Source organism: Pseudomonas sp. 20P_3.2_Bac5 (genome assembly GCF_025466035.1).
In the GTDB taxonomy this organism is placed as follows: Bacteria; Pseudomonadota; Gammaproteobacteria; order Pseudomonadales; family Pseudomonadaceae; genus Aquipseudomonas.
On sequence record NZ_JANLOA010000042.1, the window covers coordinates 1 to 57,671 of the forward strand.

Annotated in this window: 45 protein-coding genes (1 of these 45 running past the window's edge); 19 read left to right on the plus strand and 26 right to left on the minus strand. The window is 66.1% G+C overall.

Going from position 1 to position 57,671, the window contains the following annotated elements:
- The first annotated feature begins 203 nt into the window (after window positions 1-203).
- From NTD88_RS06325 to NTD88_RS06345, 5 genes are all read left to right on the plus strand, one after another.
- On the plus strand, window positions 204-1,178 hold the full coding sequence (locus tag NTD88_RS06325) for a WD40/YVTN/BNR-like repeat-containing protein (RefSeq protein ID WP_095153535.1): 975 nt from the start codon (window positions 204-206) through the stop codon (window positions 1,176-1,178).
- A 136-nt stretch (window positions 1,179-1,314) separates the two neighbouring features.
- A complete protein-coding gene (locus tag NTD88_RS06330; protein ID WP_095153534.1) occupies window positions 1,315-2,523 on the plus strand; it encodes a helix-turn-helix transcriptional regulator in 1,209 nt (402 codons plus the stop codon).
- 227 nt (window positions 2,524-2,750) lie between these two features.
- The gene (locus NTD88_RS06335; RefSeq protein ID WP_410017265.1) at window positions 2,751-4,340 is read left to right on the plus strand and encodes a glucan 1,4-alpha-maltotetraohydrolase domain-containing protein; all 1,590 of its coding nucleotides are present in this window, start codon (window positions 2,751-2,753) and stop codon (window positions 4,338-4,340) included.
- A gap of 150 nt (window positions 4,341-4,490) precedes the next feature.
- The gene (locus tag NTD88_RS06340) at window positions 4,491-5,879 is read left to right on the plus strand and encodes a DUF1329 domain-containing protein (RefSeq protein ID WP_262156143.1); all 1,389 of its coding nucleotides are present in this window, start codon (window positions 4,491-4,493) and stop codon (window positions 5,877-5,879) included.
- Window positions 5,880-6,061: 182 nt separating this feature from the next.
- Window positions 6,062-7,102: a Rieske 2Fe-2S domain-containing protein gene (locus tag NTD88_RS06345; protein WP_262156144.1), complete on the plus strand. Its 1,041-nt coding sequence runs from the start codon at window positions 6,062-6,064 to the stop codon at window positions 7,100-7,102.
- Window positions 7,103-7,861: 759 nt separating this feature from the next.
- On the opposite strand, the gene NTD88_RS06350 is transcribed toward NTD88_RS06345, so the two are convergent.
- Genes NTD88_RS06350 through NTD88_RS06365 form a run of 4 tightly spaced genes read right to left on the minus strand, consistent with a single transcriptional unit; the run spans window position 7,862 to window position 13,422 of the window.
- Entirely contained in the window at window positions 7,862-9,307 is a 1,446-nt protein-coding gene (locus NTD88_RS06350) for a curlin (protein WP_262156145.1), read from the minus strand.
- A 17-nt stretch (window positions 9,308-9,324) separates the two neighbouring features.
- On the minus strand, window positions 9,325-9,792 hold the full coding sequence (locus NTD88_RS06355; RefSeq protein ID WP_262156146.1) for a curlin: 468 nt from the start codon (window positions 9,790-9,792) through the stop codon (window positions 9,325-9,327).
- Between the two features lie 16 nt (window positions 9,793-9,808).
- A complete protein-coding gene (locus NTD88_RS06360) occupies window positions 9,809-12,040 on the minus strand; it encodes an Ig-like domain-containing protein (protein ID WP_262156147.1) in 2,232 nt (743 codons plus the stop codon).
- A 35-nt stretch (window positions 12,041-12,075) separates the two neighbouring features.
- Complete coding sequence (locus NTD88_RS06365; RefSeq protein WP_262156148.1) at window positions 12,076-13,422, minus strand: hypothetical protein; 1,347 nt, start codon at window positions 13,420-13,422, stop codon at window positions 12,076-12,078.
- Window positions 13,423-13,657: 235 nt separating this feature from the next.
- Here NTD88_RS06365 and NTD88_RS06370 point away from each other — a divergent pair, with 235 nt between their 5' ends.
- The 3 genes from NTD88_RS06370 (at window position 13,658) to NTD88_RS06380 (ending at window position 18,250) form a co-directional block, all read left to right on the plus strand.
- Window positions 13,658-15,112: an ATP-binding protein gene (locus NTD88_RS06370; protein ID WP_262156149.1), complete on the plus strand. Its 1,455-nt coding sequence runs from the start codon at window positions 13,658-13,660 to the stop codon at window positions 15,110-15,112.
- Window positions 15,113-15,363: 251 nt separating this feature from the next.
- Window positions 15,364-16,857 (plus strand): ATP-binding protein, encoded by a 1,494-nt coding sequence (locus tag NTD88_RS06375; RefSeq protein WP_262156150.1) that lies wholly within the window; start codon window positions 15,364-15,366, stop codon window positions 16,855-16,857.
- Window positions 16,823-18,250, plus strand: a complete 1,428-nt coding sequence (locus NTD88_RS06380) for a sigma-54-dependent transcriptional regulator (RefSeq protein WP_262156151.1) — start codon at window positions 16,823-16,825, stop codon at window positions 18,248-18,250. The genes NTD88_RS06375 and NTD88_RS06380 overlap by 35 nt, the downstream gene beginning before the upstream one ends.
- 58 nt (window positions 18,251-18,308) lie before the next feature.
- Here the strand turns inward: NTD88_RS06380 and NTD88_RS06385 are convergent, their stop codons facing one another.
- The 4 genes from NTD88_RS06385 to NTD88_RS06400 all read right to left on the minus strand — a co-directional run bounded on the left by NTD88_RS06385 (window position 18,309) and on the right by NTD88_RS06400 (window position 22,238).
- Entirely contained in the window at window positions 18,309-18,632 is a 324-nt protein-coding gene (locus NTD88_RS06385) for a hypothetical protein (RefSeq protein WP_095153523.1), read from the minus strand.
- A gap of 92 nt (window positions 18,633-18,724) precedes the next feature.
- The gene (locus NTD88_RS06390; RefSeq protein ID WP_262127766.1) at window positions 18,725-19,915 is read right to left on the minus strand and encodes a hypothetical protein; all 1,191 of its coding nucleotides are present in this window, start codon (window positions 19,913-19,915) and stop codon (window positions 18,725-18,727) included.
- A gap of 96 nt (window positions 19,916-20,011) precedes the next feature.
- On the minus strand, window positions 20,012-20,473 hold the full coding sequence (locus NTD88_RS06395) for a VOC family protein (RefSeq protein WP_262156152.1): 462 nt from the start codon (window positions 20,471-20,473) through the stop codon (window positions 20,012-20,014).
- A gap of 145 nt (window positions 20,474-20,618) precedes the next feature.
- Window positions 20,619-22,238, minus strand: coding sequence for an NADP-dependent glyceraldehyde-3-phosphate dehydrogenase (locus NTD88_RS06400; protein WP_262156153.1), 1,620 nt, complete (start codon window positions 22,236-22,238; stop codon window positions 20,619-20,621).
- A 153-nt stretch (window positions 22,239-22,391) separates the two neighbouring features.
- Here NTD88_RS06400 and NTD88_RS06405 point away from each other — a divergent pair, with 153 nt between their 5' ends.
- Window positions 22,392-24,635 (plus strand): putative bifunctional diguanylate cyclase/phosphodiesterase, encoded by a 2,244-nt coding sequence (locus NTD88_RS06405; protein ID WP_262156154.1) that lies wholly within the window; start codon window positions 22,392-22,394, stop codon window positions 24,633-24,635.
- 33 nt (window positions 24,636-24,668) lie between these two features.
- Here NTD88_RS06405 and NTD88_RS06410 read toward each other — a convergent pair whose 3' ends face one another.
- Complete coding sequence (locus NTD88_RS06410) at window positions 24,669-28,781, minus strand: dermonecrotic toxin domain-containing protein (RefSeq protein ID WP_262156155.1); 4,113 nt, start codon at window positions 28,779-28,781, stop codon at window positions 24,669-24,671.
- A 110-nt stretch (window positions 28,782-28,891) separates the two neighbouring features.
- Between NTD88_RS06410 and NTD88_RS06415 the strand changes: the two genes are divergently transcribed.
- Window positions 28,892-29,086, plus strand: coding sequence for a hypothetical protein (locus NTD88_RS06415; protein WP_095153517.1), 195 nt, complete (start codon window positions 28,892-28,894; stop codon window positions 29,084-29,086).
- On the opposite strand, the gene NTD88_RS06420 is transcribed toward NTD88_RS06415, so the two are convergent.
- The 16 genes from NTD88_RS06420 to NTD88_RS06495 are packed head-to-tail and all read right to left on the minus strand — an operon-like array spanning window position 29,083 to window position 46,974.
- On the minus strand, window positions 29,083-29,850 hold the full coding sequence (locus tag NTD88_RS06420; protein ID WP_262156156.1) for a ChbG/HpnK family deacetylase: 768 nt from the start codon (window positions 29,848-29,850) through the stop codon (window positions 29,083-29,085). The two genes, NTD88_RS06415 and NTD88_RS06420, sit on opposite strands and share 4 nt — an antisense overlap.
- A complete protein-coding gene (locus NTD88_RS06425) occupies window positions 29,832-31,007 on the minus strand; it encodes a GNAT family N-acetyltransferase (RefSeq protein WP_262156158.1) in 1,176 nt (391 codons plus the stop codon). The genes NTD88_RS06420 and NTD88_RS06425 overlap by 19 nt, the downstream gene beginning before the upstream one ends.
- A 1-nt stretch (window position 31,008) precedes the next feature.
- Window positions 31,009-31,698, minus strand: coding sequence for an N-acetyltransferase (locus tag NTD88_RS06430; protein ID WP_262127772.1), 690 nt, complete (start codon window positions 31,696-31,698; stop codon window positions 31,009-31,011).
- A 44-nt stretch (window positions 31,699-31,742) separates the two neighbouring features.
- A complete protein-coding gene (locus tag NTD88_RS06435) occupies window positions 31,743-33,668 on the minus strand; it encodes a hypothetical protein (RefSeq protein WP_262156159.1) in 1,926 nt (641 codons plus the stop codon).
- Entirely contained in the window at window positions 33,665-34,972 is a 1,308-nt protein-coding gene (locus tag NTD88_RS06440; protein ID WP_262156160.1) for a lipopolysaccharide biosynthesis protein, read from the minus strand. Before NTD88_RS06440 ends, NTD88_RS06435 begins: the two co-directional genes overlap by 4 nt.
- Window positions 34,972-35,967, minus strand: coding sequence for a polysaccharide deacetylase family protein (locus tag NTD88_RS06445; RefSeq protein ID WP_262156161.1), 996 nt, complete (start codon window positions 35,965-35,967; stop codon window positions 34,972-34,974). Before NTD88_RS06445 ends, NTD88_RS06440 begins: the two co-directional genes overlap by 1 nt.
- Window positions 35,968-35,976: 9 nt before the next feature.
- Window positions 35,977-37,113 (minus strand): glycosyltransferase, encoded by a 1,137-nt coding sequence (locus NTD88_RS06450; protein WP_262156162.1) that lies wholly within the window; start codon window positions 37,111-37,113, stop codon window positions 35,977-35,979.
- Window positions 37,106-38,071 carry a glycosyltransferase family 2 protein gene (locus NTD88_RS06455; protein ID WP_095153511.1) on the minus strand — a complete coding sequence of 322 codons (966 nt, stop codon included), beginning with the start codon at window positions 38,069-38,071 and terminating at the stop codon, window positions 37,106-37,108. Before NTD88_RS06455 ends, NTD88_RS06450 begins: the two co-directional genes overlap by 8 nt.
- Window positions 38,068-39,438 carry an O-antigen ligase family protein gene (locus NTD88_RS06460; RefSeq protein WP_262156163.1) on the minus strand — a complete coding sequence of 457 codons (1,371 nt, stop codon included), beginning with the start codon at window positions 39,436-39,438 and terminating at the stop codon, window positions 38,068-38,070. The genes NTD88_RS06455 and NTD88_RS06460 overlap by 4 nt, the downstream gene beginning before the upstream one ends.
- The gene (locus NTD88_RS06465; protein WP_262156164.1) at window positions 39,435-40,556 is read right to left on the minus strand and encodes a glycosyltransferase family 4 protein; all 1,122 of its coding nucleotides are present in this window, start codon (window positions 40,554-40,556) and stop codon (window positions 39,435-39,437) included. The genes NTD88_RS06460 and NTD88_RS06465 overlap by 4 nt, the downstream gene beginning before the upstream one ends.
- Window positions 40,517-42,082 (minus strand): GumC family protein, encoded by a 1,566-nt coding sequence (locus NTD88_RS06470; protein ID WP_262156165.1) that lies wholly within the window; start codon window positions 42,080-42,082, stop codon window positions 40,517-40,519. The genes NTD88_RS06465 and NTD88_RS06470 overlap by 40 nt, the downstream gene beginning before the upstream one ends.
- A 30-nt stretch (window positions 42,083-42,112) precedes the next feature.
- A complete protein-coding gene (locus NTD88_RS06475; RefSeq protein ID WP_262156167.1) occupies window positions 42,113-43,138 on the minus strand; it encodes a polysaccharide biosynthesis/export family protein in 1,026 nt (341 codons plus the stop codon).
- Between the two features lie 24 nt (window positions 43,139-43,162).
- Window positions 43,163-43,810, minus strand: coding sequence for a CpsD/CapB family tyrosine-protein kinase (locus tag NTD88_RS06480; protein ID WP_095153506.1), 648 nt, complete (start codon window positions 43,808-43,810; stop codon window positions 43,163-43,165).
- A gap of 1 nt (window position 43,811) precedes the next feature.
- On the minus strand, window positions 43,812-44,558 hold the full coding sequence (locus NTD88_RS06485; RefSeq protein ID WP_262127780.1) for a sugar transferase: 747 nt from the start codon (window positions 44,556-44,558) through the stop codon (window positions 43,812-43,814).
- A complete protein-coding gene (locus NTD88_RS06490; protein ID WP_262156169.1) occupies window positions 44,555-45,625 on the minus strand; it encodes an NAD-dependent epimerase in 1,071 nt (356 codons plus the stop codon). The genes NTD88_RS06485 and NTD88_RS06490 overlap by 4 nt, the downstream gene beginning before the upstream one ends.
- On the minus strand, window positions 45,622-46,974 hold the full coding sequence (locus NTD88_RS06495; RefSeq protein WP_095153503.1) for a UDP-glucose dehydrogenase family protein: 1,353 nt from the start codon (window positions 46,972-46,974) through the stop codon (window positions 45,622-45,624). The genes NTD88_RS06490 and NTD88_RS06495 overlap by 4 nt, the downstream gene beginning before the upstream one ends.
- 395 nt (window positions 46,975-47,369) lie before the next feature.
- Between NTD88_RS06495 and NTD88_RS06500 the strand changes: the two genes are divergently transcribed.
- Complete coding sequence (locus tag NTD88_RS06500) at window positions 47,370-49,064, plus strand: sulfatase-like hydrolase/transferase (protein WP_262156170.1); 1,695 nt, start codon at window positions 47,370-47,372, stop codon at window positions 49,062-49,064.
- Between the two features lie 146 nt (window positions 49,065-49,210).
- Here NTD88_RS06500 and NTD88_RS06505 read toward each other — a convergent pair whose 3' ends face one another.
- The gene (locus NTD88_RS06505; RefSeq protein WP_095153501.1) at window positions 49,211-49,996 is read right to left on the minus strand and encodes an enoyl-CoA hydratase; all 786 of its coding nucleotides are present in this window, start codon (window positions 49,994-49,996) and stop codon (window positions 49,211-49,213) included.
- 143 nt (window positions 49,997-50,139) lie between these two features.
- Here NTD88_RS06505 and NTD88_RS06510 point away from each other — a divergent pair, with 143 nt between their 5' ends.
- The 8 genes in view from NTD88_RS06510 to NTD88_RS06545 are tightly spaced (at most 56 nt apart) and all read left to right on the plus strand, a layout consistent with a single transcriptional unit that may run on beyond the window.
- On the plus strand, window positions 50,140-50,925 hold the full coding sequence (locus tag NTD88_RS06510) for an SDR family oxidoreductase (protein WP_262156172.1): 786 nt from the start codon (window positions 50,140-50,142) through the stop codon (window positions 50,923-50,925).
- 54 nt (window positions 50,926-50,979) lie between these two features.
- Window positions 50,980-51,954: a bifunctional MaoC family dehydratase N-terminal/OB-fold nucleic acid binding domain-containing protein gene (locus NTD88_RS06515; RefSeq protein ID WP_095153499.1), complete on the plus strand. Its 975-nt coding sequence runs from the start codon at window positions 50,980-50,982 to the stop codon at window positions 51,952-51,954.
- 6 nt (window positions 51,955-51,960) lie between these two features.
- Window positions 51,961-53,088, plus strand: coding sequence for an acyl-CoA dehydrogenase family protein (locus NTD88_RS06520; RefSeq protein WP_262156173.1), 1,128 nt, complete (start codon window positions 51,961-51,963; stop codon window positions 53,086-53,088).
- A complete protein-coding gene (locus tag NTD88_RS06525; RefSeq protein WP_095153497.1) occupies window positions 53,060-53,479 on the plus strand; it encodes a MaoC family dehydratase in 420 nt (139 codons plus the stop codon). The genes NTD88_RS06520 and NTD88_RS06525 overlap by 29 nt, the downstream gene beginning before the upstream one ends.
- A gap of 17 nt (window positions 53,480-53,496) precedes the next feature.
- Complete coding sequence (locus NTD88_RS06530; protein WP_262156174.1) at window positions 53,497-54,675, plus strand: lipid-transfer protein; 1,179 nt, start codon at window positions 53,497-53,499, stop codon at window positions 54,673-54,675.
- 10 nt (window positions 54,676-54,685) lie between these two features.
- The gene (locus tag NTD88_RS06535) at window positions 54,686-55,855 is read left to right on the plus strand and encodes an acyl-CoA dehydrogenase family protein (RefSeq protein ID WP_262156175.1); all 1,170 of its coding nucleotides are present in this window, start codon (window positions 54,686-54,688) and stop codon (window positions 55,853-55,855) included.
- A 56-nt stretch (window positions 55,856-55,911) separates the two neighbouring features.
- Window positions 55,912-57,117: an acyl-CoA dehydrogenase family protein gene (locus NTD88_RS06540; protein WP_262127785.1), complete on the plus strand. Its 1,206-nt coding sequence runs from the start codon at window positions 55,912-55,914 to the stop codon at window positions 57,115-57,117.
- Window positions 57,114-57,671, plus strand: partial view of an acyl-CoA dehydrogenase family protein gene (locus NTD88_RS06545; RefSeq protein WP_262156177.1) — the 5' end (the start) only. The gene runs 597 nt beyond the window's last position; 558 of the gene's 1,155 nt are visible here — the first part of the coding sequence; the start codon lies at window positions 57,114-57,116; its stop codon lies beyond the right edge, outside the window. The genes NTD88_RS06540 and NTD88_RS06545 overlap by 4 nt, the downstream gene beginning before the upstream one ends.

Below are 57,671 nucleotides of genomic sequence, written 5' to 3' on the forward strand. Positions count from 1 at the left end.
GGGGGGGTTTTTTCTAATTTCATTTATATTTCCGGGCCGAGAGCGCTGGCGAGCCTGGTATGACGGCCCTTGGAACAACCAGCTACCCCATTTGGACGATGCCTCCGCGACCACCCGGTCAGATGATCCGCTGACAAGAAAAAACCAGAGGATCACCCGATGAAGCCTGCACCGTGCCCGCACCTGTCGTCATGGAGTCCGTCATGCGCAATCTGATCGGATACGCCATGAGCGCCATCGTCATCGCCGCCGTCGCGTTGGCCTTCTCTCCTCGCCAGCCGGCGCCGCTGGCGGTCTCGCAGATCAACGCCGACCGCGTCCAGGTCAACGCCTTGGTGGCCGACGGCCCGCAACTGCTGGGCGTTGGCGAACGCGGCACGATACTCACCAGCGACGACGGCGGACGGTCCTGGCAGACCCGCCAGGTCGGCGGCGAGCGCGAAGCGACGCTGACCGCGGTCACCGCCCTGGCTCCCGGCCTGCTGATTGCGGTCGGTCACGACGGCTGGATCCTGCGTTCCACCGACGGCGGCCAGCAATGGCAGGAAATGCACTACGACGCCGAACTGGGCGAGCCGCTGCTGGGTGTCTGGAGCAGCGACGGCCAACACGTGGTGGCCTACGGCAGCTACGGCAAATACCTGGAGTCCAGCGACGCCGGCCAGCACTGGAGCGCGCGCGAAATGCCCGGCGACGGCGCCCATTTCAACGGCCTGGACGGCGGTGCCGATGGCCGGCAGATGCTCGTCGGCGAACAGGGCCTGGTGCTGCGTTCCAGCGATGCCGGCCAGCATTGGCAGAGCCTGACGCCGTTCTACAGCGGCTCGCTGTTTGGCGTGGTGCGCTTGTCCGCCGAGCGCTGGCTGGCGTATGGCATGCGCGGCAACGTGTTTCTCAGCACCGACTTCGGCGAGAGCTGGAAGCCGGTCGATGTCGGCAGCACCCAACCGATCTACGGCCACGCGCTGTTACCCGACAATCAGGGCCTGGTGCTGGTGGGTGCCGGCAGTCGCTTGATCCGCCTGGATGCCAAAGGCACTCTGCTCGACAGCTCGCAGCGCATGGGCCTGGGCACCCTGACCTCGGCGCTGGTGCTCAATGCCCGCCACCTGTTGGTGGCCGGCGAGCGTGGCGTGTTCCAGGGCAGTGGCGACAGCGCGCTGGCCGCCGTGAAGTAAGACGATTGTTGATGAACCGCCTGGCGTTTCCCGTGCGCCAGCGCCGGCGTGCTGCCGGGCGACCTCGCCCGGATGCTCCACCACAATAAAAACAATGTTGCGGGCTCCGGGGGGCCGGGCCCGTGGGGGATTGACCATGCAAACCGTGATGCCCAACGCCCGTGTCCTGGAAACAATGGGACTGGAGCTGGCCGAGTACGAGCGGCTGATCGGCAACATGTACGACGCGGCGATGGACACCCGTTGCATGACCGAGTCGCTGCAACAGGTCCGCGCCTTGTTCCAGGCCAATTTCGTCACCCTCATCCTGCGGGTGGCGGACGAACCGTTCCTGTCGCCGATGATGGTCGCCGGCGACATCGAATTGGGCGAGGGCGGCGTCAACCATTACGCCTACTACGCCAAATCGACCCTGTTCGACCGATTGCCCTCCGACCAGGTGTTCACCATCGACGACCTGATGACCGAGGCCGAATGGCTGGGTTCGTCGTTCTACCTGCTGTACTGCGAACCCTACGGTTGCCACCAGATGCTCGGCGTCGATATCAGCATGCCGGACGGCGGCATCCTGCGCCTGCGCATCAACCGCACCCGCGAGCAGGCGCGCTTCGGCGACACCGAGCGGGCCATGTGCGCGATGCTCATCCCGCACCTGCGCCGGGCCCTGCACATGCATTCGCTGCTGGACCGCAGCGAGTCGCTGGGCAGCCTGTATTGCCAGACCATCAGCCGCCTGGCGGTGGCAACCATCGTCCTCGACGAAAGCGGCAGCGTGCTGCAACTCAACCCGGTGGCGCGGGAAATCCTCGACAGCAACGACGGCCTCAAGCTGGTGGGCGGCCGGCTGGAAGCGACTTACCCGAGCGACAATCGGGAACTCAGCCGGCTGGTGCGCAATGCCTTCACCCGCGCCAAACAAGGGGAGGGTGACCGCCAGGGCGCGGAGGCCATGTCGGTGTCGCGACCGTCCGGGCAGGTCAACCTGGGCGTGGTGGTGGAGTTGATTCCGTCGCAGGAACTGCTGGAGGGCAAGGGCAAGCCGACGGTGATGGTCTATGTGCGCGATGCGGTGGGCAAATCCCTGGTCAGCACGGTGGTGACCTCGCAGCTCTATCACCTGACCCCGGCGGAAACCGCGCTGGCGCTGGAACTGGCCAACGGTCTGTCGCTGGAAGAAGCGTCGGAGCTGCTCAATATCCGTCGCAATACTGCCCGGGCGCATTTGCGGTCGATCTTCTCCAAGACCGGTGTGCGACGGCAGACCGAACTGGTGCGGATCATGCTCAACAGCGTGGTTGCCCTTGGGCAGCCGGGGACGCTGCCGTTGCCGGCTAGCGCGGTGTGAGGGGTGTTGTTGCGGATTTCAGGTGATCGCCTGAAAAAAGCAGATCAGCGGTAACCAATACCGCTGAGAACTATCATTTTTGCCAGTAGTTGAGCGTCTGGATATCTCCCATATTGCTTTCGTCTACCTGCGGGCAGCGTCCATTGGCGCGCTGTCTGGTTTTGTCTGGTTAAGGCCATGGCACCTGGGAGGCCACCATGAAGGCTGCGATTTGCTCGTTGTTGCTTATGTCTTTGCTGGGTACTCACAACGCTGCATTGGCTAGAGAGGACCTTCAAGGCAATACCGTCGGCTCAGTACGTAACGACGGTGGTGATGAAATCATCCTGCAGGGGTTTCACTGGAACTCCAGCCGTGTTTCGGGCGAAAGCTGGTACACGATCCTGGCGGCCAAGGCTGCAACCATCGCGCAGGATGGCTTCACCGCAATCTGGATGCCACCGCCCTGGCGAGATGGCTCCAAGTGGGCTGATGCCGCGTCGGGTACCTCGGGCGGTGGCGAAGGGTACTTCTGGCAAGACTTCAACAAAAACAGTCAATACGGCAGTGATGACCAGCTCAAGCAAGCCGCCGCGGCGTTGAACAAGGTCCACGTCAAGCCGATCTATGACGTGGTTCCCAATCACATGAACGGCAATTTTCCGGGCCAGGAAGTTCAGCTACCCAAAGGGCAGAATTTCTGGCGCGACGATTGCCAGCCCGTCAGCAAATGTGATGACGGCGAGGGGTTCATGACGGGAGACGCCGACCTCAATACCGCCAATCCGCGTGTGTTCGAGATGTTCAAGGATGAATTCGCCAACCTGCGGGATCACTACGGTGCGCAGGGGCTTCGCTTTGACTTTGTCAAAGGCTACGCGGCCGAGCGTGTCGACAGCTGGATGCAAGGGTTCGGCACCCAAGGCTTCTGCGTGGGCGAGCTGTGGAAGGCACCGAACGAATACGCCAGCGATGACTGGCGTAGCAAGGCCAGTTGGCAGGATGCCTTGAAGGACTGGTCGGATCGCGCCCATTGCACGGTGTTCGACTTTGCCTTGAAGGAGCGCATGCAAAATGGCGCAATCGCCGACTGGCGCCATGGGCTCAACGGCAATCCTGACCCACGCTGGAGGGAGGTAGCCGTCACGTTCGTCGACAACCACGACACGGGCTATTCGCCAGGGCCCAATGGCGGGCAGCACCATTGGGCTCTGCCTGAAGAGCGCCGCAATCAAGCGTATGCGTACATCCTGACCAGCCCCGGCACACCGACCGTGTACTGGCCAGACATGTACGACTGGCCACGGGGCGAGCTGATTCGCAAGTTGATCAGGATTCGTCGCGACGCCGGTGTCAAAGCCGACTCGGCTATTTCGTTTCTGGGCAACTACTCCGGGTTGGTCGCACGGACCACCGGAGGCAAAGGCACGCTGCTGATTGCACTGGGGTCAAACCTCAGCGCTGCCGGTGCTGGATTCACCTCAGTGCTCGATGCCGACAACGGTCAGATCCGGGTATGGCGGTCTGCGCAGTCCCAGGCTTCCGTGGAGGTCACCTTTACCTGCAATCAAAGCATCACTCAGCCAGGGGAAAGCGTCTACGTAGTGGGCAGTAGTGCGGAACTGGGTGAATGGAAGCCTGCGCATGCCATTCGCCTGACGGACACAAGTGCATACCCGAGCTGGAAGGGGGTAGTCCGTGTACCGGATCAACAGACGCTGGAATGGAAGTGCATCGTGCGCCGGGAGGCCGACGCCAACAGCGAGCCGCGTTGGCAACCGGGTAACAACAATGTGCTGAAGGTTGGGGAAGGCGCCAGCAGCACCGGCAGCTTTTGAGCGACGGATGCCAAATGGGCTGCCCCACCACAGGGGCGGCTCCCCACCACCGAACCTCCCAAAATGCGTTAGTCCGCACGGACGATGCTGCCGCCTCCGGCGCCTGCCGATACTGGGCTCCCCGCTATCGGTATTCCAAGGAGAACAACAATGACCGGCAGTAACCTGGCCCCCCGTGGCCTGGCTTCGTGGACTTTCGCGGCCCTGCTTGGCTGCACCGCCATCGCTCCCGCCAGCGCCGCCCCTGAAGACGTGCCACGCCTGGGCGCCGAGCTGACCTGCCTGGGCGCCGACAAGAGCGGTAATGCCGACGGCAGCATTCCAGCGTATTCCGGCAAATGGCTGGGCGTGCCGCCTCAGGTCGACTTCAAGGGCACCGGCAACCACCCGATCGACCCGTACCCGGACGAGAAGCCGCTGTTCGTCATCACCGCCGCCAACCTGGCGCAGTACGCCGAGCAGTTGTCCGACGGCCAGAAAGCGCTGTTCAAGCTGTATCCCGCCACCTTCAAAATGCCGATCTACCCCAGCCACCGGGATTTCCGCCCCAGCGACACGGTGTGCCAGGCCACCAAGGAAAACGCCGCCATCGCCAAGCTGGTGGACGATGGCGAAGGCGTGGTCGGCAAGACCGGCGGCACGCCGTTCCCGGTACCGCGCAGCGGCCTGGAATTGCTGAAGAACGCCTCGACCTTCACCCTGCGCGCCTGGACCGAGGAATACATCTCCGACAACGCCTACGTGCTCAAGGACGGCAACATCAACTGGGGCCGCGTGCATTCGCGCAACCTGGCGCCGTCGCTGGAGCCGGGCAAGATCGGCGACACCACCGGCAACTCGTCGTTCTACCTCAACGAAACCCTGCTGCCGCAGCGCGACAAGGGCGAGATCAACACCGGCACCGAGTTCTGGAACGACAAGACCGAGCCACGCCAGGCCTGGCGCTATGACCCCGGCACCCGTCGCGTGCGCCAGTCGCCGGGCTACGGTTTCGACATGTCGTTCCCGGGCAGCGGTGGCTCGATCACCGTGGACGAAGTGCGCCTGTTCAACGGCTCCGGCCAGCGTTACGACTGGAAGATCGTCGGCAAGCGCGAGATGTACATCCCTTACAACGCCTACCGCCTCCATTCGCCGCAACTCAAATACGCCGACCTGCTGACCCCGGGGCATATCAACCCCGATGCCATGCGCTACGAGCGCCACCGCGTGTGGGAACTGGAAGGCACCCTCAAGCCCGGTTATCGCCACCTGTACGGCAAACGCAAGCTGTACATCGACGAAGACACCTGGTTCCCGATGCTCGCCGACAACTACGACAACCGTGGCGAGCTGTGGCGCACCTCGATGGTCAACTACTTCTACGCCTACGAGTCCTTCGGCCAGCAGGCCGGGGTAGGGCTGTACCACGACCTCAACGCCGGCAGCTACCTGGCGTTCAACCTGATCAACGAACAGCGCAACGGCTACCAGTTGAACAAGCCGGGCTTCAGTCCGAAGGATTTCGGACCGGAGGCGGCGCGGCGTTTCGGTCAGTGATCGCCTGATTTCCAAGGGCCTCATCGCCGGTTTGCCGGCGATGAGAACGCTGCAAAACCGCCTAGTCCAATTGGAGGATGAAGCCCTTGGCGCATCTGCCCAATCATGGCGGTCATGAATTCACCCATTCAGAAAGGGGGTATTAGCCGACCCCCAGGTTTTCACCCGAGGACAACAACAAAATGACCAAACTCGCTGAAATCTCCCTCGACAATGCCCAGCGCACTCACCGCTACGCCCGCGGCTGGCATTGCCTGGGCAACGCTGCTGACTACCGCGATGGCAAGCTGCACACGCTGAACATCTTCGGCACCCGCCTGGTAGGCTTCGCCGCCAGCGACGGCACCATCAGCGTCCTTGATGCCTATTGCCCGCACATGGGCGCCGACCTGTCCCAGGGCACCATCGAGAACGACCGCGTGGTCTGCCCGTTCCACCACTGGAAATACGACACCGCCGGCAAGTGCGTCGAGATCCCGTACTGCAAGCGCATCCCGCCGAAAGCCAAGACCCGTGCCTGGCTGACCTGCGTGGAAAACAACTTGCTGTTCATCTGGAACAACCCGGAAGGCAAGGCCCCGAGCGAAGGCGTGGTCATCCCGCACCTGGCCGTGATGGACAGCCCGGACTGGATCCACGACTGGAACATCGACACCATGCTGATCGAGACCAACCCGCGCGAGTTGGTCGACAACCTGGTGGACGCCCAGCACTTCGGCCCGGTCCACGGCACCCCGACCAAATTCTTCTCGAACATCTTCGAAGGCCATATCGGCCACCAGATCTTCCACGGCGACTCCGAGCGCCTGGGCGGCGACCTGATCGCCGAATCGGCCTACTACGGCCCGGCGACCCACTTCACCCACCTCAGCTCGATGTTCGGCGACGTGCGCATCCACGCCATCCTGCTCAACAGCCACGTTCCCGTCGGCCCTGACAGTTTCGAACTGCGTTTCGGCTGCATGGTCCAGCGCGTGCCGGGCTGGACCGAGGAGCAGAACCAGGAAGTGGCCAAGGCCTACGTCATGGGCAACCGTGCCTCGTTCTACCAGGACGTGGATATCTGGAAGCACAAGATCCGCATCGACAAACCGGTGCTGGCCGAGACCGATGGCCCGGTCTATCAGTTGCGCGAATGGTACGAGCAGTTCTTTACCGACGAGGACCAAGTGCCGGCGAGCATGGCCGAGCGTCGCGAGATCGTCACCGTCGACGAGCGTTGAGACACCCGGGGCCCGGCGCCACGCCGACGGGCCCCGACCGAACCACGGGTTTGGAGAATGCCGACAATGAAAATAAAAAGCCTTCTTGCCTACAGTGTTCCGCTGTCCATTTTGTTTTTCGTGGTGCTGACGGTGCTTGTGTCGGTGCCGCCTGAGCCACGCAGCGTCAAAGCCTGCCGACAGATGCCGGGTTGCGTCAGTGTGGTGGCGTCGTTCCAGGGGTGGCCGAGTTTGCGATAGGTTGTTGTTTTGGGTGTTTGAGTGGTGAGCTGAACACTGTGGTAGCTGGCTTGCCAGCGAATTGGCCGGCATGGGCAACGATGTTGTTCGGTCTGGCGGCGGCCGGGAGACCGGGTTATGGCGACCAGGTGCATGCCGACAGTTTTTCAGCGCTCTCAAGATCGAGCGCCGCCCGCGCGGCGCATCGCGACGGTTCGGCGCCCCGACAAGCTCGCTCATTTGTTGCAACGAGCCTATGTCTGTCAGGCCATGGTTGACCGCCTTGTTTGTTCGACTCGATTTAGGGGTTGGCGCCCCAGCCGCCCCGCACTCTCTAACCATGCACCAAGGCTGGCAACACCAATCCCACAGGCCATGGCGCGTTGCAACAAATGTAGGAGCGAGCTTGCTCGCGATGCGCCGCGCGGGCGGCGCTCGATCTTGAGAGCGCTAGAAAACTTCCGGCTAGCGCCTTTCACCCACCACACGGCAAAAAAAGACCGCGACCAGCCCATCGCCAGCCGCGGCCAAGCGGGAATCTCACTGCTGCAGCACGCTGGCCTGGTTACCAGTGCCGAACTGCTGAAGGGTTGCGGTCTGGTTCATGCCGCTCTGGTCCACCGTGGCCTGGTTGGCCGTACCGCCCTGGGTGACATAGGCCACATTGACCCCATCAGTCTGTTTGATGCTCGCCTCGTTGCCCTGCCCATAAAGCTGCCAGGTGTAGCTCTGGTTACCGCTGCCGCTCTGCTCGAGGGTCACGCTGTTGCCGCTGCCGGTACTGCTGCCGGTGGCGTAGTTGAGCGTGCCGCGCTGGTCGGCGATCAGCAGGTTGTCGCTGCCGTTCTGTTCGAAATACAGCTCGTTGTTGCTGTCGGCCTGGTCGATCCGCGCTTGGTTGTCCGTGCCGTTCTGATTGAGGCGGGCCAACTGGTTGCCGCCGTTCTGGGTCAGGTTGGCGCTGTTGCCGCTGCCGTTCTGGTTGAGCTGGGCCCGTTGCTGGGTGCCGAACTGGCCGCCCAGGCGCTCGCCTTTCCAGTTGCTGGCGAGAATACGGTTGCCACTGCCGGTGGAGTTGACGCTGAGCTGGTGGCCGTCGCCGCTCTGGTAGCTGAAGCCGACGTTGCCTGAACCGGTCTGGTACAGGGTCGCCACCGATTGCAGCGATTCGAACTGATCGACGTAGAAGGCATTGAGGTCGCCGGCCTGGATCACGCTGGCCAGGTTGTTTTCGCCGAAGGTCTGGTCGACCACGGTTTCGTTGGTCTGGCCGTACTGGGCGACGTTGGCCTGGCTGGAAACCTGGGTGTCCTGCCAGACCTGCACGCTGTTCCAGCCGCCGCTCTGGCCGATGTTGACCTCGCCACCTTGCCCCGAACTCTGCTCGCCGTAGGCCCAGTTGCCTTCGCCGGACTGCTGGATAGTGATCTGGCCGTTCTCGTGAAGCATGTGTTCGGCGGCGCTGTAGTTGTCATTGCCCTGTTGCAGGGTCTGCGACTGGTTGGCGATGCCGCCGAACAGTTGCTCGGCGAAGGCGCTGTTGCCGGCGCCGAACTGCTGGGTCAGGGCCTGGCTGCCTTCCTGGGTGTCCTGGTAGATGAAGGAGAAGTTGCCGCTGCCGGACTGGATCTGCGTGGCCTGGTTCTCGTAGCCGATCGACTGGCTGGCGTGGGTGGTGTTGAGGCTGCCGGTCTGCTGCTGGTTGATCTGGCTGCCGGATTCGAACAACTGCTCGGCGTAACCGGCGTTGTACTCGCCCAGGTGCTGCTGCAGGATTTGCGCGGTGGCGCCGTCCTGCAGACTGGCGGCGTTGTTGCCCAGGCCGGTTTGCTGCTGGTTGCTGGTGCTGTTGGGCGCGGCGAGTTGTTTGACCTCGGCGATGTTCTCGGTGCCGAGCTGGTTCTGGTTCGACACGCTGTCATCGGCCATGACCTGGCCGGCAAGCGCCAGGACAATGGCGGCGCTTAGGGGAGCGAGCTTGAACATGGTGATGCCTCCAGGGTTTAGCGGTATTGGTTGACGGACACGTTCTGGCCATTGCCGGCCTGGATCACCGTGCTGGAGAGCCCGGTGCCGGTCTGCTGGATGGTCGCGCTGTTGCTGTTGCCGGCCTGGGAAATCTCGGCGCGGTTGTGGCTGCCGTTCTGCACGATGGCCGCCTGGTTGCCCTGGCCCTGCTGGCTGATGGCAGCCATCAGGTCGGCGCCCTGTTGCAGGATCCAGGCTTCCTGGGCGCCGCCGGACTGGACGATGGTGCCCAGCAGGTTCTGCCCGTTCTGGTCCACGGCGGCGCGGTTGGCCTGGCCGTTCTGGTCGATCAGCGCGTGCTGGCCTGACGGGGCCATCTGCGGCAGCAGCGATTCGCCAAGGTCGACGCCGGGGGCCAGGTCGGCGTTGTCCATCAGGTCGTCGGCCTGCGTGGCCTGGCCGAGCAGGGCCAGGCACAGCAGCAGTGGGGTCAGGCGCGGCATGCGGCAATCCTCCGGGTTACTGCACGACAACCGGGACGGTACGCACCGTGCCCTGGCTGCTGCGAATCGTGGCGCTCGGGTTGGCGGTCGGCACGACGGTGGTGCTGTTGGCCACCACCAGCCGCCAGCGCCCGGTCACCGGCACCGTGGTGGTACCGAGGGTCACCAGGCCGCTCGGCGTGGTCACTTGCACGGTGATGGTGTTGCCGGTGGTCACCGAGGAGGTCCCCGAGATATCCCAGTTGAAGCGGTTGTTGGAGCGGGCCTGGACCACCGCGGCGGTGACCGCGAAGGTTTCCTGGGCCGGCCGTGGCGACACTTGCACGCTCACCGTCGCCTGCCCCGACAGCGCCCCCAGCGAATCGCGGATGGCGTAGCTGAAGCTGGTGCTGAACGCGCTGGTGACCGTGGCCGGTGGCGTGTAGGTGACCTGATTGCCGGTGATCGCCACGCTGCCGCGCCCGGCGGGTGGCTGGGTGACGCTGGCGATGTCCAGTGGCAGGTTGCCTTCCGGGTCGCCGTCGTTGGCCAGCACATCGATGAGCAGCGGCACGCCGAGGGTGGCGACGCTGTCGTTGACCGGCACCGGTGGCTGGTTCGGCGCGACCGTGACGGTCACCGTGGCCACCGCCGATTTCAGGCCTTTGTTGTCTTGGGCGCGGTAGCTGAAGGTGGCCTGCATCGGCGCGTTGACCACGGCGGGCGGGGTGTAGGTCACCGAGGTGCTGCCATTCAGCGCCACCGTGCCCTGGCCGTTGGCCGGCTGGGTGAGGTCGGCGATGCTCAGCGGCAGGTCACCGTCCGGGTCGCTGTCGTTGGCCACCAGATTGAGGGTCAGCGGCACGCCGAAGCTGGTGCTGCCGCTGTCGGCCACCGCTATCGGCGCCTGATTGGCTACCGGCGCCGGCGCGCTGCCGAGCACCTGCACCGGTTCGCTGTCGCTGCCGCCGGCGGCGGACTTGATGGTCACGCTGGCCGGCGGTTGCGCCAGGTCGTTGACTGTCAGCGTCTGCACCGTGCCCGACTTGGACAGGCGCCCGTAGCCCTGGGCCACCAGATCCGGCACCAGCACTTCGTCGCTGGAGCTGGCCTGCAGGGTCAGGCGTTTGTTGGCCCAGTCATAGCGCGCGGTCTGGATCTTCACCACGTCACTGAGCTTGCTCGACAGCGAGGTCGGCCGGGTCGCGCCGGTCGGGCTGCTGGCGGTCAGCACCACCACGGCAGGCGGCGCGCCGGGCAGCAGCCGTTGGGCGAAGAACAGGCCATTGTTGTCCGCGAGCAGGTTGTATTGGCACGGCGACGGCGGCGTGCCGGGTACCAGTGCGACGCTTTCGCGCAGGCACAGGCTGGCGCTGTTGGCGGAGCGGGCGAACACTTCGACGCGGCTGCCGGCGGCGGTACGCCGGTAGGTGGCGCGGTCCAGTTCGGCGGCGGTCTGGGTGCGGGCGTCCAGCACTTTGCCGGAGACGCTGAACAGGTTGGTCTGGATCGTCCCGGCCGGGCCCTGGATACGCACGAAGTTGGTGTTGTTGGGGCTGCCGGTCACCGCTTCGGTGAGATTCGGGTCGCCGATATAGGTTTCCGACGCCCCGGTGTCCGGGTTGATCTCGGTATACGGCCCGTTGACGCTGCGCAGGAACGGCCCGAGCGCGCCGTTCAAGGCGCCGCTGAAATCGCCCGGCGCGCCGATGCCGATATCGCGGGTGATGTTGATCGCGCGGCGCCCGCCGTTGGCCACGGTGACGGTTTCGACGCCGTAGGGGTGGGTCACGGTGTAGGTGCCAGCGGTGGGCACCGAGGCGCGGATGCGGATGCGGGCGAAGCTCTGCTGGTCGCCGTCCACCGGATTCTCGGCGGCAAACGCGGCTTCGATACCGGCGACGTAGACCTCCAGCTCATACCCGCTGTTGCCCACCGCGGGAATCGAGGTCTCGGCCAGGAACCAGAACATCTCCGGGGGCCAGTTGTCGGGGAACACCAGCGGCAGGGCATCGTCGTAGATGCCCGGTTCAGGCAGCAGCGTGCACATGTAGTTCGGTGGGGTGGCCGCCGGCAGCCGCGAACTGGCGGCGCGCGACTGGCACAGCTCCAGCGACAGGTCGCCGTCGTCCTGGTACCACATCGGGTAGCGCCCGGTGGCCAGGGTGTAGGGGCCGGGGTCGACCGCGGCGAGTCCGGCCCAGGCGCTGTTGCCGAGGGTCAGGGTGAGTCCGGCGGCACACAGCGCCAGGCGGGGCCATCTGTTCATGTTGCCTCCTGCGGCGGGTCTTGGCGTGAATGCGTTCATGGCAGGATCACCACTTCTTCGCTGTCGCTGCCGCCATTGCTGCTGGTGACCGTGACGGTCGCTGGCGGAATCGGCGACAGGCCGGTGGTCAGGGTTTTCACCGCGCCTTCGCCACCCAGCGCACCGATGGCGGCGCCATGGCCGGTGTGGGCGGTGAGGGTGGGTGGGGTGATTTCATCGCTGGTCGCGGCAATCAGGGTCAGTTGCCCGGAGCCGAGGCTGTACTCGGCGCGCTGGATCGTGACCAGGTCCACCAGCGGCAGGCTGGCAGTGGTCGGCGTACTGCTGGGGATCGCCGGGGTGTTGTCGGCCGCCACGGTGAGCAGCGCCGGCAGGGTCGGGTTGAGCGCCGACTGCGCATACCAGGCGCCGGTGTGGTTGGCCTCGCTCAGCGGCAGGTTGGGGCTCTGGCTGGTCAGGGTGACCGTGGCCGGCTGCGGCGGGGCCTGGACGAACACGTCCTGCTGGGCCACCGCGTTGCCGTTGACCGTGCGTCGCGAGTAGGTGCTGCGCTGCGGGATCAGCGGGGTTGGCCGGTTGACGCTGGACAGCTTGCCGGACACCGAGAACACCTCGGTGCGCAGGTCCAGGCCGTTGGGCCCTTCGATGCGCACGTAGTTGGTGTTGAACGGGCTGCCGGTGACGGCTTCTTCCAGATTCGGGTCGCCGATGTAGCGCTCGCTGGCGCCGGTCAGCGGGTTGGTTTCGCTGTAGGGGCCGTTGACGCTGCGCAGGAACGGTCCGACATCGCCTTTCAGCGCGCCGTTGTAGGTCTGCGGCGCGCCGATGCCGATATCCCGGGTCATGTTGATCGCCCGGCGTCCGGCGACGGGCACGTCGAACACATCGACGCCGTAGGGATGGGTGATCACGTAGGTGCCCGGCGCGGCCACATCGACGCGGATGCGCACCCGGGCAAAGCTGACCTGATCGCCGTCCACCGGTTCTTCGGCGGCAAAGGCGGCTTCGATCGCCGTGCCGAAGCTCAGGTCGATACCGCGGGCGGCATCGACCAGGGCAGCATCGGCGGTAAACCAGAAGGCTTCATCGGGGAAGTTGCTGGGGAAATTGATCGCCTGGGTGTCATCGAACACCCCGGGGGTGGGCAGCAGGGTGCACATGTACGAAGGCGCCGCGGCGGTGCCGGGCACCCGCGAGCTGACGGCCTTGGACAGGCACAGGTCGAGAACCCGGCCATGGCTGTCCTGATACCAGGCGGCGAAACCGCCGGTGGCGTGCAGGTAAGGGCCCGGATCGACATCGAACAGCGCCGCCTGGGCGGGCGCCTGGAGCAGGCCGGCCAGAACCAGCAAAGCCAGCGGATGGGGCGTTGGACGGTGCATGAGCGTATTCCTCTTGCAAGCGGGCCCAGGAAATTGGGTCGTCTGCACGAGCATCGGCAACATCCGTACCAGCGCGGCGAAAGCCCTGCCAGGCTTGGCCTGCAGCGGATTTCCCCGGTTTTCCCCACTGCCGTCTGGCGGGGCACTGGCCCCAGCATTGGGGAATGTGGCGTGGGGCAGATTCCGCATTCATGGCATTGCGCTATACCTAAAGGCATCCGCCCGGGGATTCGCCATGACCCTGCAGCCGCCTGCCGCCCAATCGCTGGAAACTGCCGCCCTCGATGGCGAAGGCGAGCGCCCGGCGTTCAACCTGCTGCGCTGGTACGCGGTGGTGAGCCTGGCGGTGATTCTCAGCGTGGCGATCGGCCTCGGGCTGGTGTCCAGCCGCTTCATCATCAACGAGAGCGTCGAGCGCGACGCGTTGCTCACCGCGCAGTTCATCCAGTCCATCGCCGAGGCAGAGGTGCGCCACGTCGCGGTGCCGAATATCCGCACCATGGGCGAACTGCTTGATCCGCGGCTGGACGCCTCGTTCAGCGACGTCCCGGCGCAGGTCCGGCAGATGGCCCGTTGGGAATTCCTCGACCATATCGCCCACCTGCCGGACATGCTCCTGGCCAATATCTACGCGCCGGACCGCATGGTGATCTGGTCCAGCAACCCGGCGCTGGTGGGGCGCATGATCGAGTCCGATGACGACCTGGAGCGGGCCTTCGACTACAAGATGCGCGTCTCGGCCAGCTACCACGACATCGACGACGCCCGCTCCGAACAGAAATTCCTGGTGCCGCCGCAGCGCCTGTTCATCGAAAACTACATCCCCTTGTTCGACACCAGCGGCGAGCAGGTCACCGCCATGGTGGAAATCTACAAGGAGCCCCGCGACCTGATCGCGCGGATCGAGCGTGGTTTGCTGATGCTCTGGCTCGGCACCGCGCTGGGTGCCACGGTGGTCTACTGCGGGCTGTTCCTGATCGTGCGGCGTGCGGCCAAGGTGCTGGCGGCGCAGCACAAGCAACTGGTGAACAACGAAACCTACGTCGCGCTGGGCGAGATGTCCTCGGCGGTGGCCCACAGCCTGCGCAACCCGCTGGCGAGCATCCGCTCCAGCGCCGAGCTGGCCCAGGAATTCGATGACGGCGCGGCGCAGAAGAACATCGACGACATCATTGGCCAGGTCGATCGCATGTCGCACTGGGTCCGCGAACTGCTGCAATCGCTGCGCCCGCTCAGCGACGAGGCCGAGCCGGTGGCGCTGGACGGCATCCTGCGCGAATGCCTGCAGGCGCATGCCGCGCAGATCATCCGGGCACGGGTCGAGGTGGAACTGGACGACCTGAGCGGCATTCGCGTGCTGGGCCAGCCGGTGATGCTGGCGCAGGTGTTCAACAGTTTGATCAGCAACGCACTGGAAGCCATGCCCGAGGGCGGGCGGTTCAGCGTGCGGGTGCAGGCCCGCACGCGGCGCTTGGTAAGCATCCGCCTGGCCGATACCGGGAAGGGCATGAGCAGCCAGCAATTGCGCATGGCTTTCAAGCCGTTCTTCACCACCAAGCGCGGTGGGCTGGGGGTGGGGTTGGTGCTGGTGCGGCGGATTGTCGAGCGCTTTGGCGGAACGGTGAAGCTGGGCAGCCGCGAGGGGCAGGGCACGTGGGTGACGGTGGCGTTGCGGCGGGTGAAGGCGTGATTTTTGAGGCTTGTCCCTGAACCCCTTGCTTGCGATGACCCTCCACCGGCCTCATCGCGAGCAAGCTCGCTCCTACAGGATTCGGGGGTTCAGGGATTCAGGGATTGAGGGATTGAGGGAGTGGGGGGCGGAGAGGGGCGGAAAGGCGAAATGGCATCACCGTGCGTCGCACAGGCGGCACGGGTGACTCACGCCACGGACGGGCTGGGCTATAAGTTCCTGACACGGGCATCCTGCGAGGAAGCGGTCCGATGGTGCTGAACAGCGATGACGCGGCCGTTTCCGGCCAGCCCGATGCACGCCTTGCCCGGAATCAGCAGCCGTTCAATCTGCTGCGCTGGTTTTCCTTGGTCAGCCTGTTGATCATCGCTTCGGTGGCCGCCGCGCTGGGCTATGTTTCCACCCGCTTCGTGGTCAACGACAGCGTCGAGCGCGACGCCATGCTCACCGCCCAGTTCATCCAGGCCATGGCCCAGGCCGAGGTGCGCCATGCGCGCATCCCCGCGAGCGTGACCATGGGCGAGCTGCTCGATCCGCGGCTGGACGCCCTGCACCCGGGCCTGGAGGCGTCGGTGGTGGCGGATGCGCGGATCGAGTTCCTCGATCATGTCGAGCACCTGCCCGACACGCTGCTGGCGAATGTCTACGCGCTGGACCGGACCATCGTCTGGTCGACCAATCCGCAACTGATCGGCCGCAAGATCGAGGGCGATGACGACCTCGATGAATCCTTCGCCTCGCGCACGCCGGTCTCGGCCAGCTACCACAAGGCCGCCGACGAGCGCGAGGAACAGCAGTTCGAGCGCGAGCCGCGTTACCTGTTCATCGAAAACTACATCCCGATGTTCGACGCCTCGGGCACCCAGGTGGTGTCGATGGTCGAGGTGTACAAGGAGCCCCAGGATCTGGTGCGGCGGATCCAGCGCGGCTACGTGCTGATCTGGAGCAGCAGCATCATCGGCGGCGTGCTGATCTACCTCGGGCTGTTCTGGATTGTCCGTCGCGGCGCCGCCATGCTCGCCTCGCAGCAGCGCCGGCTGGTGGTCAGCGAGACCTTCGCCGCGCTCGGCGAAATGTCCTCGGCGGTGGCCCACAGCCTGCGCAACCCGCTGGCGACCATCCGCTCCAGCGCCGAACTGGCCCACGAGGTTGCCAGCGAGCCGGCGCAGAAGAACATCGCCGACATCATCGGTCAGGTCGATCGCATGTCGCGCTGGGTACGCGAGTTGCTGGTGTCGCTGCGCCCGGCCAGCGACGAGGCCGAGGCGGTGGACCTGCTGGGCGCGATCGACGATGCCCTGGCCAGTTTCGCCGGGCAGATCGAGCGTTCGCGGGTCGAGGTGCGGGTCGACACGCCCGCCGCCGCCAGTGTGTCGATCCAGCCGATGCTGCTGACGCAGATCCTCAACAGCCTGTTCGCCAACGCCCTGGAAGCCATGCCCAAGGGCGGTCGGCTGGGCATTGAAGTGAGCCCGGAGCAGGGCGGGCGGCAGTGGCGGATGGTCGTGAGCGACAGCGGCAAGGGCATGAGCCAGCAACAGGAACGGATGGTCTTCAAGCCGTTTTTCACCACCAAGCAGGGCGGCCTCGGGGTCGGCCTGGTACTGGTCAAACGCATCATGGAACGATTCGGTGGTTCGGTCAGCCTGACCAGCCGTGAGGAGGAAGGAACCCGTGTCAGCCTGATTTTCAATGTTGCCGGAGGGGACCATGGAACACAGCATCCTGCTGGTCGAGGACGATGAACTCCTCGCGCAGAACATCCAGACCTACCTTGAGCGCAAGCAATTCGAGGTGACCGTCTGCCACAGCGCCGAAGACGCTCTGGAGCGTTTGCAGCATATCCAGCCCGACGCGGTGCTGACCGACAACTCGCTGCCTGGCATGAACGGCCACGAGTTGCTGCGCACCCTGGTCGCCCAGGCCCCGGAGCTGAAAGTCATCATGATGACCGGCTACGGCAACGTCGAAGACGCGGTGGCGGCGATGAAGGAGGGCGCCTTCCACTACCTGACCAAACCGGTGGCCCTGGCCGAACTCAAACTGATGCTGGACAAGGCCCTGGCCACCGAACGGATGGAGCGAACCCTGTCGTTCTATCAGGAGCGCGAGGCGTCGAAATCGGGAATCCAGGCGTTGATCGGCGAGTCGCCGGCGATGCTCGGGCTCAAGCACACCGTGCGCCAGTTGCTCGATGCCGAACAGCGCATGACCGGCGGCGACCTGCCGCCCGTGCTGGTGGAAGGCGAAACTGGCACTGGCAAGGAACTGGTGGCGCGCGCCCTGCATTTCGACGGGCCGCGCAGCAAGGGGCCATTCATTGAGTTCAACTGCGCCTCGATTCCGGCCAACCTGCTCGAAGCCGAACTGTTCGGCCATGAGAAAGGCGCCTTTACCGATGCCCGCGAGCGGCGGGTCGGCCTGGTCGAAGCGGCGGACGGTGGCACCCTGTTTCTCGACGAGATCGGCGAAATGGACCTGCTGCTGCAGGCCAAGCTGCTGAAACTGCTGGAAGACCGCACCATCCGCCGTATCGGTGCGGTCAAGGAGCGCAAGGTCAACCTGCGGATCATCAGCGCCACCAACTGCAACCTGGAGCAGATGGTGCAGCAGGGCAAGTTCCGCCGTGACCTGTTCTTTCGCCTGCGGATCATCTCGATCAAGGTGCCGCGGCTGTATGACCGTGGCGAAGACATCCTGATTCTGGCCCGGCATTTCCTCGCCCAGCACGCCAAGCGCTACGGCAAGGGGCCGTTGCGCTTCAGTGCGGAAGCCGAGGACCTGATGCTCAGTTACGGCTGGCCGGGGAACGTGCGCGAGCTGCGCAATATGCTGGAGCAGACGGTGTTGCTGACGGGTAGCGAGGTGATCGGCCCGCAGCAACTGAATGTCTGCCCGAGCCTGGTGGAAGAACCGCTGGCGATGCCCACGGCGCCGAGCTTCACTGCGCGGCCACCGGCGGATCCGCTGGAGTCGATGAACCTGCCGGAAGTGGAGCGCGACATGGTGCGCAAGATGCTCGACCGCACCGACTGGAATGTCACCAAGTCGGCGCGGCTGCTGGGGTTGAGCCGGGACATGTTGCGTTACCGGATCGAAAAACTGGGGCTGACCCGGCCGGACAAGCGGCAGTGGTGAGGTGAGCCGGTTTCGCGGCTTTCGCGAGCCAGCTCGCTCCTACCGAAGAACCGGACCCTCACTGCCCGCTACCGGACCCACCGCCACCGGTATTGCTGCCACCGGTTCCGTTGATCCCGCCTTTGCCCACACCATTTTCCGCGCCGGTGCCGTCGATGGCGTTGGGTTTGCTGCGGTCGGTGCCGTCGGTGGTCGCGCCACCCTGGCGTCCCGGGTCGCTGCCCTGGGTGCGCGGGTCGGTGCCGTTGGGCATCGGCACGTCAGTGGCGTTGGCGCCGGCGCCGGAAGACGGCGGATTGGGATTGGTCGGCCCGTTGTCGGCCAGGGCATGGGTGCCGAGCAGGGCGCTGAACAGCAGTACGGCAAAGGCAGAACGCTTCATGGTCAAACTCCTTTTCGCGGGGATACCTGGTATTGGGCCGTGCCCTCGCATGAGGGTGCGATCCGGATACTCCCCGCGGCGACCAGCGGCGCTTACTCGCGCCCGCGCATGAAAAAGCCCGCCACGTACTTGCGGAAGGTTTCGAGGCTCTTGAAGTCGGCATAGCGGCGGAAATTCTCCACCTCCGGCTCCGGCCCCAGCGGCTGCTCGGTCAGGGACACCGAGAGCACCCGGTCCTGGTCGGAACTGAGCAGCAGTTCGTCCATCACCTGGCCGCCGATCACCGGCCTGCGCATGATCACCCGCACACCCTTGCTGGCCATCCAGTCGATCAGCGAGACGAGCATTTTCAGCGGCTCGCGCTCTTCATCGCGGTACACCGGGAACAGATGGCCGCGGGACAGCACCGGCACGCTGGCGACATGGATCAGTTCGTAGAAATGGCTGCCGGCGCTGGCCGGCGAGTAGATCGCCAGGGCCAGCAGCGGGCCGGGCGTGCGGCTGCCGCCCCAGAGCAGGTGGTGGCCCTGGAAGTCGAAGCCGTCTTCGCTGCGCTCGTTGTAGACCTTGCGCGCCTTGATCTGGCTGACGCAGTCCAGCAACAGGCCGTGGCGGCGATGGTTGCCGAACACCGTGGATTCCCGCAGGCGCGCCTTGAGCATCATCATGTGCTTCATGTCGAGGCGGGTTTCCAGGTAGTTGCTGGCCGGCACCCGGTCAATCAGCGGGTAACGCCCGGCCACGCCGCGCAGCTCGGCGAACTGGCCGGTGAGGTCTTTTTTCAGGTGGGTGGCGTAGACGTTCAGGCCGCTGGCCTCGATCAGGGTCAGCAGCAGCGACAGCAGGCGGTGCTGCTCGCGCTTGTCGCCGGCGCCGGCGCTGCCGGACTCATCGCTGGCGGCGCGGCGAAAATCGCCAATCAGCCGCAGCGGCGTGTCCGGCGCCAGCCAGGCGGCGGGCGGGGTGTCCTGGGCGTCGGTGTCGCCGGCCTCGCGCTCGTCCTTGCTGAACGGGCAGTCAGCGGCGTGCTCGGCGGTGCCGGGGTTGTTCTTCAGGAACAGCGTGCCGGTGTGGCTGTTGAGGGTGACATTGAGCACCGGCATGGCTTTGGCCTGACAGTCACAGGCCAGCCAGTGACCGGCGGCGCGGACCTTAATCAGCAACTGGTTGGCCTGCAACAGGCGCGGGCCTTCCAGGGTGCCGCGGTTGAAACCGCGCAGAAGATCGTCTTCAGCGGGAGTGAGGGTGCGCACCAGGGTGGCGCTTTTTTCGATTATTCGCATTGCCCATTCCATGAGGGACTGCTTTGCAGCCCATCGCGCCGAACCGTCGCGATGGGCCGCTGAAGCGGTCCCGGCACACTATCAAAAAGCCGGCGATCAGCCACCAAACAACTTGGCTGCCCTGGCGCGGATTTCTTCCACCGAGAGGTCTTCCTTGTGGGTGGAAATGAACCACAGGTTACCGAACGGATCCTTCAAGGTGCCACTGCGGTCGCCGTAAAACTGGTCCTGCACCGGATTGACCTCGGTGGCCCCGGCCTTGATCGCCTGGGCGTAACGGGCGTCGACGTCTTCGACGTAGAGGTGCAGCCCCACGGAAACACCGGGTTGCGACTGGCTGCTGACCAGTGCGGCCTGGTCGCAGGGCTCGGCGAGCATGATCGACGAGTCGCCGATCTTCAGCTCTGCGTGGCCGATGCGGCCGTCCGGGCCGTCGAGACGGAACATCTCGACGGCGCCGAAGGCAGCCTTGTAGAAATCGATGGCTTTATGCGCGTCCTTGATGCCCAGATACGGCGTGATGCTGTGGGCACCTTCGGGAATGGGTTTTGCGGTCATTGCGTGTTCCTCCTGTAGCCACTGCCAACGGACGACCCGGGCAAGATGCCCGGGCGTATCGCTGTATGTTTGTACAGGAATGGCAAAAGCGCAAATCCGTCGCCGCTTGCGCGGGACGGATGGCATGCGACGCGCCGAACGGTCTTTAGAAGATGTAATCGGTGGTCAGGAAACTCGACTGGCGGTTGCGGATGATTTCGCTGATCAACTGCTTGTTGCTGTCCTGGAAGCGCGTGGCCACCAGCGTGCGGATGGAAAACACCCGCAGCGCGTCATGCACCGAGAGCGTGCCTTCGGCGGAGTTCTTGCGGCCATTGAACGGGAACGTGTCGGGGCTGCGCTGGCATTGGGCGTTGATGTTGATCCGCCCGACCTGGTTGGCGAAGGTGTCCACCAGCCGGCCGATCGCTTCCGGGTCATTGCCGAACAGGCTCAGTTGCTGGCCGAAGTCCGAATCGAGCACGTAGTCCACCACCGTTTGCAGGTCGCTATACGGCACCACGGGCACCACCGGGCCAAACTGCTCTTCGTGGTAGACGCGCATCGCCGGGTTCACCGGGTAGAGCAGCGCCGGATAGAAGAACGAACCACGGCTCTGCCCGCCACCGGGGTTGAGCACCTGCGCGCCCTGGCTGACGGCGTCGCTGACCAGGCCATTGAGGTAATCGATCTTGCCCGGCTCCGGCAGCGGCGTCAGTGCCACGCCCGGGGTCCAGGGCATGCCGGGCTTGAGGGCGGCGAGTTTGGCCTGGAATTTTTCCAGGAAGCTGTCCACTACGTGTTCGTGGACGAAGAGGATCTTCAGCGCGGTGCAGCGCTGGCCGTTGAACGACAGTGCGCCGGTAATCGACTCGCTGACCGCGTTGTCGAGGTCGGCGTCGGGCAAGACGATGCCCGGGTTCTTCGCGTCCAGGCCGAGGGCGGCGCGCAGGCGGTGCGGGCGCGGGTGGAGTTTTTTCAGGTCGCTGGCGGCCTTGTTGGTGCCGATGAAGGCGAACACGTCGATCTTGCCGCTGGCCATCAGCGCGCTGACGGTCTCGCGGCCACGGCCATAGATGACGTTGATCACCCCGGCCGGGAAGCTGTCGCGGAAGGCTTCGAGCAGCGGCCGGATCAGCAGGACGCCGAACTTGGCCGGTTTGAACACCACGGTGTTGCCCATGATCAGTGCCGGGATCAGGGTGGTGAAGGTCTCGTTCAGCGGATAGTTGTAAGGGCCCATGCACAGCGCCACGCCCAGCGGGGTGCGGCGGATCTGGCCGAGGGTGTCCTGTTCCAGTTCGAAGCGGTTGGAGCGGCGGTCCAGTTCCTTGAGCGCGCCGATGGTGTCGACGATGTAATCGCAGGTGCGGTCGAATTCTTTTTCGGCGTCCTTGAGGTTCTTGCCGATTTCCCACATCAGCAGCTTGATCACCGCCTCGCGTTGCAAGCGCATGCGTCCGAGGAACCCTTCGACATGGCGGATGCGCTCGGCCACGCGCATCGTCGGCCAGGCGCCGCGGCCTTTGTCGTAGGCATGCACGGCGGCGTCCAGGGCGGTGAGGGCGGTGTCGGCATCGAGCAGCGGCGCGCTGCCCAGCAGCACCTGGCGCTCTTCATCGCCTTCGCGCAGCCACACCGGGCTGCGCACCGTGGCCAGCGGGCCGTCCCAGCGGCGCAATTCGCCGTTGACCAGGTAATCGCGCTGCTCTAGCGGCTCACCCAGGCGGTACGCCTCGGGAATCTCCTCGGCAGTGGGAAACAGCGTATCCAGCAGACGATCCATGGCACGACACCTCTTTGTTCTTCGAATGGTGAAACAGATAGATGAAACGTTTCAGTCGAGAATAAACCCGCGCCGCAAAAAAAAGCCAGCCCGCCTCAACATTGCCGTTCGTCCGCCGATAACCCGAGTAATTCGATGCCAGCAGCTCGGCGTATGACTATAAGAATTTTCGCCCTCGAAGCCCCCCGCAGCCTACCCACCAGCGTGCGTTCTACCGCTTACCGCCTGCTTCCCATCGGTTTTGCCGTGATTGGCATCGGACTGTCCGTGGCCCTCGGCCGGCTGGACATGCAGCGCCAGGAAAGCGAAATGATCGCGACCGCGAGCATGCGCCTGTCTGGCATCCGCGCCGGACTGGAGGCGCAGATGCGCTCGGCGTTTGGCGAGACTGAAGGCATAGCACAGTTGCTCAGTGCCGACGGCGATATTTCTGCCGCGCATTTCCATGACATGGCGCGCCAGGCCATGGAGTCGGTGCGCTATATCCGCCACGTCTCGCTGGCGCCCAACGACGTCATCGCCGATGTCTACCCGCTGCACAACAACGCAAGCATCCTCGGCCTGAACTACCGCACGCTGCCGGCGCAATACCCGCTGGTGCAGCGCGCGCGCGACAGCGCCGAGCCGGTGCTGGCGGGCCCGGTGCAGCTCTATCAGGGTGGGCGGGCGCTGATCTACCGGCGTCCGGTTTTCCTCAAGGGGCACAAGGGCGTGCGCCTGTATTGGGGCAATGTCTCGGTGGTGGCGGATATCGACAGCCTGCTGCGCGCGGCCGGGGTCGGCGAGGACGCCAACTTCCACCTGGCGTTGCGGGGCGGTGACGGCGAAGGCGCGGCCGGGGCGATGATCTGGGGCGAGCCGGCGATGTTCAAGCAGCCGTCGGTGACGCTCAACGTCGATGTGCCCGGTGGCATCTGGCAACTGGCGGCGACGCCGCGGGAAGGCGGGTCGTCGATGAGCCTGTTCAGCTCGCCGCTGTTTCTGTTCGCCTTGGCCACCACCGGGCTGTTCAGCCTGTTCGTCGCCCAGTTGAACCGCAGCAACCGCCTGATCAACCTGCGCAACGGCGAGCTCAAGCATTCCCAGGCGCAACTCGAGCACCTGGCGCATTTCGACGCGGTCACCGGCCTGCCCAATCGCGTGCTGTTCCAGCGTCGCCTGCAACAGGCGCTGGCCGCGCCGAAGGTGCAACTGGCGGTGCTGGTGCTGGACATCGACGGCTTCAAGCTGGTGAACGACAGCCTCGGCCATGCCCTCGGCGACCTGTTGCTGGCGCAAGCGGCGCAGCGTCTGAAAGACGGGGTTGGCGCCGAAGACACCGTCTGCCGCCTCGGCGGCGACGAGTTCGCCTTCATCCTCACCCGCATCAGCACGCCCCAGCAGGCCTGCCAGGTGGTGGATGGCCTGCTGCGTGCCTTGCAGCAGCCGTTCGACCTCAAGGGCAACGCCGCGCTGGTCACCGGCAGCATCGGCATCGCCCTGGGCCCGGAGCACGGGCACAGCACCGAAAGCCTGCTGCGCCACGCCGACACCGCGATGTACGCGGCCAAGGAAAGCGGGCGCAATGCCTGGCGCCTGTACCACGGCGACATGACCGCGCGCCTGCAAGAACGCCTGGCCCTGGAGCGGGCATTGCGCCGCGCGCTGGAGCAGCACGAATTCGAGGTCTGGTATCAGCCGCGTATTGACCTGTTCAGTGGCCGGGTCGAAGGCGCCGAGGCGCTATTGCGCTGGCGCGATCCGCAGAAAGGGCTGATCTCGCCGCTGGATTTCATTCCCCTGGCCGAACGTACCGGCCTGATCATTCCCTTGGGCGAGCACGTGCTGGAGCTGGTCTGCGCGCAGGTCCGCAAGTGGCGCGACCGCGAGCTGCTGCCCGGGCCGATCGCGATCAACGTCGCGGCCTTGCAGATCGAGCGCAGCGACTATGTGCGCAGCCTGACCGAGTCCCTGGAACGCCACGGCCTGAGCCCGAACCTGCTGGAAGTGGAGATTACCGAGAGCCTGCTGATGGAAAGCCAGCAGCATGCCTGCGATGTCCTGGCGCGCTTGCAGGCGCTTGGCGTGGCCACGGCGGTGGACGACTTCGGCACCGGCTACTCGTCGCTGGCCTACCTGAAATCGTTGCCGATCAACCACCTGAAAATCGACCGCGCGTTCATCAAGGACTTGCCCCACGGCGACAACGATGTGGCGATCACCCGCGCGATCATCGACCTCGGCCATGCCCTGGGCTATCGCATTACCGCCGAAGGCATCGAGACCCACGCTCAGTACCAGTTCCTGCGCAATGCCGGCTGCGATCACGGCCAGGGGTACCTGCTCGGTCGGCCGATGCCGGCCGACCTGTTCGAGCACTGGCTCGCGGGAGAGCGTTTTACCGCCGTGGAGTATTGAGTGCCCGGCCAGCGCGGCTGGCCGGGAGGTGGGTTACCAGCGGGTCTGGGTGCCGTCGGCGATGCGGCGGGTCAGGTCATCGAGCAGCGCCCGCTGATCGGCTTCGTATTGAAGGCGCAAGCGATTGGCTTCGATCAGGTAATCACCTTCGTTCATCTCGGCTTCGGCGGCTTCCAGCAGCGCATCGGCCTGTTCCTGCAACTGTTCGAAGTCGGTGGCATAGCGCAGCCGCAGGTGGTTGACCCAGAAGGAATAGGCATATTCGCCATCCGGCAGCTCGCTCCACAAGGCGCTGCGCCCGGTCACGGTGCTCGGGCCGAGTTCGCGCAGTTGCTCATGCAGTTGCGTGGTCCACTGCGCGTCGAGCGACTGCAGCCGTCCGCCGCCGAGCCGGGTATAGACCGTTTCGGCCGGCGTCGGCGCGAGGCGCATCTGCATGTCGACAGCCACCCGTTGCAGCGTGCGGGCGCGGAAGATCTCGAACTCAAGCTCGGTGATGACCGGGAATTTCAGGCGCAGTGCATCGTTGACCGCCTGGTAGCGAATGGCGGCCACCGCCACGCTCAGGATGTGCTCGGTCTGCTGCCGGGCACTGAGCTCCTCCCCGGGAAACGCGACCGCTTCACAGAGGTCGGCGGCCAGCTCGAACGCCAGCAGGGCGCGCGCATCGATCATGGTCGCCGATGCCAGTGCCAGGGGCGTCTCCAGCCAGCGCAACATGACCCAGAAGCGACGCCGGGTGGTGGCCGGGGCCACCTGGAACAGCGTGCTCGCGGCCAATTCCCGCAAGTCGCGGCGGTACTGCAAGGGCAGTTGGCGGCTGACCCGCTCCCAGCACGCCAGGGTCGGTTCATCGGCCTCCAGCAGCAGTTCCGCGTAATCCACATCCGGAACCATCAGGTCGATGCCGGTTGCGCTGAAGTGCTCCTGGATCCGCTCCTGTGCGGCCGGGGTGAGCGGATTTTGCTCAATGTTCAGGGCCAGTTGCGCCGCGCGGGTCATGCCCAGGGGCTCGGGCAGATCAGTGATCAGGTTTGCCGCCAGCTCGACGTGTTCCAGGTGTTCCGCCCGGTCAAGGCCCGCCGGGAACTCGTGCAGGTCAGCGTCGAACAGCCCCAGGTCGCGCAACGCCGGCAGCCGGCTGATATCCGGCGGGATACCGAGCGGGTTGCCGGCCATGTTGAGCACCTGCAGCCCGGTGCATTGTTCCAGGGTGGCTTGCGAGGCCGCACTCCAGGTGATCTGGTTGTCGGTCATTTCCAGGGTGGTCAATTGCGGTCCGAGTCCTTCGGGCATGTGTTGCAGGCGCATGGACGCGGCCCATAGGCAGCGCAGCGCGGGTAGCTGGTTGATCAGCAGGAGGGGCATGCCTTGAAGCTCGTTGCTGTCCACGCTCAGCTCAGTGATATGCGTGAAGGCATCGGCCAGGTGAGGAAAGTCACTGAAGTCGCTGTCGACGAGGTTCAACGCCGAAAGGTCGAGGACCGACGGGATGTCCGACTGGCGATGCCAGTTGGACAACAGGCTGTCGTGGATCCGGTTGCGTGCGGGCCGGTCTTCCGCCCATTGGCCCAGCGTGGTGCGCAGGTATTCGAGCTGTCGCTCCAGGGCGCGCAGTTCCAGGTGCGGCGGCCGCTCAGCGGCCCGCCATTGGTCCAGTTGAATCTCCGCGGATGCGACGCTGGCCCGCGGGTACAACCGACGGTAGCGGGCGATCAGCGGATTGCCGTTGGTGCTCGACGACGGGTAGACCTCCGGCCGGTCGGAGCCGCCGAGAAGACGGCCGTCATCAGCCCAGCCGTATTCGTGGCCGGACCAGAGCCAGCGCTGGGTGCTTTCACGGTCCAGCAGGGCGTGTTCGGCCATCCGGGCCTTGAGCGCCTCGGTATCGCCGTTGAACTCGGGCATGACCTGGGCCAGCGCCTCGAACACGTCTTCGGTGACGGCCCGGGGCTGATCACGGACTACGGCACGGTAGCCATCGGCGGCTTTGAGGATCAGGCGCAGGTCGCTGGCGTGGCGTTCGCCGGCGCGCTCCAGCAACGGACCGGTGACGCCACCGCCGCGCAACTCGAGCCGGGTGTTGGCAGGCCAGGCGCTTTCCCGCGGCAGACTCCAGAACGCCAGGCGGTCGCTGGCGGTGCAGCGCCGCCGCGGCAGGTAAAGCCCGTCGAGCGCGGCGTCGAGACGGTCTTCGGCCGGCACCTCGCCGCGCAAGCGCTGCAAGGTGTCGATCAACTTGACGGGGGTGGGGCGTCCGCGCAGGTAGATATCCAGGAGTTCATCGCGGTTGACGCCACTGATCCGGCTGGCGATTTCCAGCTCTTGATCGCTGTAGGCGCCAACTTGATGGCCGATGCGCCGCAGCAACGTGTGCCGAGGCCAGTCCAGCGGCGACTCGTGGGCACCGATCCAGGCGCCCTGGCCGTTGTGTTCGAAGACCGGCTGGAAGGCTCGCGGCGTGTCGGGGTGAACGAGTTGCCAGCGCTGGCCGTCGGCATGCGCGGTCATCGGGTAATGCGCGCCGTCCAGCGGCAGCAGCGGACGACCGTCCACAACCCGCTGGCCCAGCGAGTTGTGCACGGTATCGGCGGGCGGTGCAGGCACTTCATAGGGCGCCAGGTCGGCGTTCCACAGACGGGGACTGCCGTCGGGGCGCATGACCTCGATCCATTTGCCGGTAAAGCGGCTGACATAGTGAAACAGCACGCCGCCGCCCACCGCCGTAACCCCATCGATGGCCACGGCCTTGATGCTGTTCAGCGCGGCATCGATGTCGCCCTGTCGCCAGGACTCCACGCCTTCATAAATGGTGTCCAGGACTTGCGCGACGAACACCAGCGTCATCAATTGCCCGGCGGCGGGTATGAAGAACGCGGCGACGCCAAGCAGGTCCAGCCCGAGCGCCTCCCAGTGGCGCAGGCGTTGCTGGCGCGCCGCCTCGTCGGCATCGGCGCTGGGCACCGCCAGTTGCCGGGCTTCGTTGAGCAGGCGACGGTGATGGCGGTCTTGCAGGTAGCCGAACAGTTCGCCGTCAATCGCGGTTTCGTTCCAGTGCAGGTCCGCGTCGGGAGCCGCCTGCCACGAGGTATCGCGATCGCCGGGCAGGCTTTGTCCGGTGAGCGTGCGTTGCAGCACGCTGGCGAAATGGTAGGCCTTGTCATGCTGGATAAAACGCATGAAGCGCTGGCGGAACGCGGGTTCGCAGAGGCGTCGCGCGAGGTCGTGCTGGCAGGCGCCGGGAGTGGGGTAGCGCGTCAGCGCGCCATCCTTGACCCCGGGCAGGTACAAGATCACGGCGGTCGAGTCGGGGGCCGGGTAGATCAGCACGGCGTCGAGAATGTCGATGCCGAACAGGCTCAGGCGGTGACAACGCGGCGAGTGCGGGTTGGTGTTGGGCGTGCTGTCGACGATCAGGCTCTGCACCCGCTCGCAATCATCGCGAAGGTTGTAGCAGATGCGGGCGAGCAACAGGTCCAGGTGCAGTTGTTGTTTGCGCACCTCGATTGCCAGGACGCGGACCTGCGTCCGGCCGAGCACGCCGTCCAGGTGTTGCTGGTAGCGTTGGCCGAGGTCCAGGGCATGGCATTCGCTGGCGAATTGCTGCGCGGTGAAGGGCAGGCCGGTGTAGTGATAGCGCGGGTAACCCAGGTGCGAACCGACAACGAACTCGCCGTCGATGGCCACGCTTTCCGGTTGCCACTCCAGGTCCCGCGGGAAGTTTTGCAGCGCCGCCTGCAATAGCGGCTCCGCCTCGTGGTTCAGCTCGGCCTGCATCAACATCCAGTTCCAGTCGCGGCTGAAACGCACCAGTTTCAGCCGGCGCATATCGCCTTGCAGGCCAAAGGCTGTGTGCAGGCGTTCTTCGAGCAAAGGGGTGGCGAAGTCGGCGAGGGGCTTGAGGTCTTGCATGGCGTTGGCCAGGGCCACGGTCGAGCGGTGTAACCGGCGTTGCGCCTGCTCGAACGCTTCGCGCAGCGTCGGCAGGGCGTTGCGCAGCCAGGGCTGTTCGCTGGCATCGGCGAGGTACTCCAGGCTATCGATCTGCTCGGCGTTGAGGTGGCGGATCCAGCCCGGCAGGCGCTCCTTGATGAGCTGCCGGTGGACGTCGGCGGCGGGCGAAGCGGGGTGAGGTAGTTGTGGCATAACGGGCGCTCCATGTAAGGGAGCGCAAGCACACCGCGAAGCGCGAATGGAGCGGTGGCAAATAGTTATCTATGGTTTGAGCAACAGACCGTCACCCGAGGAAATCGACCATGGCCCTGATCAGCCGCGAAGTCTGGTGGTTCGAACCGCCCAAGCCCGGGCAGACCGAAGCCGACCTGCGTTGGGGTTTCCTGGAAATCCATAGCGATGGGCCGCCGCGTTTCGTCGACGAGCGCCCCACCGACCGGCAGATGGCCGAGCGCAAGAGTTGCCGGCATTTTCCCAAGACCGGCGAGGGTGATTAGCCCTGCGCCAACACCCGATAGCCAACACGCGGCGCCGCTCGCAGTTGCTGTTCCAGCAACCCCGCCAGCGATTCCCCGGCGCTCAGGTAGGCGTCGCCAAAATCATTGCTGCCCAAGGCGCTGGGATGCGCCACCACTTCCAGCAAGCCGTGGCGCGGCGCGAGGCCGTCGCGCAGGTCGACCGGCGTGCAGACGAAATCTGCGGTCGAACCGGCCAAATGGCGCAAGCGGCGGTTGAGCAAGGTCTTGAACACGCGCTTGGCCGGGCCGATGTTGCGCCCCAGGTTGCGCGCCAGCCTGACCGGCACGCCCTCGCGGGCGGCGAAGCGGGCGACGATCTCGCCGATCGGCCAGATGTTGTGGACGTGCTGGTGCGAATCCAGGTGGCTGGGCAACAGGCCCAGGTTCAGGCAGTGCTGCCATTGCGCGAGCAGTTCCTGCTCCACCGCCTGCCGGGCGCGGCGCCCGAGCCAGAGGCTGTTGCGCGACAGCCTGAAAGCGAATTCGCCGGCGGCGTTGCAGAACAGTGGCTGTTCACGGATGGCGTCACTCAGCGGCCGGCCATGGCTGAGATTGAAATGCAGGCCGATGTGCCCGCGCAGCGCCGGCAGCCGGGCCAGTGCGCAGGCGCCGCGAAATGCCGGCATGTTGGCCATGGCCGTCGCCGAGCTGATCAGCCCGGCATTGAAGGCCCGCAGAATCACCGCATTGACGTGTTCGCTGAGGCCGAAATCATCGGCGTTGACTATGACCTGGAAGGACATTCCGTGGCTCCTGTAGCGGGACGGCGTGGGGATGGCAGGTGTTCGCTGGGGTGTTTTTGCGGCGGCGGGCTCGTTTTGCTTGAGCGTAGCCACGGCCGGCAGTGGCGCCACAGGCGCAGCGCCAGGCCCAGGCCGATGCCCGACACACGCCAGCTATAGAAACTGTGGCGCAGGTGCTCGACCTGGCCGCTCATGCGTTCGTGCAGTTGGTGGCTGGAGTTTTCCAGGCTGACCCGCGAGGCGTCGATCCACTGCCAGCCGTCGTCCAGGCCCCAGTCGATCCACGCCTGCAACAGCACCCGGCCGCTGCCCAGTTCCGCGTAGTGCGGCAGGAAGGCCAGGTTGTAGTCGTACAGCCGGCCCTGTTCCAGCAGGCCGAGGCGGTAGCTGATGCACTGGCCGTCCAGCTCCAGCACCACCAGGCGCAGGCGACCTTCGCCGGCCAGGGCGGTGAGGGCCTGGGTCATCCAGGCGCGGGAGGCCGGCGTGCTGAAGATGCCGACGCCGTCGTCGCCTTTCCAACTGGCGTCTTCCACGGCGGCGATGCGGCCGAGCCAGTCGCCCGCATTGTCGGCATCCAGCACTACCCGCCGGACCTGCGCGCCACAGGCGGCGATCCGCTTGCGCGCGCGGCGCAGCTTGTAGCGCGGATCGCCGCTGACTTCCTGGCGGTCGGCGGCGCTGAGCTGATGCACCGGCACCGAGCAGGAGCGGCGCCGTTCATGGGTCGAACTGCGCCAGCCCCAGTGCAGCAACCAGGGTTCGCCCTGGGTGACTTCGCTCAGTTGCAGCAGGGCGTGGGGCAGGTGCCGGCGGATCTCGCGCAGCACCTGAGGCGCGTCGCGCTCGGGCAGGTCGATAAGCAGGCCGATGCGGTCGCTCAGCGGATAGCCCAGGTGGCGCACCACGCTGAAGGTCAGCGGACCGATCCGCCAGGGCATGCGCACCAGCGGCAGGCACAGGCACAGGTGGTCGCGGTCGAAACCGAGCAGCACCTGCAAGGTGTGCCCCGGTTCCAGCGCCGCCGCGGCCGCCCGCAACCAGCCGAGGCTGTTGAATGGCGTGGCCTGCGGCAGGCGCTGGCGCAGGTGTTCGTAGGCCTGCGCCGGGAAGGCGGGCGCGTCCAGCGAGTCGAGCCAGCGCAGGCGCAGGCCCATCTCAGGCCACCCCTACGGACGGCGCCACTGCCGGCGGCTTGCGCAACGCGGCCAGGCGCGAACCCGCGTAGCGGCTCTGGCGAAAGAACTTCCAGCGCCCGAACAGGCAATAGACGTGAGTGACCCGGCCCTGCTCGGCGTAGCCCATGCGCAGGTGCAGCTTCAGCGCCGGGATATTGTGGCTTTCGCAGACATCCACGACTTTGTCGCAGCCCTGTTTGAGCATGGCTTTCCACAGGTTCAGTTGCAGGTCCACCGACAGCGTGGTGCCCCAGTAGGCGCGGGTCAGTTCGCCGCCGAACTCGAAGAACTCACCGGCGTTCACCGGGAACCAGCAGCCGTAGTAGTGATGGTCGTGGTAGTCCCGCGGGCACCCCCAGATGAAGGCCACCACATGACCTTCGGGATCGCGATGGATGATCCCGGTATGACCTTCGGCGAGCAGCTCGCGCATGGTTTCCAGGCGGTCGCCGAAGTAGCGCGCGAAAGCATGGATATTTTGCAGGGTGATCCTTTCGGCCTGGGTCGGGCTGCTGGGCTTGAGGTTGTGGGGCGGCACCGGGCTGACCAGGTCGCGCTCCATCCAGAGCAGTTCCCAGTGGTAGAACATATAGCGGTGCAAGGCGGTTTTCAGGGTCGAGCGCAGTCCTTTGTGCCTGAGGTGCGTTTGAAGCTGGTTCAGTACACGCATGATTGCCTCCAGGGGCGGGCAAGGCGGGTGGATCAGCGCGCGGATCACGACGCGCTCCAGCTCAGGGCAAACAGTGTTTGTCCTGGCAGATCGAACCCGAGTCGGCCATCGCGACAGACCAGATTGGCCGTGCGTGGCTGGTGATCGGGCCCGAAAAGGGTCAACCGGGGATTGGCCGGGCAGTGCGCGGCAGCGGTGGCGAAACGCACCTGCTGGGCGCGCTCGCTCTTGTTCACGCCGAGCACGCTGCGGGCGGGGCCGCGGGCCATGGCCAGGGCATCGACCTCGAAGGCGTCGTTGTCCAGGCGCAGCACCTCGTCCAGCCAGTGCTGCTGGATGAACTGCTGGGCCAGGCCGACCGGCTTGAGCACGAAACGCTGCGGGTCGAGCACTTGCAGCATGCCCTTGGGGTACTCGGGTTCGTCGGCGGCCTGAAACCAGTTGAGCATGTCCAGCAGGCCGTCGGCGCTGGCGTTGATCGCCACCGAGGCCCACCACAGCGCGGCGTAATGGCCGTTCTGCTCATACAGGCTCAGGGTCGAACCGGGCGACAGGTTGGTCTGGTCCAGCAGCAGCGCCTTGCGCGGCCGACCACGTTCATCGAGGCCCACCAGCGCGGCGGCCTGGCGCACGTTGTCGCGGTAGACCCGGGTCGCCAGCAGGTCGCGGACCATCCATTCGTGCCAGGCCAGCGCATCGATGCGCGGGCCGAATTCCTCCAGCAGACGCCGCGCCCAATCCAGCCCGCGACGCTCGGCGCTGTGCTCGGCCAATGGGCCGTTGACCAGCCGCGAGCTGGCCGGCATGGCGATGCGCACCCCGGCTTCGCGGGCGCCGGCGTAGTCCTCGACCTGTTGCAGGCGTTGCTGGAAGAACGCGCGGAAATCCTCGAAGCGCGGGTAATTCAGGTTCGGCTCGTCGGCGAACGCCAGGTAGTGCCGGCCCGCGCCACCCAGCGCGACACTGGCCGCCAGCCAGGCTTGCAGGCCCTGGCGGCTGGTGGCGTCGTCGCTCAGGTCGGCGCGGCGGCCGGTGGCGGCCAGCAGGGTGATGTCGTCTTGAATGGCGAAGCGCTCGCGGTACAGGCGGCGGAAGGCGGTCTCGTAGTCCGGCTGCCGGGCCAGCACGTCGACGAAACTGTAGAAGCCCGCCGCCCGTGGTTTCAGGGCATCGAGTATCGGGTGGCTGGCCACGGGCGGCAGCAGATAGGGCAGGTTCAACCCGAGTTTTGCCGTCGGGCCCAGGCGCTGCTGGCCGAGGCGCAGGTTCACCGTGCCGGGTTGTTCATCGAGCGGGCCAAGGTCGGCGACGCGGCCGGCGAACAGGTTGGCCGTGCCGTCCAGCCAGAACGCCGCCTTGCCACGGCCTTGCAGTTCCAGGCGCCAGATTTGCGGTTTCGGGCTGACCGGCAGGGTGACTTCTTCGTATTGCCAGTACGCCGGCTGCGCCACCAGGTTCAGGCTCAGCGCCTGGTCGTCGTCCAGGCGCACGGCGCGCAAGCCGCTGACGCCGCCGTGGTACTTGCCGGCGAGAATCGCCTGCTCGCCAGCGGCCACGCGGAAGTACAACTGGGTCCCGGCCTCCACTTGCAGGCTCACATGCACCCGCGCCGGGGCGAACTGGGCGCGGGTGCTGTCGCTGAACGCGGGCCGGTAGCGGCGGAAACTGTAGCCGGGAATCTCCAGCCGGTAGCTGCCGTGGCCGACCGCCAACGGCCATTGCTGTTCACCGCGCGCTTCGCTGGCGGCGATATCGCGGCGGGCGGCGAGGCGGCCCTGGCCGTCGAGAAGAAACACCTGCTCAGGATTGGCATCGGTCTGCCAGGCGCCGACCCAGTCGAGGCGCAACTGATCGGCGCGGCCCGGGGTCAGGTACAAGCTGCCGTCGCGGATATCCGGCCAGCGCAGTTCGGCAGCGCCGGCCGCGCCGCTGAACAGCATCAGGCCGATAAGCAGGCGCACGGCGTTCATCCGGCCACCCGACCGGGCAACATGCGCCACAGCGGCAGCAGGTCGCCGGGCAGGATAAACAGCGTGCGCCACCAGGCCACGCCGCTGAGCCGGCAATACAGCACCAGCATCGCCAGGGTCACGGCGAGGTAGGCGATGGACGACGCCATCGCCGCGCCGACGATGCCCCAGCGCGGGATCAGCAACACGTTGAGCAGCAGGTTCAGCGCCGCCCCGGCGCCCATCATCAGCGACACGCTGCCGGGGCGGTTCTTGCCCAGCAGGTCGAGGCGCAGGATGCTCGCGTAGCACAGGCCGAAAAGCCCCGGCAGCAAGCCGAGCAGCGCCGGGTAGGCCGGTTGGTACTCGGCGCCGAACAGCGTGACGATCAGCCATTCGCCCACCAGCGCCATGCTCAGGCAGGCGCCGAGCATCACCGTGGCAGTCAGGCGCAGGGCCAGCGGGGTCAGTTTGTCGATCCCGGCGTCCTGTTGCAGCAGGCGCTTCATCAGCGGCGTGGTCACCGCTTCCGGGACGATCAGCAGCAGTTCGGCGGCGGCGCTGGCCATGGCGTAGTGACCGAGGGCGGCGCTGCCGAGCAGGGCGCTGATAAACAGATAATCCGAGCGCAGGATCACTTGCTGGAACAACAGGTCCGGGTGGCTCTTGGCGCTGTAGGCGAGCAGTTCACGCTGGCCGGCGCGGTCCCAGCACAGCCGCAATGGATGACTGCGCCGTAGCCAGACCAGCCCCAGCAGCACCACCAGGCCCAGCCCCAGCAGCCAACTGGCCAGCGCCGCCGACAGCGCGGCTTCAGGCCACAGCGCATAGAAGACGAGGAACAGCAGCAGCGGCGCCAATGATTCGCTCAGGCGCAGGGCATTGAAGGCGCCGACGCCACCGGTGGCGTTGTGCAGGGTCAGCAGGCCGCTCTTCAGCACGCTCAGCGGCACCGCCAGCAACAGCAGCCAGGCCAGCAGGCCGAGTTGCTGGCTGACGGCCAGTTCGATGCCGAAGCCGCGCAGCGAGGCGAGGCAGATCAGGGTCAGCAGGGCGGCCAGCAGGCAACCGTAAACCAGCACCTGGGTCAGCAGCAGGCCGACATTGCGCTGCTGGGCCGCCTGATAACCGATGGCGCTGTTGAGGCCGCCGCTGGTGGCCGCGGCGATCAGGTCCGGCAGGCTGCTGAGCAGGGCGAACAGGCCGCGTTCGCTGGGCCCCAGCAGCCGCGCCAGCAGCACGTTGCGCAGCAGGCGCAGGGCGATCATCGCCAGCCGCGTGCCCATGCTCAGCAGCAAGTGGCGCACATAGGAGGGGCGGCTCATCAGTGGCCTCCACGGCTGATGCGCCAGGCCAGCAGCGACGGCCGGCTGGCGTTGCGCTGGCTGACGCCGATGCGCGGCAGGGCCAGCGGATCGTCGCTGTCCTGGCACAGCCCGGCGCGGGTGCTCAGCGCCCACGGATAACGGTGCGCCGCCAAACGCTGGCGCACGCGCAAATCGTGGTCGCCGTTGGGGTAGCAGTACACCGGCAGCGGGTTGCGGCAGCCGTTGAGCAGGGCGCGGTGACTGCGCAGCAGCTCTTCTTCCAGGCGGCGGTCGTCGAGGCCGGGCAACAGCGCGTGACTGGCGCCATGGGGGCCGAAGCTGATCAGGCCGGAGTCTTCCAGTTGCCGCACCTGCTGCCAGTCGAGGGCCTGGGGCAGCGATTCCGGCGGGCATGCGTCGGTGAGCAGGTGCAGGGCCTGCGGCGCCAGGGTTTTCAGGCTTTGCAGGTAGCGCGCCAGGGCCAGGCTGCGGGCGCGAGGCGCTTCGTTCATGAAGTAGGCGGCGGGCAGTGGCCGGCCGACCCGCCGCAGTTGTTCGATCAGCAGGTGCCGCGGCGCTTCGCCGTGGCTGCCCCAGAGCGTCTCGCCGAGGCTTTCCCACCAGAAGCGCTGGCGGCTGCCGATGTAGTCGGTGGAAAGAAAGATGCTCGCCGGGATCTGGTATTTCGCCAACAGCGGGAAGGCGTGCAAGGCGTTGTCGCGCCAGCCGTCGTCGAAGGTCAAGGCCACCCGTGGCCGATTGCCGCCGTGGCCTTGCAACAGGTCCAACAGCGGCAGGCAATCGAAGTGCTGGCGCAGCCAGCGCAGCAGCCGCTCGAACGCTTGCGGACCGACGCACAATTCGTTGCGGTGCGGCAGTTCGGCAGCGCGATCATCGGCCAGCACCCGGTGCAGCATCAGGATCAGCCCGGCACCGTGCAACTGCCGGCGTCCCACCGGAGAGTTCAGGTAGATCCAGCCGCTGGCGCGCTTGATGGTGGTCTTGATCGGCATGGCCGGTCCTCAGCGATTCTGGTCAGGGTTCCATTGCTGATAACTGTGCCCGCGCAGGAACTGCCACAGGCCGACACTCATGCCGGCCAGCGTCACCAACACGTACGCGGCCAGGCGAAACGGTTTCGGCAAGCGGTGCCCGGCATCGAGCAGGCCGACCAGCGCCACGGCGTAGCCGAGCAGTTGCATGCTGCAGGTCCAGCGGTAGAACGCGCCGTCGTCCAGCAGCCAGAGGTTGCTCAGCAGCAGCGGCAACAGCAGCACCGGGGCCAGCCGGCGCAGCAGCTTGTGGCTGATCAGGGCGATGGCGTACAGGCCGTGGCGCAGCGGGTTGAGCAGTGACCGCCGCGCGGCCAGGCTTTGCAGGCCGCCGACGGTGACCCGCTGGCGCCGGCGAAACTGTTTGCCGGCCTCGTCCACGCCGTAATCCAGCACCACCGCCTCGGGCACATAGACCAGTCGCTGGCCCGCCGCCGGGGCGCAAGTGCTGATAAAAAAGTCGTCGTTGACCTGCGGCGGAATCTGCTGGAACAGCTCCCGCCGAAGGGCGAGCAAGGCGCCGTCGGCGGAAACCATGCAGCCTGTGCGGTTCTCGACCCGGCGCACCCAGGCCTCGAAGTGCCGGTAGAGGCTGTCGCCCAGGCTCAGGCCCTTGCCCGGCCGGGGGATGATCATCTGCCCGGCGCTCCCGCCGACCCCCGGAGTTGCCAGCGGCAGCAGCAAGTGGCGCAGGGTGTCGTCGGCCCACTGGTTGTCGGCGTCGGTGAACACCAGCACCTCGCCCTGGCACAGGCTGACTGCGCGGTTCAACGCCGCGGCCTTGCCCAGGCGCGGCAGGTCCAGCACCTGGATGCGCGGGTCGCTGACCGCCCGGGCGCAGGCCACGGTGCGGTCGTTGGAGCCGTCGCTGGCGAGGACGATCTGCAAAGACGCGGCCGCGTAGTCCTGATTCAGCACGCTGCGCAGTTTCTGTTCGATATGCCGTTGTTCGTTGTGCGCGGCAATCACCACGCTGACCGACAGCGGCACGTGCGGGCCCGGTTCACGGCGGGCGCAGAACGGCGCGGCGAGGCTCAACAGCAGCGGATAGCCGAGCCAGGCATAGAGTGGCAACAGCAGGCACAGCCAGAAGATGAACTCAGCCACGGGCTGGCCTCCTTGCGGTGAAGTTGAACAGGCTCAGGACGAACGCCATGCCGGCCAGGTGCAGCCGGATAAAGTGCAGCCCCCAGAGTTGCAGGATCAGCGTCGGCTCGCGGTGCTTCAGGCTCTGCCGCAGGCTCAGGGCCAGGGCCGGCAGGCTGGCGGCGAGCACCAGCAGCAGGGTCAGGTGCGGGAAACCGTCGAGCAGCGCCGACAGGGCCATGGCATCAAGCACCCAGGCGCCCATGGACAGCGCCGGAAAGCGCAGCAGGCGCAGGCTCGCGCCGTTGCTGCGGAGCAATTGCAGGTGACTGCTCTGGCGCCACATTTCCTTGCCCAGCCATTCTTTCCAGGTGCATTCGTAACCCCAGTGCAGGACCACCGGTTCGCGCAGCACCAGCAGGCGTGCGCCGGCCTCGCTCAGGCGCAGGGTGAAATCCTTGTCTTCGCCGCTGCGCAGGCTTTCGTTGAAGCCGCCGACCGTGTCGAACCAGTGCCGGGGCATCAGCAGGTTGGGGCTGGGCAGCCATTGCTGGCGGTGCATCAACTCACCGGCGCGCAACGTGCGCCGCTGCCAGGCGCTGGCGAACCACGGCGCCTGGTGCGGGGTGTCGCAATCCAGCGCAAAGACATCGCCCAGGCCCTGGGCATGGGCGTCGAGCAGGCGCCGGAGCCAGTTGTCCGGGACTTCGATATCGGCGTCGAGAAACGCCAGCCAGTCACCCGCGCAGGCGGCCGCGCCCCGGTTGCGCAGGGCGCCGATGCTCAGGCCCGGCAGGCTCAGCACCCGCGCACCGAGGGCGCGGGCGATCTGTGGGCTATCGTCGCTGGAGCCGTTGTCGACCACGATCAGCTCGCAGTCGATCCCGGCTTCGCTGGCGGCGCGCTGGGCGGCGGCGAGGGTCCGGCCGATGTGCCGGGCCTCGTTGAACATCGGGATGACGATGGCGACCCGGTTCATGGCCGCGGCTCCAGCCGGCCAGCGGCTTCGGCCTGGCTGCGCAAGACCCAGGACAACCCCAGCATGATCCACAGGTATTTGTGGTTCGGCGCGCTGAGGAACATCAGAAACAGGCCCAGCGACAGCAGGCTCATGCACAGGTGGGTGAGCAGGTCGGCGCGGGCCACGTCATGTTGTTGCAGCCAGGCGGCGCGGGCGCTCCACAGGTTGCGCAGGGCCAGGGCGATCATGCCGACAAACAACACGCCGCCGGGAATGCCGACTTCGCTGAACAGCTCCAGGTAAGTGTTGTGCGCCCGCCGGTAGAGGTCGGTGACCTTGCGGTTGGCGGAAAACGCCTTGGCGTAGCCGGTGGTGGCGTAGTGCAGGGGAAAGGTGCCGGGGCCGGAACCGAGCAGCGGGTTTTCGCGGATCATCTTGCCGCCGACCACGATGTACGAGGCGCGGCGGCCGAGCGAGTCGTCCTCGTGGGCGTTGACCCCGGACTTGAGCACGCTCAGCGACTGGATGCGCTCGATGTAGCTGGCCGGCATCACCGCCGCCGCGACCGGCAGCAGCAGGGCCAGGGCCAGCATCAGTACGCCGAGGTGGCGCGGGCGCAGGCGGGTGAGTTGCACCCGGTAGTGGTAGAGGCCGATACCGAGGCTGATCAGCAGCACCACCAGCCCGGAGCGCGATTCGGTCTTGGTCATGCCGGCCAGCAGCAGGCCGGTGCAGGCCAGCCACAGCAGCCGCTGGCGCAGGCTCGGGCTGTTGAGCAGCAGCCAGATCGCCAGCGGCACGGCAAAAGCGATCAGCAGGGCGAACACGTTGGGGTCGTCGAGCAGGCCGGAAGCGCGGCCCTGGTCCTGGTATTTGCTGGAGAACATCGCCATCACGCAGGTGGCGGCGACGCTGAGGCAGACCAGCCGGGCCAGCCAGGCGAGGTTCAGTTCGCGACCGATCAGCAGGGTCATGACGAACAGCAGCAGGCCGATCGACAGTTCGCGCAGGTGCTGGGCCGACATCAGCAGGCTTTCGCTGGCCCAGAAGCTCAACCCGTAACAGGCCAGGAAGGCGACCAGCAGCGGCCAGAGGTTGCTGCGCAGGCGCTCGCCTTTCAGTTGGCCGCTGGCCAGTTGCAGGCTCAGCACCAGGATCAGGCCGGCGCCGATCAGCTTGGCGGCGGACAGGTCGCTGTCCTTGAACAGGCCTTCGAAAGGCACCAGGGCGATGATCGCCAGCAGGCCCCAGGCCGGACGCCGGTACAGCAGGAGCAGGCCGCCCAGCGCGGCGACCGCGCCGGGCGCCAGGTACGGCCAGGGACTGACCAGCAGGATCAGGGCCAGCAGGCCGAACAGGCCGACCAGCGAAAGGGGCAGGATCATGCGCGGACCTCCGTTGCGGCGCCCAGGTAAACCTGGGCCCAGCGTTGCGCCAGGGTAGGCAGGTGGTAGCGTTCGCGTTGGGTGTGGCGGGCCTGGGCGGTGAGTTCACTGGCCTGGGCCGGGTCGTCGATCAGTGCGCTCAGTTGCGCGGCCAGCTCGTCCACGGCCAGCGGCGCGGCCAGCAGGCCGCTGCGCCCGTGTTCGATGACATCGGGAATGCCGCCGACGCCGAAGGCCACCACCGGCACGCCGTCCTGCATAGCTTCCAGCAGGATCATCGGCGTGCCCTCGGTGCGCGAGCTGATGACCAGCGCGTCGAGGCGGCTCATCCACGGCCGCATGTCGTGCTGAAAGCCCGGTAGGCGAATCCGCTCCAGCAGCCCGGCGGCGTTGATGCGGGCTTGCAGGGCGGCACGTTCCGGGCCATCGCCGAGCATCACCGCGTTCACGTGCGGGTAGCGCCGGCACAGCGGAATCAGCGTGTCGAGAAACAGGTCCGGGCCTTTTTCACTGCTCAGACGCCCGACATAGCCGGCCAGCCACTCGCCCGCGCGGGCAACCCGCGGCGTCTGGCCGGATGCCTCCGGCAGGCCGTTGGGAATCACCCGGATCTTCTGCGCCGCGACCCCGGTACGGCGCAGGATGCGCGCGATGCTTTCGGCCACGCAGACCACCTGGCTGACCACGGCGGTACGGCACAGTTGCAGGGTCAGCCAGGTGTAGAACCGCTGTTTGAGGTTGCGCGGGGTGAAGCCGTGCTGGGTCGCCACCAGCGGCAGGCGCCACAGGCACGCCGCCAGCCAGCCGAGCAGCAGGCCCTTGAAATTGTGCGCATTGAGCAGTGGCCGCTGGCCGTGCTGCTCGCGCAGGTACAGCAGCGGTTGCACCAGCCCCGCGCGGCACTGACAGTCCACCCCGGCGGCGCGAAAACGCGCCAGCAGTTCGGCCGGCGCATCGAGAAACAGCACCCGATGCTGACCGGGGGTGGCCAGGCAATGATCCAGCAGCATGCGCTCGGCGCCGTAGAATCCACCGCTGTTGAGCAGGTGGATGATCGGCTGGCGCGGGGCCGGGGCGTTCAATTGCGCACCCAGTGCCACAGCCGTGGCAGCGTCCATTGTTTGTGCGGGTTGGATTGCTCCGGGGTCTGGTCGTTGATCACCAGCAGCACGGGCAGGCCCAGTTCGTGGCCGATTTGCGCTGGGTGTTTGAAGCGGTGGTCGAAGAACTCGCGGACATAAACCAGGGCAATTGCCAGCAGCAGGCCGGTGAGCAGGCCGAACGGGATGATCAGCATCGGCCGCGGGAAGGCTGCTTCGGTGGGCTGGTACGGCGCGCTGAGAATCCGCGCGTTGGACAGGTTGTCCAGTTGGCCCTGGCCGCGGCTTTCTTCGTAGCGCTGGGTGTAGGTGAAGAAGGCCTTGTGCAGGGCGTCGATCTCGGTGTCGAGCTGACGGGCCTTGCTCATGGTCTCCTGCAACTGGTGAATGCGCCCTTTGAACTCGCCGATGCGCTGGGTTTTCTGGGCGATCACTTCCTGCACCACGGTCAGGTCTTTTTCCCGTTCGCGGATGCGGTTGTCCACCACCTTGAGGAACTGCTGGCGGCTGCGGGAGATTTGCTCGCGCTGCAGCTGCATCGGTTCGCTGTTGGGCTGGAACACCGCCAGGTCGTTGCCGTAGCGCGACACCTGGGTGGTCAGTTGCTCGCCCAGTTGTTTGATCTCGCGGTCCTCGAAGGCCACGTTGTCGACGGTGGTGGTGAAGGTGAACGGGAAGCTGTAGTCGTTCATCTTCGCGCTGTTGGCGGCGCTCAGCGCCGACTTCAGGTAATCCAGCCAGCGCTGGCTTTGCAGCAGGCGGTCACGGTACTGGTTGAGCGCCTGTTCCTCGGTGTTGATCGCGTTCAGGCGGAAGGTGATTTCTTCCTTCGGATCGGACGAACCGGCGGTTTCCAGCAGGCTGAGGCGTTTGCTTTCGAGGTCGTCGAGGCGAGCCTGGTATTGCAGTTTCTTCTGTTCATAGAAGGACTGCGGCAGCTCGTTGGATTGCAGGTCCTGGCGGTTTTTCAGGTAGTTGTCCAGCAACTGGCTGACGAACGCCGTGCCCTGGGCCGCGTCGCCGAAGCTGTAGGTCACCGAGATCACGTTGGAGCCGGGCAGGGTCTCGACCTTGAGGTTCTTGGTGGCCTGTTCGGTAAGGGCGTCGAGTTCGGTGTCGCGGGCCGATTCGACCTTGTTGCCCAGCGCCGAGCGCAGCGGATCGAGCACATAGGCGCGCAGCGGATGGAACAGCAGTTTGTCCACCACGCCGGGCTCGACCTGATAGCGGCCTTCCTCACGCAACTGGCTGATGGTCTGGCGAATCAGTGTCGGCGAGCGAAGGATATTGCTCTCGGTTTCCATGTCCGCCAGCGACGGCGGGATGAACTTGTCGGTTTCCTGGGCGAGGGCAGTGTTGGTGTCGCTCTGCGACAGCTTTTTCGATTGCACGATGACTTCGGCGCCGATGTCGTAGCTCTGGCGCAACATCAGCGGCAGCAGCAGGGCGATCACCGCGAAGGCGAGGAAGATCCGTTTCACCCACTGCCGGTTGGCGTAGAAGATCCGGAAGAATTCGTGCAGGTAGTTCTCTTTGGGATTCATGAGCTGATTCATCACGCGATACCCCCGAGGTCAGTTGTCACTGCCTTTGTTGTCGACGCGGTAGCCGAAGCTGAACCCCACGCCCTGGAACAGCACGACGTCAGCCAGTTGCCGGGCCAGTTCGCCGGCGCTGGCCAGCTTGGTCTTGGGCACGTAGAGCATGTCGTCCGGTTGCAGGTAGGCGACCTGCGCGGCGCTGGCGTCCAGCGCTTTGTCCACGTTGTAGGGCATGGCCTGCACCTGATTGCCGTTGCGCCGCATGATCACCACCGAGTCCAGCCGCGCCTTGATGCTCGGGCCGCGAGCCAGGGTCAGGGCTTCGAGCACCGAGACCGGGCGACGGATCGGGTAGGCGCCGGGCTGGCCGACTTCACCCAGCACGTAGATTTCGTTGACTGCGGTGGACTTGAGCATCACATCGACACTCATGCGCCCCGGCAGGTCGGCGTAGCGCTTGTTCAGGTACGTCTCCAACTGGGTCACGGTCATGCCTTGCAGGGCGACCGAGCCGACTTCCGGAAAGTTGGCGTGGCCGTCGCTGCCCACGGTGATCTCGCGGCTCATGCCGGTGGCCGGGTGGTTCAGCGCGCTTTTCAGGTTCTGCTCGTTGGTCAGCGGGCTCAGCACCTGCACCGTGAGCTGGTCGCGGTTGGGCTGGAACAGGCTCTTGTTGCGGTAGGCCTGCTGGATCGCGGCCCGGGCCTGCTCGGGGGTCATGCCGGCAACGTTCACCGAGGTGTTGGCCGCCGGCAGTTCGATGCGCCCGTCGGGCAGCACCAACTGGTTGCCGTTGAGCGAGCTGGCGGAGAGGAAGCTCAGGCCGATGGTGTCACCGGACTGGATACGGTAGGCATCGGAGCCGCTGGTGCTGATGTGGAAGATCACATCCAGCACGTCCTGCGGACGCAAGACCTGTTCCTTGCTGGAAAGCTCGGTGTCCTGGGCGTTGGCCGGCGCGGCGGTGAGGATCTGTACCGGCATCGTCCGGGCGTCCTGCTGGGTGGTGCAGGCCGCCAGTGGCAATAGCGCGAACAGGGCGATCAAGGGCGTTTTCATGAGTGTTTCCCTCGCACGGTCGGCTCAAAGGTTGTTGTAGAGCCACTTGGGCATGTAGTAGCGGCGCCGGTTGAAGACGCTGCCGATCAGCCGCGCGCCGGCCTGGACCAGGCGCTGGCTGGCGGCCTGGGCCACTTCGCGGCGGGTGTCGTCGGCGTTGATCACCAGGATCACGCCGTCCACCAGCGGGCCCATCACCAGGCTGTCGGCACCGGCGTAGACCGCTTCGCCGTCGATCACCACGAAGCGGTACTCGGCCGCCAGCGTGTGCAGCAGCGCGCGCAGCAGTTCCGGGTCGAGGCGTTCGCCACCGCGGTCATGCAGGCCGCCGGGCAGCACGTCGAAGCGCTGGTCGGACAGGCGCACGATGCAGTCCTGGGCCAGTGGCGGTGTCTGGTCGTCGAACAGCAGGTCGTGAAAACCCCGCAGCTTGTTCAGGCCCAGTTGCTGGCTGAGGGTGTTGGGGCCGTTGCTGCCGTCGATCAGCAGCACCGTTCCACCGCTCATCAGGGCCAGTTGGCTGGCGAACGCCAGCGCGCTGGTGCTGGTGCCGCTGCCGCTGTTGGCGGCGGTCAGCAACAGGACGCGCTGCGCCGGGTCGAGCACGGTGGAGGTGAGGTTGGTTTCGCTGGGGACAGCGATGCTCATGCTTCTTGAAGTAGAACCGTCCATCTCAACTTGCTCCGTGGCCACTGAAGACTTTGAAGGGGGTCTTGAGCAGGATTTTCAGGTCCAGGCTCAGGCTCTGTTCGGCGATGTAGCTCAGGTCCAGTTCGACCCGCTGGTCGAAGTCGATGTCGCTGCGCCCGGAGATCTGCCAGAGGCCGGTCATGCCCGGGTAGATGCTCAGGCGCGCGAGGTGGTTGTCCTTGTAGCGGTAGGCGTTGAACGAGGTGGGCCGGGGGCCGACCAGGCGCATGTCGCCGAGCACTACGTTGAACAGGTTGGGTAGCTCGTCCAGGCTGCTGCGCCGTAGCCAGCGACCGATCGGGGTTACCCGCGGGTCATCGTCGATCTTGAAGTCGATGGACTGGGCGCCGTGCTTGTTTAGGTGGCGCAGCGACTCCTTCCGCGCCTCCGCGTCGGCGACCATGGTGCGGAACTTGAACATGCCGAAATTGCGGCCCCGGTAGCCGGTGCGCTTCTGCACGAAGAACACCGGCCCCGGGCCACTCGCCTTGACGGCCACGGCCAGGCCCAGCAACAGCGGCGCCAGCAGCACGATCAGCAGCGAGGCGCCGCCGGCGGCGACCCAGCGGTTGGTCCGCGACAGCGTCCAGGGGCGACCGCCGAGGCGGCCGGTGAACCAGCCGCGGCCCTGTTTGTGGACCGCCGAGTCGATGCGCATGCGGTGTTTGGGGTCCATGCGCTTGTCCTGGCTCAGCGCCTGGATCTGCGCGCTTTTCGGTTGTCCGGTCATAGCGACCTCCGTTGCTCGTCGGGCGACGCCCGGTGGATCTGCGCTGGCGTCCCGTGCAGCGGCAGGTAGTGATCGAGGAACCAGGCGGCAAAGCGTCCGAGGCCCTCGTCGAGGGAAATCAGCGGGGTGAAACCGGTGGCGTGGGCCAGGTCGCTGGCGTCGGCGCAAGTGTCCAGCACGTCGCCGGGCTGCAGCGGCAGCAACTCGATGGCGGCGCGGCGGCCGAGGTGTTTTTCCAGCAGGGCGACGTAGTCCAGCAGCGCCACCGGGCGTTGCCCGCCGATGTTGTACAGGCGCCAGGGCGCGTGGCTGCTGGCGGGGTCCGGGTTTATCGCGTCCCAGCCCGGGTTGGCCTGTGGCGCCAGGGGAATCAGCCGCACCAGGCTTTCGACGATGTCGTCGATGTAGGTGAAATCACGCTGGTGCCGGCCATGGTTGAACAGGCGCAGCGGGCGGCCTTCGACAATGGCGCTGGCGAACTGCACCGGCGACATGTCCGGGCGACCCCAGGGACCGTAGACGGTGAAGAAGCGCAGGCCGGTGGCCGGGATGCCGTACAGGTGGCTGTAGCAGTGGGCCATGGCTTCGTTGGCTTTCTTGGTCGCGGCGTACAGCGACAACGGATGGTCTACCGCGTCGCGCACTGCATAGGGCGTGTGCTGGTTGGCGCCATACACCGAGCTGGACGAGGCGTACAGCAGGTGTTGCACCGGGTGGCGGCGGCAGCTTTCGAGAATGTTGAGAAAGCCGCTGAGGTTGCTGTCGAGGTAGGCCCGCGGATTCTCCAGCGAGTAGCGCACCCCGGCCTGGGCGGCCAGGTGCAGGACCACGTCGGGGCGCTCACGGGCGAACAGCGCGTCCAGCGCGCTGGCGTCGGCCAGCTCGATACGCTGCAACGGAAAATGCCCGGCCTGCTGGCGTACCCAGCCGACCCGTTGATGCTTGAGGGTCGGGTCGTAGTAGCCGTTGAAGTTGTCCAGGCCAAGCACCTGGTAGCCGTCGCGCAACAGCCGCAGGACGCAATGGGCGCCGATGAAACCGGCCGCGCCGGTGACCAGGACTTTCATGGCGCGGGCACTTCCGGATCGACGTGGCGCAGGCCGATGCCGCAGTAGTCCAGGCCGAATGTCGCGACCTGGTCGGGGTTGTACAGGTTGCGGCCGTCGACGATCAGGCGCTGGCGCAGTTTCTTCGCCAGCAGGGTGAAGTCCACCACGCGAAAGTTCTTCCACTCGGTGCAGATCACCAGGGCATCGGCGTCTTCCAGGGTGTCGTCGCGGGTGGCGCAGAGTTTCAGGTCGTTGCGGTAGCCGTAGAGGCGCCGGCATTCGGCCATGGCTTCCGGGTCGAAGGCATGCACGGTGGCGCCTTCGGCCCACAGCGCTTCCATCAGGTAGCGGCTCGGCGCTTCGCGCATGTCGTCGGTGTTGGGCTTGAAGGCCAGGCCCCAGAGCGCCACCGACTTGCCCTTGAGGCTGCCGGGAAAATGCTGCTTGAGCTTGCTGAAGAGAATCTGCCGCTGGGCGTCGTTCACTTCGCTGACGCTCTGCAGCAGGCGCAGCGGCATGCCGTTGTGCTCGGCGGTGTGCAGCAGGGCGCGCAAGTCTTTGGGAAAGCACGAACCGCCGAAGCCGCAGCCGGGGTAGATGAAGTGGTAGCCGATGCGCGGGTCGGAGCCGATGCCTTTGCGCACCGCTTCGATGTCGGCGCCCAGGCGTTCGGTGAGGTTGGCCAGCTCGTTCATGAAACTGATACGGGTGGCGAGCATGGCGTTGGCCGCGTACTTGGTCAGCTCGGCGCTGCGGTTGTCCATGAACATGAGCTTTTCATGGTTGCGGCAGAAGGGCGCGTAGAGTTCGGTGAGCTGGTCCTGGGCCTGGGCATCGCAGGTGCCGACGATGATCCGGTCGGGGCGCATGCAGTCGGCCAGGGCGCTGCCTTCCTTGAGGAACTCCGGGTTGGACACCACGCGGACTTTCAACGTCAGTTTGCCGAGCCGGTCGAGTTCTTCCCGGGCCAGTAGCGCCACCGTGTCGGCGGTGCCCACCGGCACCGTGGACTTGATGATCAGGGTGCGATCGGCCTCCATCAGCCCGGCGATCTGCCGGGTTACCCCGAGCACATGGGAGAGGTCGGCGGAGCCGTCTTCGTCGGGCGGCGTGCCGACCGCGATGAACACCAGTTCGGCGTGCGCCACGGCATCGCTGGACTGGGTGCTGAACAGCAAGCGACCGTCGCGGATGTTGTCTTCGAGCATGGCGGACAGGCCCGGCTCATGGATCGGCGGCACACCCTGGCGGAGCTGGCTGATCTTGTGCGCATCGACATCCACGCACAGCACCCGGTGTCCGACATCGGCCAGCGCCGCGGCCTGCACGAGCCCTACATAACCTGTACCGAATACGCTCACGTCCATTCCGGGTTGCCTCGCAGGGCGTAATGGGGATGAAACAGCGGTGTGATTTCGGTATAGCGCAGGCTGGCGGAAAAGTGTCAAAGCAATGGCATGTTTCGTTTAACTTACAGCGCCTGTTGGCGAGGTCGTTTTGCCATCAACTCTTTTCCAATCCGTGCTTTAGCGAAATCGACGCTGGCCAATGGCTGTCGATTTTCGCGATGAACGGTCGAAAGCCTTGTGGTTGAAGGCTCCTGTGATTGTGTTCGATAGTCGAAGGGGCAGATTTCTGTAGTGCGAGGGGGTAGAAACAGGCGTCAAAAACTCGCCATAAAAATGACAAGCCATAGATGGAAAGAAAATCGCAAGCTGGCTACCGTTCGAGAAACCTCGCCATTCGCGGACGGAGCCTTGCCATGCGCGCATCGATCAAGAGCCTGCTGTTGCTGGCCTATCTGGCCTGCTTTCACGCCGCTATCCTCGAGCGTTTTCAAGCACTCGGCGGCGGCCTTGCACTGGTGCTCTACGGCGGGATGTTCGTGCTGCTGGCGCTGGCCCTGCTGGCGGCCGCGCATATTCGCCAGGGCGCGTTGCGCTGGGGGCTGGCGCTGGTGTTCTTCGCCAGCGCGGTGTTCTTCGATGCCTACACGCGAATCACCAACAGCTACCTGACCTACAGCGCCTTCCTGTCGATGGTCTACTCCGGTGGCTTTATCCAGGAGGCGGTGGCCCAGTACCACGCCTCGATCATGCAGGCGCTGCTGCGCGGACTCTTGCTGCTGCTCGGCATCGGCCTGCGCCCCGGCGCCAGACCGCGCTTGCCGCGGGCCTTGCCGTGGACGGCGCCGGTGCTGGGGCTGCTGTTGCTCACCGGCATACTCTTCGTGCGTTCCGGCGAAGGCGCCCGTGGACTGCCGGTGATGTACACACCGCTGGCCTACCTGAACCTGATGGCCTACGAGGCGCTGCACGACCATGTCGGCGCCCGCGAGCCGGTGAGCTTGCCGCGCAGCGGTCCGGCGCTGGCCCGCGACATCGTGCTGATCATCGACGAGAGCATCGCCGGCAACTACCTCGACACCACCACCCCACTGGGGGTCAAGACGCCGCTGACCCAGGCGCAGCCGGGCGTGCGCATTTTCAACTACGGCTATGCGGCGTCCGTCGCCAATTGCAGCGCCGACACCAACGTCACCCTGCGCTACGGCGGCACCCGCGCGGACTACCTGCGGATCAACTCGACCCAGCCGTCGATCTGGCAGTACGCCCACCAGGCCGGGTTGTCCACGGTGTACGTGGACGCCCAGCGCACCGGCGGGCACCTGCAGAACCTGATGACCGACACGGAAAAACGCGATATCGACCGCTTCATCCAGTTCGATGACACCCCGGTGCTGGAGCGCGACATGGCCGTCGCGGCGACCCTTACCGAGCTGCTGGCCGACGGCACGCCGCACCTGATCGTGGTCAACAAAGTGGGCGCGCATTTCCCGGTGCACGACAAGTACCCGGACGCCTTCATGAACTACCGTCCGGCCTTGCCTCGCGGGCAGTTCACCGATGTCACCGACACTGGCCAGCGCGACGGCTTCGCCGGGCGGCCAGAGGATTGGGTGCTGTACCGCAACGCCTACCGCAACACCTTGCTGTGGAATGTTGGCGAATTCTTCAACCGCCTGTTCGCCAAGGCCGACCTCAGCCAGGCGGTGGTGATCTACACCTCCGACCATGGCCAGGACCTGCACGAGCGCGGCAATCCCGGGCTGAACACCCATTGCGACAGCGACCCGGTGGCGGAAGAGGGGTTGGTGCCGCTGCTGGTGATCCAGGGCGAAGGGCTCAAGACCCTCGACTGGCAGGCGCACCTGGCGGACAACAAAAACCGCTCCAGCCACTACAACCTGTTCCCGACCCTGCTGCAGTTGCTCGGCTACGACAGCGCCGCGCTGCAAGCGGTGTACGGCAAACCGCTAAGCGTACCGACCGAAGACCCGTTCAGCTTCAACACCCGTTTCAACGCCCGGCTGGGCGCTAGCCCGGTGTTCAAGCACATCGACCTGGGGCAGGTGGTGGTCCCGGCGGATGGCCAGGTGGTGGGGAGTCGGCAGTGAAGCCAACATTTTTCCGAGCCCTGAGATCAAGCGCCGCCCCCCCCCCGTAGGAGCGAGCTTGCTCGCGATGCGCCGCGCAAGCGGCGCTCGATCTCAACCACGCAAAAGCGCTGCCGACGAGCACACAGCGCACACGCCAACCCCAATCACCTCCCCAAAAACCGCGCCGGCCGCTTCTCGATAAACGCCGCCATCCCTTCCTTCTGATCCTGCGAGGCAAACAGCAACGCATTGGCCTTCCTCTCTAGCGCCAACCCCGTCTCCAGCGGCGCATCCATGCCCGCGAGGATCACTTCCTTGATCTGCTCCGCCGCCAGCGCCGGCATCGCCGCGATGACGTTGGCCAGTTCCAGCGCACGGGCCTGGACCTGATCGTCCTCCACCAGATCGCTGACCAGCCCGGCGACCCAGGCTTCCTCGGCGGTGATCGGCTGCCCGGTCAGGGCCATGCGCATGGCCTTGGCCTTGCCCACCGCCCGCACCAGGCGCTGGGTGCCGCCGATGCCGGGCATGATGCCGATGCGGATTTCCGGCTGACAGAATTTCGCCCCGCGCCCGGCGACGATCAGGTCGGCATGCATCGCCAATTCACAGCCGCCGCCATAGGCATAGCCGCACACCGCGGCGATCACCGGCTTCGGGCAGTGCTGGATCGGTGCCCAGACCCGTTCGGTGTGGCGCTGGTGAATCTCGATCGGGCCGACCCCGGCCATGCTGGTGATGTCGCCACCGGCGGCGAACACCTTGTCGCCGCCGGTGAGCAGGATGCAGCGCACCTCGGGATCGGCCCCCAGTTCGCTGAAGTGCCGCGACAGCGATGCCTGCAATTCCAGGCTCAGGGCGTTGCTCGCCTGGGGTCGGTCGAGGCGCAGCAGGGCCACGCCGGGGGCCGGGAATTCGAGCAGTACGGAGGGACGATCGGTTGCGGACATAAGCCTTCTCACGCGTGAAAAACCGGGGGGATTGCCAGGCAGTGTCGGGCGTGCGCGGGTGTCGATTCATCGTCCGTTCAGACGAAGTTTGCCCCGGCCTTTGTCCCTAGAGTGGGCCTTGTCAGCAAAACAAGGAGCCTGAAATGGGGCAGCAACGCGGTCTTGATTACAGCGGCAAGGTGGTACTGGTCACCGGCGGCACCAAGGGCATCGGCGCGGGTATCGCGCAGGGTTTCCTCGACGCCGGTGCGCAGGTCATCGTCTGTGCCCGCAACGCCCCTGAACAGCTACCGGCCAGTGGCGAACGCACGGCGGTGTTTTTCGCCGTCGACGTGCGCGACGGCGAGTCGTTGCAGGCGTTGTTCGACAGCATCCAGCGCGACTTCGGCCGCCTCGATGTGCTGGTCAACAACGCGGGCGGCGCCCCGGCGGCGGATGCCGCGACAGCCTCGCCGCGTTTTCACGAAAGCATCATCCGCCTGAACCTGATCGCGCCGCTCTACGTCGCCCAGCAGGCCAACCGCCTGATGCAAGCGCAGGAAACGGGTGGCTGCATCGTCTTTATCGGCAGCGTCGCCGCCCAGCGTCCGTCGCCGGGCACCGCCGCCTATGGCGCAGCCAAGGCCGGCGTGGTGGCCCTGGTCACCTCGCTGGCGGTGGAGTGGGCGCCCAAGGTCCGGGTGGTCACCGTCAGTCCGGGCCTGGTGCTGACCGACCAGGCTCACCTGCACTACGGCAGCGAGGCCGGCGTCGCCGCGGTCAGCGCCGGCATTCCCGCCGGACGCATGGCGGCGGCCGAGGATATCGCCAACGCCTGCCTGTACATCGCCTCGCCCCTGGCCAGCTACGCCAGCGGTTGCAACCTGCTGCTGCACGGCGGCGGCGAGCGACCGGCTTTCCTCGGTGCGGCGCAGGCCACGCCCACCTGATCGACCCCACGGCGGCGCCACCCGGTGGCCGCCCTCACTTTGCAGGAGACGACTGTGGCTGATCCACAATTGCTGTCCAACGTGCGCGCCCTGGTGGGGCGCCAATACGGTCGGGTGTATGCCTGGGACGAAGTCAACGCGCCGATGATCCGCCAGTGGTGCGAGATCATGGGCCTGGAGAACCCGCTCTACACTGATCCGGCCGCTGCGCTGCAAGGCCCGCATGACGGCATCGTCGCGCCGCCGGCGATGCTCCAGGTGTGGACCATGGAAGGCCTGCACGCCAACAACTATCCGCCGGGCTCCACCGACGAAAACCCCTATGAAGTGCTCAAGCTGTTCGAGGAACACGGCTACGCCTCGGTGGTCGCGGTGAACTCGGAACTGACCTTCCAGCGCCCGGTGCACCTGGGCGAGCGGCTGTACTACACGACCCGGCTGGACGCGGTGGGCGACGAGAAGACCACCGCCCTGGGCACCGGCTTCTTCGTCACCCTGGTGATGAGCCACTTCGTCGAGAAACCCGAGGGCGACGAGCCGGTGGGCGAGCTGCTGTTCCGCGTCTTCAAGTTCCGCCCGGCCAATCCGCAGCCCGCGGCCAAGCCGGCCGAGGCGCTGGCCAAGCCCAAGCGTCCGCTGCCGGGGATGAGCGACGACACCCGGTTCTTCTGGGAAGGCTGCGCCGAAGGCAAGCTGCTGATCCAGCGTTGCACCGCCTGTTCGACCCTGCGCCATCCGCCGGCGCCGGTGTGCATCCAGTGCCACAGCTTCGACTGGGACACCGTGCAGGCCAGCGGTCGCGGCAGCCTGTATTCCTTCGTCGTCATGCACTACCCGGAAGTCCCGCCGTTCGATCACCCCAACCCCATCGGGCTGATCGAGCTGGAGGAGGGCGTGCGCCTGGTCGCCGGGTTGACCGGCGTGCAGCGTGACGAACTGAAGATCGGCCAGCGCCTGCAGGTGGAATTCCAGACCTTCGACGAACAGCAGACCTTGCCGCTGTTCCGTCCCGTGGCCGAGCCGGAGTAAGCGCCCATGGATTTCGAATTGAGCGAAGACCAGCGCGCCATCGAGCAGATGGCCGACAGCCTGTTCGTCGATTACTGCAACGATGACGCCATGCGCCAGTGGGACACCCGCGGCGAACCGATGATGGCGGCACTGTGGGACCTGTGCCGGGAAACCGGCCTGCATGCCTTGGCAATTCCCGAATCCGCGGGCGGCAGCGGCCTGGGCATGACCGAATTGATGCTGGTGCTGCAAGCCCAAGGCCGTGGCCTGGGCCAGGTGCCGCTGTGGCGGCATCAGTTGGCGGCGGCGACCCTGGCGACCTTTGCCAGCGACGCCTACCCGGCCTGGATCGAGCGGGCGGCCAGCGGCGAGGCGTTGCTGAGCCTGTCGCTGGAAGGCATCAACGCCGCCTGCGGCATCGAGCTGGAGGCCACGCCCAACGGCGCCGTCTGGCAGGTCAACGGCCGCGTCGCCGCCTTGCCGCTGGCGGCGCAATCCGGCGCCGCGTTGGTGCCGGTGCTGCTGCATGGTCAGCCCCGGCTGATGCTGCTGGAACTGCAATCAGCCAACGTGCACCTGACCCCGGCGGTGATGACCCACGGCGAGGCGGTGGCCGATGTGCGGGTCGAGGGCCTCAGCGTCAGCCACCTGCTGCCGGTGGACGCCCTGGACTGGCTGGAATCCCGCGCCATCGCCGCCCAGGCGGCGCTGCAACTGGGGGTCAGCCAGGAACAGATCCGCCGCACCGTCGAGTACGTCAGCGAGCGCCAGCAGTTCGAACGGCGCATCGGCAGCTTCCAGGCGGTGCAGATGAGCATGGCTGACGCGCACATCGCCCTCGAAGCCTTGCGCAGCAGCCTCTGGCAGCTCTGCTACCGCCTTGACGCCAGGCTGCCGGCGCCGTCGGAAGCGCTGGCCACGGCGTGGCTGGCCTGCGAGGCCGGTCACCGCATCGGCCATGTCGCGCAGCACGTGCATGGCGGCATCGGTGTCGACCTGACCTACCCGATCCACCGTTTTCTCTACTGGAGCCGCGCCCTGGGCCTTGCCCTCGGCGGATCGGCGGCATGCCTGGAACGTCTCGGCGACTGGCTGAGCGATAACGACAAGCTGGGATGGAAATATGACCTTGAAGAACACCAAGCGCTTTGAAGACGTGCGTCCCGGCGAGTTGCTGCCGGAGCTGGCGGTGCCCATCACCGTGCCGCTGATTGCCGGCGGGGCGATCGCCACCCGCGACTACTTTCCCGGCCACCACGACCTGGACGCCGCCCGTGAACTGGGCTCGCCCCACGTGTTCATGAACATCCTCACCACCAATGGCCTGGTGCAGCGCTTCGTCGAGGCCTGGGCCGGCCCGCTGGCACGCTTCGCGTCGCTGAAGATCAAGCTCGGGGTGCCCAACTACCCCGGCGACTGCATGACTTTCAGTGGCAGCGTGACCCACCTCGATCCTGAAACCCGCACGGTCGAAGTGACCCTTGGCGGCAAGAATTCCATGGGCAACCACGTGACCGGCACGGTCGCGCTGGTCCTGCCCTGACAGCCGGAGACACTGTCATGACGCAATCGTCGATTTCCGGGCGCGCCGCCATTGTCGGACTGGGCGCGACCGAGTTTTCCAAGAATTCCGGGCGCACCGAACTGCGCCTGGCCATGGAAGCCACCCTCGCGGCGCTGCAAGACGCCGGCATCGATCCATCGGAAGTGGAGGGCTTCAGCTCCTACTCGGTGGACAAGGTGCCGGAGTACGAAATCGCCCGGCTGCTGGGCTGCAAGGACGTCAAGTTCTTCTCCCAGGTGCCCCATGGCGGCGGCGCCGCCTGCGCGCCGATCCTCCACGCGGCGATGGCCGTGGCCACCGGCGTGGCCAAGGTGGTGGTGGTTTACCGGGCAATGAACGAACGTTCCTGGTACCGCTTCGGCAGTGGCAGCTACGGCTTCGCCTCGACGCCGATCTTCGAGAACGTCAATTACGGCTGGTACATGCCCCACGGCTTCCACACCCCGGCAGCCTGGGTCGGCATGTTCGCCCAGCGCTACATGCACACCTATGGCGCCACCTCCGAGGACTTCGGCCGGGTCGCGGTGGCGGTGCGCGATTTCGCCGCGACCAACCCCAACGCGTTCTTCTACAACAAGCCGATCACTCTTGAAGAACACCAGGCCTCGCGCTGGATCTGCGAGCCGCTGCACCTGTTGGACTGCTGCCAGGAGTCCGACGGCGCGGTGGCCCTGGTCATCACGTCGGCCGAGCGCGCCCGCGACCTGCGGCAGAAACCGGTGACCATCAAGGCCGGCTCCCAGGGCATCAGCAGCGGCCAGCAAATCATGACCTCGTTCTACCGCGACGACATCACCGGCCTGCCGGAGATGGGCGTGGTCGCCCGCGAGCTGTATCGCCAGTCCGGCCTCGGCCCGGAGGCGATCCAGACCGCGGTGATCTACGACCACTTCACCCCGTTCGTGCTGCCGCAACTGGAAGAATTCGGTTTCGCCCCGCGTGGCGAGGCCAAGGAATTCATCCGCGCCGGCCACCACGCCCGTGGCGGCAAGCTGCCGATCAACACCCACGGCGGGCAACTGGGCGAGGCCTATATCCACGGCATGAACGGCGTCGCCGAAGCGGTGCGCCAGGTGCGTGGCACGGCGGTGAACCAGGTGGCGGACGTCGAGAACGTGCTGGTCACCGCCGGCACCGGCGTCCCCACCAGCGGCCTGATTCTCGGCGCGGCCTAAGGAGCAGTCCATGTTCGTCGACCTCACCCCCGAACAACACGCCCTGCGCCGCACGGTGCGCGACTACTTCCAGGCCCTGATGACCCCCGAGCTGCGTGAGCAACTGCGCGGCAAGGAGGGCGGCGAGCTGTTTCGCCAGACCATCCGCCAGATGGGCCGCGACGGCTGGCTGGCGGTGGGCTGGCCCAAGGCCCATGGCGGCCAGGGCTACGCCGCCACCGAGCAGTTGATCTTCTTCGAAGAGGCGAATATCGCCGGCGCGCCATTGCCGTTCGTGACCATCAGCACCGTCGGCCCGGCGCTGATGGAACATGGCAGCGCGCTGCAGAAGGAGCGCTTCCTGCCTGGCATCGCCGCCGGTGAAATCATGTTCGCCATCGGTTATTCCGAGCCGGATGCCGGCAGCGACCTGGCGGTGCTGAAGACCAGCGCCCGGCTCGACGGCGACAGCTTCGTGGTCAACGGCAACAAGCTGTGGACCTCCGGCGCCGAATCCGCCGATTTCATCTGGCTGGCGGCGCGCACCGACCCGAACCTGGCGCGGCACAAGGGCGTGTCGATCCTGATCCTCGACACCACGCTGCCGGGCTTTTCCAGCACAGTGATCCCGACCACCAGCAACCCCACGGCGGCCACCTACTACGACAACGTGCGGGTGGCGAAGGACATGCTGGTGGGCGAGCTGAACGGCGGCTGGAAGCTGATCACCGCGCAGCTCAACCACGAACGGCTGGGCCTGGGGTCGTGGTCGGACAAGGTTGCCGGGCTGTTCCGCCGCATTTACTTGTGGGCCAGGGCCCGTGACGAGCAGGGCCGCCGGGCGATGGACAAGGCCTGGGTGCGCAGCTCGCTGGCCGAATGTTATGCGCGGCTGGAAGCCATGCGCCTGATCAACCTGCGGATCGCCGCCAACCTGGAGCACGAGCGCATGGACGTGGCGCTGAGCTCGACCACCAAGGTCTACGGCTCGGAATCGGCCATCGAGATCCTGCGCCGGTTGTCCGCGGTGGTCGGCGCCAACGGTTCGTTGCGTTCCGGCTCGGCCGCCGCGGCCTTGCACGGCGAGCTGGAATACGAGCTGCGTGCCTCGGTCACCCTGACCTTCGGCGGCGGCACCAATGAAATCCAGCGCGAACTGATCGCCCAGTTCGGCCTGGGCATGCCGCGCACCCAGCGCTGAGCCAACCACAACAACAATAACCAGCCCCGGGTCAGGCCCGGGGCGAGGGTCAAGTCATGAGCACGATTGAGCAATTCAGGCATGAAACCCGCGCCTGGCTGGAGGCCAACTGTCCGCCGTCGATGCGCACCGCCATGGGCGAAGGCGACGTGGTCTGGGGCGCCCGCGAGCCGCAGTTTCCCAGCGAAGACGCGCGACTGTGGTTCGAACGGATGCGCGACAAGCGCTGGTTCTGCCCGGAATGGCCCGAGGAATACGGCGGCGCCGGGCTGAACCCGGAGCAACTGGCGGTGCTGGAAAGCGAGATGCGCCGCCTCAAGTGCCGGCCGCCGCAGATCAACCTGGGCATCTGGATGCTCGGCCCGGTGCTGCTGGCCTACGGCAGTGACGAACAGAAACGCAGCCTGCTGCCGCCCATGGCCCGTGGTGAAACCCGCTGGTGCCAGGGCTTCTCCGAGCCGAACGCCGGTTCCGACCTAGCCGGCCTGAAGATGGCCGCGCGCGACGCCGGCGACCATTTCGTGGTGGACGGCAGCAAGATCTGGACGTCCTACGGCGACAAGTCCGACTGGATGTACGCGCTGGTTCGCACCAACACCAGCAAGCCCAAGCACGAAGGCATCAGCCTGATCGTGCTGGACATGCGCAGCGCCGGGGTGAACGCCGTGCCGATCGACCTGATCAGCGGCAAGTCGGCGTTCTGCCAGGTGTTCTTCGATGGCGTGAAAGTACCGAAAAGCCAGTTGATCGGCCCGCTGGACGGTGGCTGGAACCTCGGCAAGTACCTGTTGCAGCACGAACGCAAGGCCATGTCGAAATTCGGCGAGATCAGCCTGCCGTCGCATTTCGACCTGCCGGCGCTGGTCCGCGAGTACCTGCCGCAGCCCGAGAGCCAGGGCGAACTGGCCTTGCAGGCGCGTGCCGTGGCCTGCGCGATGAACGAACAGGCCTACAACCTGACCGTGCAACGGATGGCCGAGGAAGCACGAGGCGGCGACGACGTCAGCGGCCTGATGGCGATCATGAAGCTGGTCCACACCGAGCAGGAGCGCGACAAGTTCGAAGTGCTGCTCGACATCCTCGGCGGCCACGCCCTCGGCTGGCAAAGCGAGGCCTTCGACGAGCGCCAGTTGGCGGTGACCCGCGGCTGGCTCAACAGCTACGCCCTGACCATCTCCGGGGGCGCCTCGGAAATCCAGCTCAATGTCATCGCCAAGCGCGTGCTTGGCCTGCCTGACGCGAAAAAAGGAGCGACGGCATGAACCTGCGTTACAGCGAAGAACAGCGCCTGCTCGCTGACAGCGCCCGCGACTTCCTCGCCGCGCGCAGCCCGGTGGCCGCCCAGCGGCGCTTGCGCGACGAAGGCGCGGGACAGGGCTTCGATGCGCAACTGTGGCAGGACGCGGTCAACCTGGGCTGGAGCGCGATTCCCTTCCCCGAAGACCTCGGCGGCCTGGCATTCGGCTGCATGGGCCTGGGGCCGGTGTTCGAGTCCATCGGTCACAACTTGTCGGCGACCCCGCTGCTGTCCAGCGTGGTCCTCGGCGGTTCGCTGCTGCACTTGGCCGGCAACGCCGAGCAACAGCAGCGCTGGTTGCCGGGGCTGATCGCCGGCGGTTTGCGTCTGGCGCTGGCGGTGGATGAGCGCGCCCGGCACAAGCCGCTCGACACCTGCCTGAGCGCCGTGGCCGAAGGCGACGGCTATTGCCTGGACGGCGACAAATACTGGGTGGTGGACGGCAACGGCGCCGATGCCTTTATCGTCGCCGCGCGCACCTCGGACAACGCCGGGCAGGCGGCGGGCATCAGCCTGTTC

Bases quoted from the DNA above. Each gene is read 5' to 3' on its own strand.
- NTD88_RS06325 (WP_095153535.1), top strand. From the start codon at position 204: ATGCGCAATCTGATCGGATACGCCATGAGCGCCATCGTCATCGCCGCC.
- NTD88_RS06330 (WP_095153534.1), top strand. From the start codon at position 1,315: ATGCAAACCGTGATGCCCAACGCCCGTGTCCTGGAAACAATGGGACTG.
- NTD88_RS06335 (WP_410017265.1), top strand. From the start codon at position 2,751: ATGTCTTTGCTGGGTACTCACAACGCTGCATTGGCTAGAGAGGACCTT.
- NTD88_RS06340 (WP_262156143.1), top strand. From the start codon at position 4,491: ATGACCGGCAGTAACCTGGCCCCCCGTGGCCTGGCTTCGTGGACTTTC.
- NTD88_RS06345 (WP_262156144.1), top strand. From the start codon at position 6,062: ATGACCAAACTCGCTGAAATCTCCCTCGACAATGCCCAGCGCACTCAC.
- NTD88_RS06350 (WP_262156145.1), bottom strand. From the start codon at position 9,307: ATGTTCAAGCTCGCTCCCCTAAGCGCCGCCATTGTCCTGGCGCTTGCC.
- NTD88_RS06355 (WP_262156146.1), bottom strand. From the start codon at position 9,792: ATGCCGCGCCTGACCCCACTGCTGCTGTGCCTGGCCCTGCTCGGCCAG.
- NTD88_RS06360 (WP_262156147.1), bottom strand. From the start codon at position 12,040: ATGAACAGATGGCCCCGCCTGGCGCTGTGTGCCGCCGGACTCACCCTG.
- NTD88_RS06365 (WP_262156148.1), bottom strand. From the start codon at position 13,422: ATGCACCGTCCAACGCCCCATCCGCTGGCTTTGCTGGTTCTGGCCGGC.
- NTD88_RS06370 (WP_262156149.1), top strand. From the start codon at position 13,658: ATGACCCTGCAGCCGCCTGCCGCCCAATCGCTGGAAACTGCCGCCCTC.
- NTD88_RS06375 (WP_262156150.1), top strand. From the start codon at position 15,364: ATGGTGCTGAACAGCGATGACGCGGCCGTTTCCGGCCAGCCCGATGCA.
- NTD88_RS06380 (WP_262156151.1), top strand. From the start codon at position 16,823: ATGGAACACAGCATCCTGCTGGTCGAGGACGATGAACTCCTCGCGCAG.
- NTD88_RS06385 (WP_095153523.1), bottom strand. From the start codon at position 18,632: ATGAAGCGTTCTGCCTTTGCCGTACTGCTGTTCAGCGCCCTGCTCGGC.
- NTD88_RS06390 (WP_262127766.1), bottom strand. From the start codon at position 19,915: ATGCGAATAATCGAAAAAAGCGCCACCCTGGTGCGCACCCTCACTCCC.
- NTD88_RS06395 (WP_262156152.1), bottom strand. From the start codon at position 20,473: ATGACCGCAAAACCCATTCCCGAAGGTGCCCACAGCATCACGCCGTAT.
- NTD88_RS06400 (WP_262156153.1), bottom strand. From the start codon at position 22,238: ATGGATCGTCTGCTGGATACGCTGTTTCCCACTGCCGAGGAGATTCCC.
- NTD88_RS06405 (WP_262156154.1), top strand. From the start codon at position 22,392: ATGACTATAAGAATTTTCGCCCTCGAAGCCCCCCGCAGCCTACCCACC.
- NTD88_RS06410 (WP_262156155.1), bottom strand. From the start codon at position 28,781: ATGCCACAACTACCTCACCCCGCTTCGCCCGCCGCCGACGTCCACCGG.
- NTD88_RS06415 (WP_095153517.1), top strand. From the start codon at position 28,892: ATGGCCCTGATCAGCCGCGAAGTCTGGTGGTTCGAACCGCCCAAGCCC.
- NTD88_RS06420 (WP_262156156.1), bottom strand. From the start codon at position 29,850: ATGTCCTTCCAGGTCATAGTCAACGCCGATGATTTCGGCCTCAGCGAA.
- NTD88_RS06425 (WP_262156158.1), bottom strand. From the start codon at position 31,007: ATGGGCCTGCGCCTGCGCTGGCTCGACTCGCTGGACGCGCCCGCCTTC.
- NTD88_RS06430 (WP_262127772.1), bottom strand. From the start codon at position 31,698: ATGCGTGTACTGAACCAGCTTCAAACGCACCTCAGGCACAAAGGACTG.
- NTD88_RS06435 (WP_262156159.1), bottom strand. From the start codon at position 33,668: ATGAACGCCGTGCGCCTGCTTATCGGCCTGATGCTGTTCAGCGGCGCG.
- NTD88_RS06440 (WP_262156160.1), bottom strand. From the start codon at position 34,972: ATGAGCCGCCCCTCCTATGTGCGCCACTTGCTGCTGAGCATGGGCACG.
- NTD88_RS06445 (WP_262156161.1), bottom strand. From the start codon at position 35,967: ATGCCGATCAAGACCACCATCAAGCGCGCCAGCGGCTGGATCTACCTG.
- NTD88_RS06455 (WP_095153511.1), bottom strand. From the start codon at position 38,071: ATGAACCGGGTCGCCATCGTCATCCCGATGTTCAACGAGGCCCGGCAC.
- NTD88_RS06460 (WP_262156163.1), bottom strand. From the start codon at position 39,438: ATGATCCTGCCCCTTTCGCTGGTCGGCCTGTTCGGCCTGCTGGCCCTG.
- NTD88_RS06465 (WP_262156164.1), bottom strand. From the start codon at position 40,556: ATGGACGCTGCCACGGCTGTGGCACTGGGTGCGCAATTGAACGCCCCG.
- NTD88_RS06470 (WP_262156165.1), bottom strand. From the start codon at position 42,082: ATGAATCCCAAAGAGAACTACCTGCACGAATTCTTCCGGATCTTCTAC.
- NTD88_RS06475 (WP_262156167.1), bottom strand. From the start codon at position 43,138: ATGAAAACGCCCTTGATCGCCCTGTTCGCGCTATTGCCACTGGCGGCC.
- NTD88_RS06480 (WP_095153506.1), bottom strand. From the start codon at position 43,810: ATGGACGGTTCTACTTCAAGAAGCATGAGCATCGCTGTCCCCAGCGAA.
- NTD88_RS06485 (WP_262127780.1), bottom strand. From the start codon at position 44,558: ATGACCGGACAACCGAAAAGCGCGCAGATCCAGGCGCTGAGCCAGGAC.
- NTD88_RS06490 (WP_262156169.1), bottom strand. From the start codon at position 45,625: ATGAAAGTCCTGGTCACCGGCGCGGCCGGTTTCATCGGCGCCCATTGC.
- NTD88_RS06495 (WP_095153503.1), bottom strand. From the start codon at position 46,974: ATGGACGTGAGCGTATTCGGTACAGGTTATGTAGGGCTCGTGCAGGCC.
- NTD88_RS06500 (WP_262156170.1), top strand. From the start codon at position 47,370: ATGCGCGCATCGATCAAGAGCCTGCTGTTGCTGGCCTATCTGGCCTGC.
- NTD88_RS06505 (WP_095153501.1), bottom strand. From the start codon at position 49,996: ATGTCCGCAACCGATCGTCCCTCCGTACTGCTCGAATTCCCGGCCCCC.
- NTD88_RS06510 (WP_262156172.1), top strand. From the start codon at position 50,140: ATGGGGCAGCAACGCGGTCTTGATTACAGCGGCAAGGTGGTACTGGTC.
- NTD88_RS06520 (WP_262156173.1), top strand. From the start codon at position 51,961: ATGGATTTCGAATTGAGCGAAGACCAGCGCGCCATCGAGCAGATGGCC.
- NTD88_RS06525 (WP_095153497.1), top strand. From the start codon at position 53,060: ATGACCTTGAAGAACACCAAGCGCTTTGAAGACGTGCGTCCCGGCGAG.
- NTD88_RS06530 (WP_262156174.1), top strand. From the start codon at position 53,497: ATGACGCAATCGTCGATTTCCGGGCGCGCCGCCATTGTCGGACTGGGC.
- NTD88_RS06535 (WP_262156175.1), top strand. From the start codon at position 54,686: ATGTTCGTCGACCTCACCCCCGAACAACACGCCCTGCGCCGCACGGTG.
- NTD88_RS06540 (WP_262127785.1), top strand. From the start codon at position 55,912: ATGAGCACGATTGAGCAATTCAGGCATGAAACCCGCGCCTGGCTGGAG.